This is a genomic window from Pseudomonas sp. LY-1, assembly GCF_053502595.1.
On the sequence record NZ_CP094353.1, the window covers coordinates 4,455,883 to 4,513,305 of the forward strand.

Genomic DNA, 57,423 nt, shown 5'->3' on the forward strand with positions numbered 1-57,423 from the left:
TCGTGTACGGCGCGGGTCACGATCTTGTGCTTCTGCGCCTCTTCGTCGGTGGTCAGCTTGGCCGCGCCGGAATACACCCCACCTTCATCGTTCGGGCCAATGCCGCCGGTGACCATCAGGCCCACGCCGCCACGGGCGCGCTCGGCGAAGTAGGCCGCCATGCGTTCGAAACCGCCCGGTTTTTCTTCCAGCCCCGTGTGCATCGAGCCCATCAGGGTACGGTTGCGCAAGGTGGTAAAACCCAGGTCCAACGGGGCCAGCAGGTGCGGGTACGCAGCAGCGGTCATGGTCAAGCTCCACAACGGATCATCACGGGACGTGGCACGCTCTTACGGCTTGCCATCGGTTTATGTCCCACAGACTAAGAGGCGTTCGGCTAGCACTCAATGACCGAAACTGACAAGTTATTGATCCAAATGTACAGCGCCCCTTGGCAAGCCGAGCCGCGGGCCCTACCCTAGTCGCGAACCCTGCACTCGGTCTGTTGTCTGTTCCCCCATGCGTAAACTTCTCGCTTTTACCGTCACCCTGGCGCTGGTTGCCGCCGTCGCCGCCTATCTGGTCTGGACCCAGGAACGCCCCGTGGCGCATTACCTGTCCGACCTGCGCATCACCCTGGCCGTCAACGAAGGCCAGCCTGCCGATCGCGGCAACCTGCTGGGCATTCAGCCGGAACTGTTCCCCGGCGACTACCAGAGCCTGGAACGCCTGCACCTGAAACTCGCGGCCTACCTGCAAACGGCGCGAAACCAGGGGCTGATCAATGAAAAAACCATCGTGGTGCTGCCGGAACATATCGGCACCTGGCTGATGCTCAGCGGCGAAAAAAACGAGCTGTATCAGGCGACCCACCTGAAAGATGCGATGAACTGGCTGTCGATCAGCAACCCGCTGCAGTTCATGCGCGCCTGGATCAGCGCCACCGGCGACAACCGCATGGACGACGCGTACTTGCGCATGAAAGCCCCGGCAATGGCGCGGGACTACCAAGTGCTGTTCGGCGGCCTGGCCAAGGAGTTTGGCGTGACCCTGGTGGCCGGTTCCATCGCGTTGCCCAACCCCAGCGTGAGCGAGGGGCAACTGCAGGTCGGGCATGGCGCGCTGTACAACGCCAGCCTGGTATTTGCGGCCGATGGCCTGCCCCTGGGCCAGCCGCAGCGTCAGCTCTACCCGATCTACGACGAGCGCGGCTTCATTGCGCCCGGGGATGAAAACACCGTCAGCGTGGTCGACACCCCGGCCGGACGCCTGGGCATCCTGATCGGCAGCGACAGCTGGTACCCGGACAACTACCGCAAGCTCAATGAGCAAGGTGCAAGGTTGATCGCAGTCCCCGCGTTTGTTATCGGCCGCGACACCTGGGGCCGCCCTTGGCGCGGCTTCAAGAGCGTGTCGACGCCCGCGGAAATCAGCCTCAAACCCGAAGAACTCAGCGAAGGCGAAGCCTGGCGGCGGCTAACTTTGATCGGCCAGCCGCCCATCAGCCAGGCCATCGCGGGCATGAGTGTGTTTCTGCGCGGGCAGTTCTGGGACCTGGGCAGCGCCGGCCAGAGCTTTCTCAGCAGCAACGGCCAGGTGTTCGCCGACGGCGACGCCCGTGGCGCGCGCTTGCTGAATATCTGGCTGTAACGCCGTGAAGCCGGTACGCCTGGGGGATCTGTCGGTGGGCTTCGTGCACACCCTGGCCGACGCCATCAGCAGCCACGGCCTGGACCCGCAACCGCTGTTGCTGCAATACGGCCTGGACCCGCTACGGCTCGCCGAAGCCGGCGCGCGCTTGTCGATCCCGCGTTACATGCGCCTGGGCCATGCTGCCATTCAACTGACCGGCGACCCGGGCCTCGGCCTGCGCATGGGCCAGTCGAGCCGCTTGAGCCAGGCCGGCCTGGCCGGTGTCACGGCCGCCCAGGCGCCCAACGTGCGCGAAGCGGCCCGCACCCTCACGCGCTTTGAAGCGCTGTACGGCTCCAACTATCGCGGGCAGTCGAGCTTTCATGAAGACGCCGAAGGCGCGTGGCTGCGTTTCTACTCCATCAGCCCGTACAACGCCTATAACCGCTTTGTGGTCGACTCGATCATCGCCGGCTGGCTGCACCAACTGTCGAGCCTGGCCCAGCAGCCGGTACAGGCGCAGCGCATCGAGATCGAATTCGAAGCACCGGACTACAGCGAACAATACAGCATGCTGGGTGACAGCCCGGTCCACTTCGGCGCCGAGGCCAATCAACTGCGCCTGAGCCAGACAACCCTGGCGCTGCGCAACCCGGAGCATTGCCCGAGTACCTGGCAACTGCTGTTACAACTGTGTGAAAGGGAGTTGGAGCAGTTGACCCGCACCCGCAGCCTGCGCGAGCGCATTACCCGCTTGCTCGGGCCGATGCTCAATGGCGGCCGGGAACCCGACCTGGAAGAAGTGGCGGCGCGCTTGAAGCTGCCGACCTGGACCCTGCGCCGCAAACTGGCCGATGAAGGCACTCAGTTCCGGGCGATCCTCAACGATACCCGCCGCGACCTGGCCATGACCTATATCCGCGATACGGAACTGGCATTCGGCGAGATCGCCTACTTGCTCGGTTTTGCCTCGGCCCAGGCCTTTCAACGGGCGTTCAGGCGATGGAACAACCAAACCCCAGGGGAATTTCGCCGCAGTCAGCGGCAATCCGCCTGAAGCCGGTCTTACAGCTCAGTAGCGTCGTCGGCAGGCTCCAAAGGGTCCCATTCAAAGGCCTGGTACTCCAGCAGTTCTTCTTGGTAATCGTCCATGGTGAACTCCTTCTTGAGTTGAAAGCAGCCGCAGGTAAATGACCTGCACAGCCAGCCTAATGTGCCGTGATGACGGAAAAATGTCGGTGTCATGACGTTCCTGCACGTTCAGATTAAACGTAGCAGCGTTGTACGGATTTAGCACTGGGCCATCGAAAAACAATTGCAACCATTGCAATTGCAATTATAAGTCGATTTCCCTTAGGGTAAGCCTCCCTTGCCGAGGAGTCAGACCGATGATTGCCACCACCGCGCACGCCGCACAGCTTTGCTGTGATGCGTTGAACCAGGCCGGACATACACGAAGTTCGCCATTGCATACCGTCATGAGCATGGCCAACACCCTGGAAGCCAGCCGGCAGGCCTGGGTGATTCGCGGCCAGTCCCGTTCCCGGCGCGTGGGCAGTTGGCCCGTCTGGTTTGCGCGCAAAACTGCGGAAAAACCGTTGCTGTACCTGCACAGCGCGGTGTCGTCGGCACAACTGTGTGCCTTGTCGACCGAGACGGCGCAGCGCGGCATCCTGTGCAACGACATCGAAACCCAACCCTCGGCCTGGCCCAAGGGCGCACAGCCTTCTCTCCCGCTGTGGCTGGCGAGCAATCCGCATTGCACACCCTACGATCCTGCCACGGGTGAGGAAGTCCGGGCGATCGTGCTGGCGGGACTGCGCACCTTGTATATCGACGGCAAGCCCGGGTTTTACTACCTGGCGCTGCATGACGACGACAACGCAGTACCGTTGACCGAGCAGGACCGTGAAGATGCGCTCAAGGGTATGTATCCGCTCCAGCGCGATGCCCCAGGGGACGTGCGCTTGCTCGGCGCAGGTCGGGCGCTTGAAGAGGTCGTGCAGGCCAAACGCTTGTTGGCAGAGGACTGGAATATTACCGCGCAGCTGTGGAGTTGCCCCAGCTACACGCGGCTGGCCCGAGAGGCCGCGGCCGCCGAACGCTGGAATCGCCTGCACCCCACCGCCCCCAGACGCAGCAGCCACTTGCGCGAGTGCCTGGCCGGGAATGCCGCGCCGGTGATTGCAGTGACCGGCTATGCACAGCCGATTGTCGACCCGTTGGCGGCTTACGTGGATGCGCGGTTCGTGGGGCTGGGCGCGGGCTCGGTGCAGGCATCGGCGCCCAGTCGCTATTGGATTGCGGTGTCTGCATTGAGCGCCCTGGCGAAGGACGGGCTCATCGCTGCACAGCAGGTCGAACGGGCGATGAAGCGCTACTCACTGCAATGAGCCGGAATGCGAACAACGGCGCAAGGGGCTTGCTCCCGATAGCGGCGGGTCAGTCGACAGCTGCCTGTTATCGGGACCACGCCATCTTCCACGTTGAATCGTCGTGTCTCAGGATTTGCGCCGGCTACGGACCTGCACACCGGCCTCCATCGCCAACCCGGCAGTACGTTCCAGGGCTTCGGCAAACCCCTGGCGCTGCTCCGGTGCGATCTGCGACAGGAACAGCTCATCCACCGTGCTTTCGTAGATGCCCCACATCTTTTTGCGCAACACCCGGCCGGCCTCGGTGATCGTGGCAAACGCGGCACGGCCGTCGCCGTCGGAGCGGGAGCGCACCACCAGGCCGTCTTTTTCCAGGCGGTCCACCAGGCGCGTCAGGTTGTAGCGCTCGATGGCCAGCACATCGGCCAATTCATGCATGCGCCGAGTACCTTCGGGGCCGCTTTCCAGGCCCCACAATGCGTCGTACCAGGCGTAGGGCGGCAGGTCGGCCGCAGCCAGGCGCCGCTCGATTTCACGGATGACCGTCCTGTGGGCCCTGACAAAACGGAACCAGACATCAGGCTCTTTCGACGACATGCAACACCATCCGGGGAATTTCAAGAAGGTTGCAATAGTAGCTCATCCCGCGCTAGATTCAGACATGTAGTTGCAATTGCAACTATATGTGCGCCGCTCCCACAAGGAGCTCGCTGCTTGATATTCGCCGACCCTGGAGCCTCACATGACCCCGAATACCGCAGTAAGACTGGACGACGACCCACAGGAAACCCGCGAATGGCTGGAAGCCATCGAATCGGTGCTGTCCACCGAAGGCCGCCCGCGTGCCCACTACCTGATCGACCAGTTGCTGGATTTCGACGTGGCGCAACATGGTGACGTCTACGGGCGGGTAACCACGCCCTACATCAACACAATCCCGCTGGACCGCCAGTTGCCCTACCCTGGCAACCTGGCCCTCGAACGCCGCACCAGTGCGTTTATCCGCTGGAACGCCATGGCCATGGTGCTGCGCGCCGGTAAACACTCCGGCGTCGGTGGGCATATCGCCACCTACGCGTCGGCCGCCGTGCTGTATGACGTCGGCTTCGACCACTTTTTCCGTGGGCGCACCGACACCTTCGATGGCGATCTGGTCTACATCCAGGGCCACTCCTCCCCCGGCATCTACGGCCGCGCATATCTCGAAGGCCGCATCAGCGAGGCCCAGCTCGACAACTTCCGCCGCGAAACGGGCGGTGCAGGCTTGTCGTCCTACCCGCACCCACGGCTGATGCCGGATTTTTGGCAATTCCCCACCGTGTCCATGGGGCTCGGACCGATCACCGCCGCCTACCAGGCGCGCTTTATGCGCTACCTGGAGTTGCGTGCGCTCAAGCAGCACCAGGGCCGCAAGGTCTGGGCGTTCCTCGGTGATGGCGAAATGGACCAGCCGGAATCCCTGGCCGCCATTTCCCTGGCCGGGCGTGAAAAACTCGACAACCTGATCTTCGTGGTCAACTGCAACCTACAGCGCCTGGACGGCCCAGTACGCGGCAATGCCAAGGTGATCCAGGAGTTCGAAAGCCTCTACCGCGCGGCCGGCTGGAATGTGATCAAGGTAATCTGGGGCGGCGGCTGGGATGCACTGCTGGAAAAAGACCAGAGCGGGCTGCTGCGCCAACGCATGATGGAGTGCGTGGACGGTGATTATCAGAACTACAAATCCCAGGACGGCGCCTACGTGCGCGAACATTTCTTCGGCAAATACCCGGCGTTGCTGGCATTGGTTGCGGACCTGTCAGACGAGGACATCTGGAAACTCTCACGCGGCGGTCATGACCCGGACAAGGTCTATAACGCCTATGCTGCCGCCATGAGTCATTCAGGCCAACCCACGGTGATCCTGGCGAAAACCGTCAAGGGCTTCGGCATGGGCGAAGCCGGCGAAGGCCAGAACATCAACCATCAGCTGAAAAAAATGGGCGCCGACGCCGTCAGAGCGTTCCGTGATCGCTTCGGCCTGGAAGTCCCCGACGAGCAGTTGGCTGAAATTCCTTACCTCAAGCCGGCTGCCGACAGCGAAGAGGCGCGCTACTTCGCCGCCCGGCGCCAGGCGTTGGGTGGCTACGTGCCGGCGCGCCACAGCGCCGTCGAGTCGCTGCAGATTCCTGAACTGAGCGCTTTCGCGACCCAGCTCAAAGACACCGGCGAGCGCGCCATCTCTACCACCATGGCCTTTGTGCGGATCCTCGGCACACTGCTCAAGGACCCGCACCTGGGCAAGCTGATCGTGCCCATCGTGCCGGACGAATCACGCACCTTCGGCATGGAAAGCCTGTTCCGTCAGATCGGCATTCACTCCGCCGTCGGCCAGCTCTACACCCCACAAGACGCCGGGCAACTGAGCTACTACAAAGAGAGCAAGGACGGACAGATCATGCAGGAAGGTCTGAATGAGTCCGGTGCGATTGCCTCCTGGATCGCGGCGAGTACGTCCTACAGCAACCATGCTCTGATGACCGTGCCCTTCTACATCTTCTACTCGATGTTCGGCTTCCAGCGCGTCGGCGACCTGGCCTGGGCGGCAGGCGATGCCCGGGCACGCGGCTTCCTGCTGGGTGCCACGGCCGGGCGCACCACCCTGATGGGCGAAGGCTTGCAGCACGATGATGGGCATAGCCATATCCTGGCGTCGGTGATTCCGTGCTGTGTGTCGTATGACCCAACTTTTGCCTACGAACTGGCGGTGATCATTCGCGAAGGCATGCGGCGCATGTATGTCGAGCAGGAGGACATTTACTACTACATCACCCTGCTCAACGAGAACTACCCGCACCCGGCAATGCCCGAAGGCGTGGAAGAAGGCATTCTCAAGGGTTTGTATCCGCTGAGCACACACCAGCAGGCACAGGTGCAATTGATGGGCAGCGGTTCGATCCTGCGGGAAGTGATCGCCGCGGCAGCGTTGCTCGACAAGGATTTTGCCGTACACAGCAGCGTATGGAGTGCGCCCAGCCTGACCGAGCTGCGCCGTGACGGGCATGAAGCCGAACGCTGGAACCTGTTGCACCCGGAACACGAGCCGCGCTTGAGTTACGTCGAGCAATGCTTGGCCGGGCATACGGGTCCGGTGCTGGTGGCCACTGACTACATGAAGCTGTTCGCCGACCAGATCCGCCCCTTTGTGCCGAACCGACGCTTTGTAGCGCTGGGCACGGACGGCTTCGGGCAGTCGGATACCCGGGAGGCCTTGCGCGAATTCTTCGAGGTGGACCGGCATTTCATTGTGCTGGCGGCACTGAAGGCGCTGGCCGATGACGGGCTGATAGGTCGCGAGAAAATCAGTGAGGCGATCAGTCGCTACGGGATCAATGTCGACAAGACCAATCCCGTAGCGGTCTGACTTACTGCGCGGGCGTCGGCAGGGGCGGAATCGCCTCTGTCGGCGGCGGCAGGTCCGGCGTGGTTGGCGCAGGTGCCGTTGCCGTTGCCGGTGCCGTTGCCGGTGCCGGTGCCGGCGCAGGGCTCGGTTCTGCCTGCGGGACGATCGGCGCAGGCTCCGGTGCCGGTGTAACCGGCGTCGAGACGGCCGGCGCTACAGGTTCTTCCTTCGGCGCTGGGCCCTTCTCCGCTGCCGGGGCAACTTTGGGTTCCGGCACCCCCAGTTCAGCCTTGGGCTGTTCGGGAATATGTTCGGTCTTCTTCACCTCTTGGGGCAGGAACACATCCACCAGCGCGAAGTAGCGCTCGTAGAACTTCGGCGCCGAGACAGTCTCACTCGCCACCTTCACCATCGAGTCGTCGGTGGAGCCGATCGGCATCGACACCGAGCCCAGCACACCCACACCCAGGCTGGCGGAGTTGTTGACCTTCTTCAGCGCATAACGATCCTGCAGGGCGTTGGCAAACATCGTCGAGTGGCTTTTACCTTTGCCATCATTGGCACACACCACATTGAAGCTGATCTGCATGTGAGTTTCGCCGGTCTGCTGGAAACTCTTGTTACCCACCACCAGCTTCGGATCGCTGCTGGTGATGATGTAGCCCTGGCTCAGCAAGGCACGGCGTGCGGCCTCGCACGCGGCGATGTCACTGACCGGGTAATTACGGGAGAACGTACCGGAGTCGTCGAAATTCTCGTGCTCGTAAATAGCGGTCTTGGGTGACGAGCAGCCCGTGGCGCCCGCCAACACCAGCGCCAACCCGAGGCTACGCAAGTGAAATGATGTCGACATTGAAAATCCTGAGGAAAACGGTCTGGGCGGTATTGTGCAACAGAACGAGGCCTTGGCGCGCGCATTCCTGTCGATAAAACGTCACAAGCCTACACAGCGGTGCCTGCAGGGAAAAGCCCGGCGCACATATGGTCAATAAACACGCGCAACTTGGCAGATGCATGACGACTTGACGGCCACAGTATCCAGAAACTGCCACGGTGTTCGAGATAATCATCCAACACCCGTAGCAAGCGCCCCTGCCCCACGGCCTCGTTGACCATGTAGTCGGGCAGACAGGCGATGCCCAATCCCTCGTGTACCACATGGTTGAGGGACTCAATGGTGGTACTGACCAGCGGTGTACGCAAGGTCGGCTCGGCGGCGCCCGGCAGGTGACGCAACGGCCAGTTTTCCAGCTTGCCGGTGGCGCAGAATTTGTGCCGCAGGCACGCGTGATCATTGAGATCCTGCGGTTGCTGCGGGGTGCCGTGTTGAGCGAAGTAGCCCGGCGTGCCCACAAGCACCAACTGGTAATAGCCCAGATGCCGCGCCATCAAGCGCGAATCTTCGGGCTTGCCTGTGCGAATCACCGCATCGAAACCTTCCTCGATCACGTCCACCATGCGGTCGGAAAAATCCACATCCAACTCGATATCCGGGTAGGCGCGCATAAAGTCGCTGAGCACCGGCATCAACAAGCCGCGTACCTGCGGCAGGCTGACGCGCAACTTGCCGCGGGGCGTGGCGCTGGCGTCCGTCAATTCCTGCTCGGCCGCCTCGACCTCGGCCAGAATGCGCCGGGAACGCTCAAGAAACAGCGAGCCTTCGCTGGTCAGGGTGATACTGCGCGTGCTGCGGTGAAACAGCCTGACGCCCAGGCGCTCTTCCATGCGCGCGATACTTTTGCCCACGGCCGACGACGATACCCCCAGCACGCGACCGGCGACGGTGAAGCTGCGCGTCTCCGCCACCTGCACAAATACCGACAGGCTGCTCAAGCTGTCCATGATCACGCCTCGACTGATTACGGACACCTATGTCCGCTAAGTTCGGAACCTTAGCCTGTTTTTCCGCACAGCACAGCCCCTTACTCTGCCGCCTTGCCCCTTTTATATGGATCAAGCGTCATGAGCGACAACCCTTCACTTACCCATTGCCCGGCGAACGCCGAGCCTGACGTGCTGCCGCTGGGAGGCTTGTTGGCCCTGGCTTGCGCGGGTTTTATCACCATCCTCACCGAAGCCATGCCCGCGGGGCTCCTGCCGCAGATGGGCGCAGGCCTGGGTGTGTCGCCCGCCCTGGTTGGCCAACTGGTCACGCTCTACGCACTCGGATCATTGCTCGCGGCCATCCCCTTGACGCTGCTGACACGGGGTTGGCGCCGACGCCCCCTACTGCTGGTGGCCATTGCTGGCTTCGCCCTGGTCAACAGCGTGACGGCCATATCCAGTCACTACGGGCTGACCCTGGTAGCGCGCTTTTTCGCCGGGGTATTCGCCGGGTTGCTCTGGGCCCTGTTGGCCGGTTACGCCAGTCGTATGGTCGCCCCTCACCTGCAAGGCCGGGCGATTGCCATCGCAATGCTTGGCGCACCGCTGGCCCTGACCCTGGGCGTGCCGGCCGGCACCCTGCTGGGTACCCTCGTTGGCTGGCGCTTGAGTTTTGCGATCATGACCGGGCTGACGCTGGCATTGCTGCTCTGGGCGCGCTGGCAACTCCCGGACTTTGCCGGCCAAGCAGCACAACAGCGCCTGGGCCTGCGCCAGGTGATGAGGTTGCGCGGTATTCGCCCGGTGCTTTGGGTGACCTTTACCTACGTGCTGGCGCACAACATTCTCTATACCTACATCGCCCCCCTGCTGGAGCCCGCCGGCATCCAGGCCGATATCGACCGGGTACTGCTGGTGTTTGGCCTGACGGCGTTGTTGAGCATCTGGCTGGTGGGCCTGCTGATCGATCGATGGCTGCGCTCGCTGGTGCTACTCAGTTGCATGCTGTTTGGCCTGTCGGCGCTGGCGTTGGCGTTCTGGATCGACTCGCCGGCGATCATCTACATCGCCGTCGCGGCCTGGGGGCTGGCATTCGGTGGCCTACCAGCCTTGCTGCAAACCGCCCTGGCCAAGTCGGCGGGCGAGTCGGCGGACGCCGCGCAGTCGATGCTGGTGACGGTATGGAACCTGGGCATTGCCGGTGGCGGTCTGGCGGGCGGGTTGTTGCTGCAGAGCTGGGGCGTGCTCGCGTTTCCCTGGGCGGTAGTGGCGTTGATGTTGCTGGCCGTTTGCAAACGCCCATGAAAAAGCCCCCGGTCTTTTCAGGCCGGGGGCTTTTTATTCAAACCGAGATCAGTACTTCTTGATCTCAGCCTTGGTTTCCAACTGCTTGCGGTACGCCGCGAAATCCTGCTGCCCAACACGGGAAGCGAGGAAACGGCGGTATTGCGCCTTCTCATCGTCCGATGGAGCCGCCGCTTCGGTGACGCCGTTCAAGCGCACGATCACCAGGCTGCCATCAGCGAGGGTCACGGTGGTGAAGGTCGGCTTGTCCTTGGACGCAGGCTTGGGCATGCGGAACAAGGCTTGCAGCACCACCGGGTCGATCGTTTCCTGGCTACGGGTAGCCGCTTCGGTGACTTTCCAGGCCTGGCCATCAACGGGCTGGTTCAGCGGGGTCTTGCCATCACGCAGGCTGGCGATCAACTCGTCAGCGTGAGTCTTGGCGGCCGCGCTGGCGCGTTCCTTGGTCATCTGGGTGCGGATCGCCGCTGCCACGCTTTCCAGCGGCAGTTGCGTAGGCTTCAGATGCTCTTTGGCCCGCAGCACGATGATGGTTTCCGGGTCGAGCTCGATGGCGGTGCTGTTGGCACCCTCATCCAACACTTCCGGGCTGAACGCGGCAGTGACCACGGCACGGTTGGCCGCGACACCCTCACCACCTTCGCGACCAAACGGCGCAGAGGTGTGAACGGTCAGCTTCAGATCGGAGGCCGGCTGAGCCAGGTCGGAGGCTTCGAACGCCGCATCTTCCAATTGCTTGGTCGCTTCGACAAAACGCTGTTCAACCTGTTGATTCTTGAGCTCGTGGGTCAGCTTATCTTTCAGGCTGGCGAACGATGGCACTTCTGGCGCTTCAACGCCCAACAGCTTGATCAGGTGCCAACCGAAGGTGCTGCGCACCGGTGCCGAGACCTGGTCCTTATTCAAGGCGTACAGGGCAGCTTCGAAGTCCGGATCGTAGACGCCAGGACCGGCAAAGCCGAGGTCACCGCCATTGCTGGCCGAACCCGGGTCCTGGGAGAACTCCTTGGCCAGGGCTTCGAACTGCTCACCCTTGGCCAGGCGCGCCTGGATTTCCTCGATCTTGGCCTTGGCTTGGGCGTCGGTGACCTTGTCGTTGACTTCAATCAGGATGTGCGCGGCACGACGCTGCTCAGCGAGGTTGGCGGTTTCTTTCTCATACGCTGCCTGCAGTTCATCGTCCTTGACGGTGACCTGGTCGAAGAAAGACGACTTCTTCAACTCCAGATAGTCGATGACCACCTGGTCCGGGGTCATGAACTCTTTGGCGTGCTGGTCGTAGTAAGCCTTGACCTCGTCGTCGGTGAGTTTCACCGCCGCAGGGTTGGCCTTGATATTGACGGTGGCGAAATCGCGGGTCTGTTTTTCCAGGCGGGCGAATGCCAGCACCTGCGCGTCAGTCACGAAGGCGCTGCCGAGGATGCCCAAGCGAGTCTGCTCGATCAGCATTTGCTGGGTCATCATCTGACGGAACTGCAGACGGCTGTAGCCCAGTTGACGGATCACCTGGTCAAAACGCTCGGCGTTGAACTTGCCGTCCACCTGGAACTCCGGCGTCTGCAGGATCACTTGGTCCAGCGCGGCGTCAGAGAAGGCAAACTTGGAATCAGCGGCACCTTGCAGTACCAGCTTGCGATCGATCAGGCTCTTGAGCGCCGCGTCGCGCAGCAGTTTTTCGTCCAGCAGGGAAGCATCGAAATCCTTGCCCATCTGTTGCATCAGTTGGCGACGTTGCATGTCGACGGCCTGGCTCAGTTCGGTCTGGGTGATTGCTTCACCGTTGACCTTGGCCACGTCCTGCTTGGTGTTGGTCGAAGCCTGAAAAATAGCCTCGATACCGGTGAACGCCATCAATGCGACGATGATCCCGATAATGGTCTTGGCAATCCAGCCTTGTGAATTGTCCCTGATATTTTGCAGCATGCGTCCCCCAGAAACGGTTGAACTTCAAAAATTGGCAACCGTGGAGCGTGGGTAGAGTCCGGATAGAAGAAAGGCGCATCCGAGGATGCGCCTTCTCTCGTAACTGGCGGAGCGGACGGGGGTTAGAACCCACACCCCCGGCGTGGTGACCCGATGGATACGTGGGTCAGCTGCCGCTCCGCTGCCAGGCCAGACCTGCGTCGGACCCGGGTAGGTAAAGGCTTGATCGAGGCTTAGTTAACGGCTTCTTTCAGGGCTTTACCGGCTTTGAAACCTGGTTTCTTGGCAGCAGCGATTTGCAGTGCTTTGCCAGTCTGTGGGTTACGGCCAGTGCGAGCTGGGCGGTCAGTCACAGAAAAAGTACCGAAGCCTACCAGTACCACCGAATCGCCGGCCTTCAGAGCGCCAGTGACGGATTCGATTACTGCGTCCAGCGCACGGCCAGCAGCAGCTTTCGGGATATCAGCGGATGCGGCGATAGCATCAATCAGTTCCGACTTGTTCACTCTAAGTCCCCTTATATATCTATTGAGTATGATTCTAAGTTTTTTGGTGAAAGCAAAAACCAGTGCTGAATGGCCTACAGACACTTAAGAGCCGCTTTATAACAAGGGCTCTAAAAAGCTGTCAAGGAAGCCCCCAGGCTTTAACGCATTAATGCGTGCTAATTCTTTCCTTGGAATCAGACTCGCGCTTTTCGTCCTTCGCGACTATCTCCGGAGCCACATCCGGCAAGGGCTCCGGCACGTATTGCAGCGCAATTTGCAGGACCTCGTCAATCCATTTAACCGGTTTAATCTGAAGATCTTGCTTGATATTGTCAGGAATTTCCTTCAAGTCGCGGACATTCTCTTCAGGAATGATCACGGTCTTGATTCCACCCCGGTGTGCGGCGAGCAATTTTTCTTTCAGACCACCGATGGCCAATACCTGGCCACGCAGGGTGATTTCCCCGGTCATGGCCACATCGGCGCGTACCGGAATGCCGGTCAGGGCCGATACCAGGGCCGTACACATGCCTACGCCAGCGCTAGGGCCGTCTTTCGGGGTCGCCCCTTCCGGCATGTGGATATGGACGTCGTGCTTCTCATGGAAGTCCAGGGGAATCCCCAGGCTCCGGGCGCGGCTGCGCACCACGGTCTGCGCGGCGGTGATGGATTCGACCATCACGTCACCCAGGGAACCGGTCTTGATCAATTGGCCCTTGCCCGGGATCACCGCGGCTTCGATGGTCAGCAATTCGCCACCCACCTGGGTCCACGCCAGGCCAGTCACCTGCCCTACCTGATCCTGCTGTTCCGCCAGCCCGTAGCTGAATTTACGCACGCCCAGATAGTGCTCCAGCACATCGGCGGTAATCTTCACCGAGAAGCGTTTTTCCAGCGCATGCTCCTTGACCGCCTTGCGGCAAATCTTCGCAATCTGGCGCTCAAGCCCCCGTACACCGGCCTCGCGGGTGTAGTAACGCACCATATCGCGGATCGACTCGACCTCGAATTCGATCTCGCCTTTCTTCAGGCCATTGGCCGAAATCTGCTTGGGCGCGAGGTATTTGACGGCGATGTTGATCTTCTCGTCTTCGGTGTAACCCGGCAGACGAATCACCTCCATCCGGTCCAGCAACGCTGGCGGAATGTTCATGGAGTTGGAGGTACACAGGAACATTACGTCGGACAGGTCGTAGTCGACTTCCAGGTAATGGTCGTTGAAATTGTGGTTCTGCTCGGGATCGAGCACTTCGAGCAAGGCCGATGCCGGATCGCCACGCATGTCGCTGCCCATTTTGTCGATTTCATCGAGCAGGAACAGCGGGTTGCGCACGCCGACCTTTGTCATCTTTTGAATCAATCTTCCTGGCATCGAACCGATATATGTGCGGCGATGACCACGGATTTCCGCTTCATCACGCACGCCGCCAAGGGCCATTCGCACGAATTTACGGTTGGTGGCATTGGCAATCGACTCGGCCAGGGAGGTTTTACCCACACCCGGCGGACCGACCAGGCACAACACCGGGCCACGAATTTTCTTCACGCGCTTTTGCACGGCAAGGTATTCGAGAATGCGTTCTTTGACTTCTTCGAGGCCGTAATGGTCGGCATCGAGGATATCTTCGGCGCGAGCCAGGTCCAGGCGCACCTTGGTCTGAGCCTTCCACGGCACCTGCACCAGCCAATCGATGTAGGAGCGAACCACGGTGGCTTCGGCCGACATCGGCGACATTTGCTTGAGCTTGTTCAGCTCGGCGTTGGCCTTGGTCAGGGCGTCTTTCGGCAGGCCGGCGGCATCGATGCGCTTTTTCAGCTCTTCGATTTCGTTGTGGCCTTCCTCGCTGTCGCCGAGTTCTTTCTGAATGGCCTTCATCTGCTCATTCAGGTAGTACTCGCGCTGGCTGCGCTCCATCTGTTTCTTCACGCGACCACGGATGCGCTTTTCAACCTGCAGCAGGTCGATTTCGGCATCGAGCAGCGCCAGGACGTGTTCGACACGGGCCGGCAGGTCGATGATTTCGAGGATGTCTTGCTTCTGCTCGATTTTCAGCGCCATGTGCGCGGCCATGGTGTCGACCAGGCGGCTAGGCTCATCAATACTGTTGAGGGAAGACAGGACTTCAGCCGGGACTTTCTTGCCCAACTGCACATACTGCTCGAATTGCGAGAGCAGGCTGCGTACAAATACTTCGGACTCGCGCTCCGGGGCCTCGACTTCGTCGATCAGTGCCACTTCGGCGCGCAGGTGGCCGTCCACCTCCATGAAGCGCTCGACCGCACCGCGCTGCTCACCTTCCACCAACACCTTGACAGTGCCGTCGGGCAGCTTGAGCAATTGCAGGACAGTCGCAACGGTACCGACGCGATACAGGGCGTCTTCGCCTGGATCATCATCAGCAGGATTTCTCTGGGCCAACAGCAGGATCTGCTTGTCGCCCGTCATCGCGGCCTCGAGGGCTTCGATAGACTTCTCGCGCCCCACGAACAGCGGGATAACCATGTGCGGATAGACGACGACATCACGCAACGGCAGGAGAGGCAATTCGATGGTTGTCTTCATGATTTCGCCTCTATGACAGTTGAAAAGTAAGCATGAAACCAAGATGGGGGCTGCCGGCAAAAAAAACAAGCTCAATGCCAGCAGTTAAATGCAGGAAAAACACACCCTTAAAACAAAAGGGGCCCCTAAAGGCCCCTTGTTGTTATGCAGCAGCCGGACGCTTACGCGTCTGGCGCAGCCTTGGCAGCCGGCTCACTGTTTTCATAGATATACAGTGGCTTGGACTTGCCTTCGATAACACTTTCGTCGATCACCACTTTGCTCACCTCGGACTGCGAGGGGATTTCGTACATGGTGTCGAGCAATACGCCTTCGAGGATCGAACGCAGGCCACGCGCACCGGTTTTGCGCTCCAGTGCCCGCTTGGCCACTGATTTGAGTGCGTCGGTACGGAACTCGAGGTCTACGCCTTCCATTTCGAACAGCTTGGCATATTGTTTGGTCAGGGCGTTTTTCGGCTCGGTGAGGATCTGAATCAGAGCAGCCTCATCCAGCTCGTCCAATGTCGCCAGGACCGGCAGACGACCAACGAATTCAGGGATCAGACCAAACTTGACCAGATCGTCAGGTTCGACTTCACGCAGGGACTCGCCCACCTTCTTGCCTTCTTCCTTGCTGCGCACTTCCGCACTGAAGCCGATGCCGCCACGGGTGGAACGGTTTTGAATAACCTTTTCCAGACCGGAGAACGCACCGCCGCAGATGAACAGGATATTGCGCGTATCAACCTGAAGGAATTCCTGCTGCGGGTGCTTGCGGCCGCCTTGTGGCGGTACGGAAGCAACCGTGCCTTCGATCAGTTTCAACAAGGCTTGCTGCACGCCTTCACCGGAAACATCCCGAGTGATCGACGGGTTGTCGGACTTGCGCGAAATCTTATCGATTTCGTCGATGTAGACGATACCCATCTGGGCCTTCTCTACGTCGTAGTCGCACTTCTGCAGCAACTTCTGAATGATGTTCTCGACGTCCTCACCCACGTAGCCAGCCTCGGTGAGGGTGGTGGCGTCGGCGATGGTGAACGGAACGTTCAGCAGGCGAGCGAGGGTTTCCGCAAGCAGGGTTTTACCCGAGCCTGTAGGACCGATCAGCAAGATGTTGCTCTTGCCGAGCTCGACTTCGTCGTTTTTCTTGTCACGCTGGTTCAAACGCTTGTAGTGGTTGTACACCGCTACGGCCAGAACCTTTTTTGCACGCTCTTGACCAATCACGTACTGATCAAGGATGCCGCTGATTTCTTTAGGCGAAGGCAATTTATGCGCGCTGCTTTCGGCCTGGGCTTCCTGCACCTCCTCACGGATGATGTCATTGCACAGGTCGACGCACTCGTCGCAGATAAAGACCGAGGGGCCGGCAATCAATTTGCGTACTTCATGCTGGCTTTTGCCACAGAAGGAGCAATAGAGCAGCTTGCCGTTGTCCTCGCCGTTGCGGGTGTCAGTCATTCGTTCGATCCAAATCCGATAGGCTTGCAACACAAGATGAAGGCTTATGCGGGCTTTTTCAAGCCCGCAGGTGATCGGACTTGCCGACCTGGCCTATTTTGAGCTGCTTATATTAAGCGGGGCGCTTGTCAATCACTGCGTCGATCAACCCGTAATCACGCGCGGCTTCGGCGCTCATGAAATTGTCACGGTTGGTATCACGCTCGATTTCTTCCAAGGTGTGCCCGCTGTGCTTGGCCATCAGCGTGTTAAGACGCTCACGAATAAAGAGGATTTCCTTGGCATGGATTTCGATGTCCGATGCCTGGCCCTGGAAACCGCCCAGTGGCTGGTGAATCATCACGCGCGAGTTCGGCAGGCAGTAACGCTTGCCTTCGGCACCTGCGGTCAGCAGGAAAGCGCCCATGCTGCAGGCTTGGCCAATGCAGGTGGTCGACACGTTTGGCTTGATGAACTGCATGGTGTCGTAGATCGACATGCCCGCGGTCACCGAACCGCCCGGCGAGTTAATGTAAAGATGGATGTCCTTGTCCGGGTTTTCCGCTTCAAGGAACAGCAGTTGCGCACAAATCAGGTTGGCCATGTAGTCCTCTACCGGCCCCACCAAAAAGATCACTCGCTCCTTGAGCAGGCGCGAGTAGATGTCGTAGGCGCGTTCGCCACGAGCGGACTGCTCGACAACCATCGGGACCAGGCCGCCTGCGGCCTGGATATCAGAGTTCTGCTGAATATAGGAATTACGGAACATGCTCTGCAGTTACTCCCAAATAGTCATGTCTTGAAAACGCATAAGCCAGCGCGAGGCTGGCTTATGGTTGTATTTCAAACGAGTTGGACAATCAGTCGGCTTGTGCTGCTTCCGCCGGCTTGACTGCTTCTTCGTAAGAGACCGCTTTATCGGTCACCTTAGCCTTCTGCAGAACAGTATCCACAACTTGTTCTTCCAGCACAACCGAACGTACTTCGTTCAGTTGCTGGTCGTTCTTGTAGTACCAAGCCACAACCTGCTCAGGCTCCTGGTAGGCCGAAGCCATTTCCTGGATCATTTCACGAACGCGGTCTTCGTCAGGCTTGAGGTCGAACTGCTTGACCACTTCAGCCACGATCAGGCCCAGCACGACGCGGCGCTTGGCTTGCTCTTCGAACAGCTCGGCCGGCAGTTGGTCAGGTTTGATGTTGCCACCAAACTGCTGAACGGCTTGTACGCGCAGGCGATCCACTTCGTTGGACAGCAAAGCCTTAGGCACTTCGATCGGGTTGGCGGTCAGCAGACCGTCCATGACCTGGTTCTTGACCTTGGACTTGATGGCCTGACGCAGCTCGCGCTGCATGTTCTTGCGAACTTCGGTGCGGAAGCCGTCGATGCCGGTTTCCTTGATGCCGAATTGAGCGAAGAACTCTTCGTTCAGCTCTGGCAGCTTAGGCTCGGACACGCTGTTGACCGTCACGGTGAACTCGGCGGCTTTGCCGGCCAGGTCCAGGTTCTGGTAGTCAGCCGGGAAAGTCAGGTTCAGAACGCGCTCTTCGCCGGCTTTTGCGCCAACCAGGCCGTCTTCGAAGCCCGGGATCATGCGGTTGGAACCCAGCACCAGTTGAGTACCTTTGGCGGAGCCGCCAGCGAATGCTTCGCCGTCAACCTTGCCCACGAAATCGATGTTCAGCTGGTCTTCGTTCTGGGCAGCACGTTCGGCCACTTCGAAACGGGTGTTCTGCTTGCGCAGGATTTCCAGCATGTTGTCCAGGTCGGCATCAGCCACTTCGGCGCTCAGGCGCTCGATCGCGATACCGTCGAAGCCGGCAACTTCGAACTCTGGGAACACTTCGAATACAGCAACGTATTCCAGGTCCTTGCCCGCTTCCAGGGACTTAGGCTCGATCGAAGGCGAACCAGCCGGGTTCAGCTTTTGCTCGACAACCGCTTCGTAGAACGACGCCTGGATCACGTCGCCTACCGCTTCCTGACGCGCATCAGCACCAAAACGGCGCTTGATTTCGCTCATTGGCACTTTGCCTGGACGGAAGCCAGCGATCTTGGCCTTTTGGGCAGTCTGCTGCAGACGCTTGTTGACCGCAGTCTCGATGCGCTCTGCCGGCACGGTGATGCTCAGGCGGCGCTCGAGAGCAGTAGTATTTTCAACAGAAACTTGCATGGATATTCCTCGTTGCACAGACGTTAGCCGGCCGTTTCCGACCCCAGAATCAAGGGCATGCATTCTAGTGGGTCAAACTCAAGAAGTCACCCTACTGGAAACGGGTAAAAAAACAGCAGGCAATTTATCGGTACGAAGACACTGTTGCGCCTCGCCCCGGTGACAAATACAGCCAATCGCGCCAGGGCTCTGCGCCGACCCTTCTATATATAGAAGAAGTCGCCAATCATCTCCCTGACGGCCGCCCCTGCGAACAGGACCGGCAGGCAGCGCGGCATCATCGAGACACATAAATACGACGAAACGCCCTGCCTTGCGACCCAGAACCTGCAGCCGCGGAATACTCGAACCACTAAAACAAAAAAGGCGCCAGACTGTTAAATCTGGCGCCTTTCGAATATGGGGTGGACGAAGGGGATCGAACCCTCGACAACGGGAGTCACAATCCCGTGCTCTACCAACTGAGCTACGCCCACCATATTGCGTTAACAAAGAAACCAAACCACTTCTTTGTCGAGCCTGACCCCGCCTTCCGGCCGGGCAAAGCTTTAATTGGTGCGGATGAAGAGACTCGAACTCTTACGCCTCGCGGCGCTGGAACCTAAATCCAGTGTGTCTACCAATTCCACCACATCCGCGCTTGAAGCTCTTAAAGCAAAGGCGCCAGATGATTAATCTGGCGCCTTTTCAAAATATGGGGTGGACGAAGGGGATCGAACCCTCGACAACGGGAGTCACAATCCCGTGCTCTACCAACTGAGCTACGCCCACCATCTAACGCTACTTGTGCCAAAGCTGCCTAATGGCGCACCCGGCAGGACTCGAACCTGCGACCATCCGCTTAGAAGGCGGATGCTCTATCCAGCTGAGCTACGGGCGCCTGATTAATCTGTACTCTTGGAGGATTACAAACTAAGTGCTTCCAGCCTTGCAGAACAACAATCCTGCTAGACCTTCTTAACCAGTGCTAGGCTGTGCCCGACAAGTGCGACGAATAGTATAGACGCGCCGGAAAGCCGTCAAATCTTTTTTGAAAAAAATTCATTTTATTTAAGGGGTTAGGCCAATTTGCAGACCAAGCGCCTTTGCCCCCACGTCTTGGCATGCGAGAATGCGCGCACTTTTCTTCCCCCTCTCGATGGTTAATCACGCGTAATGACTGCACAACTTATCGACGGCAAATCAATCGCCGCCAGCCTGCGCCAGCAGATCGCCAAACGCGTCACCGAGCGTAGCCAGCAAGGCTTGCGCACGCCTGGCCTCGCGGTGATCCTGGTCGGCAGCGATCCTGCGTCTCAGGTTTATGTCTCGCACAAGCGTAAAGACTGTGAAGAGGTCGGCTTTATTTCCAAGGCCTACGACCTGCCTTCCGAGACCACCCAGCAGGCCCTTACCGACCTGATCGACGGCCTCAACGATGACCCGAACATCGACGGCATCCTGGTGCAACTGCCATTGCCCGCGCACCTGGACGCCTCCCAGTTGCTCGAACGCATCCGCCCGGACAAAGACGTCGACGGTTTCCACCCGTATAACGTCGGCCGCCTGGCCCAGCGCATCCCGCTGCTGCGCCCATGCACGCCGAAAGGCATCATGACCCTGCTCGAAAGCACCGGCGTCAACCTTTACGGCCTCGACGCCGTGATCGTCGGCGCCTCCAATATCGTCGGGCGCCCGATGGCCATGGAACTGCTGCTCGCCGGCTGCACCGTGACCGTGACCCACCGCTTCACCAAGAACCTCGCCGGTCACGTCGGCCGCGCCGACCTGGTGGTAGTGGCTGCCGGCAAGCCGGGCCTGGTCAAAGGTGAGTGGATCAAGGAAGGCGCGATCGTCATCGACGTCGGCATCAACCGTCAGGCAGACGGCAAGCTGGTCGGCGACGTGGTGTACGAAACCGCCCTGCCCCGTGCCGGCTGGATCACCCCGGTACCGGGTGGCGTTGGCCCGATGACCCGTGCCTGCCTGCTGGAAAACACACTGTATGCAGCGGAAACCCTGCACGGCTGATCAACTGCCGCGCTGAAAAGAGCCCTGCCTTGTCGCAGGGCTTTTGGTTTCTGATGAACCTCACGCTCTGCTATCGTGCATCCGCGGCTGACATCTTCGGCACCCGCCAGATGCCGCAGGAACCCCAGGAGTGCTTTAGCCATGCGCAACCTACATGCCGCCCCTCTGCTGATCCTCATCGCGGTATTGATCCCCGCTTGCACCACCCAACTGACTGAAGCGGGCAAACAGGTCAACCTCGTCACGGCCTCATCCGCCCACGCTTGCCACGTCGTCAAAGCCTTCACGGTGCAGGGCTCATCCAACGGCGACGCTCTGAACACGGCATTCAATAAAGCCGCCGAGGTTGGCGCTGACAGCCTGAGCATCGTCAATGTGGGGGACGCTGGCAAAATGCAGGTAGCCGCCTTGAACTGCCGACGCTGACGGGCTTGCCCAATAGAACACGCCCCCGAACATCCGGCTCGTTCACCCAGGCGCAGCACCCGGTTTCGCGTTTCTTCGACATCCTTTTCACCCGCCATCGACAGGATCGGGCGCAACTTACCTCTACTCCTTTGAAAATCCCCATTAGACCCGCCCTCATAGCGGGCCTTTTTTTGCCCGCGATGGGCTACAAGCCTAACCAATCATCGTCTTACAGCCTTTATTTAAAGGCTCTCTATCGTTTTCTGATCCATACTCCTAAAATGTAACGTCATTTTTCATAAAGCCCGTTGCAGAACGGTATTTCTTACTTTTTTTAGCGAGTTCATCCGCGTGAAAATTCGTCTCTCTCTCGTCAGCCTTTTATTTGCTTTCACCGGCACCTTTGCGCACGCCGCCGAAACCACCCTGGCCCCGCGTGACACCTCAAAACTGCAAATCGCTTCCGGCAGCGCCATGCTGGTCGATCTGCAAACCAACAAAGTCATCTATTCCAGCAACCCGGACGTGGTGGTGCCGATCGCTTCCGTGAGCAAGCTCATGACCGGCCTGATCGTGCTGGAAGCCAAGCAGAACATGGACGAATACATCGACATCAACATCACCGACACGCCGGAAATGAAAGGCGTGTTCTCCCGGGTGAAAATCGGCAGCCAGATGCCGCGCAAAGAGATGTTGCTGATCGCCCTGATGTCCTCGGAAAACCGCGCCGCCGCGAGCCTGGCTCACCACTACCCGGGCGGCTACGCAGCCTTCATTGCGGCGATGAACGCCAAGGCCAAGGCGCTGGGCATGACCAGCACCCATTACGTCGAGCCTACCGGCCTGTCCATCCATAACGTGTCGACCGCCAGGGACCTGAGCAAGCTGCTGGCCTACGCGCGCAAATTCCCGATGCTGAGCCAATTGAGCACCACCAAGGAAAAGACCGTGGCGTTCCGCAAGCCCAACTACACCTTGGGTTTCTCCAACACCGACCACCTGATCAACCGCGCCAACTGGGACATCAAGCTGACCAAGACCGGCTTCACCAACCAGGCTGGCCACTGCCTGGTGCTGGTGACCAGCATGGGTAACCGCCCGGTGTCGCTGGTGATCCTCGACGCCTTCGGCAAGTTCACCCACTTCGCCGACGCCAGCCGTATCCGCAACTGGGTCGAGACCGGCAAGAGCGGTTCGGTGCCGGACGTTGCGTTGCGCTACAAGGCCGACAAGAACCTGAAAAACCGCCCGAACGCGACAGAGGTTCGTCGCTGAACGGCGCAACCCCAAAACAGCCCGCCTGACCAATGCCCCGACATGCTCGGGGCATTTTTTTCGGCATAAGCCACGCAAAAACAGACCGTTGCATCGCTACCCGGGGTTGCGGATCACGCCCACGAGCTGCGGCAAAATAGCGCACAGACAGGCTTTTACTTTGCGCCTGAACTGCCGCTAAATGTTCACCCCTTTCAGTCGACTTCGTTCATGGCTCGTCTCAAACGCATCAGTCCCTGGCTAGCCTGCCTGGCCATCGTGCTGAACATGCTGGCCATGCCGCTCAGCCGCGCCATGCAGACGCCGGACATGGGACTGTTGATGTGGGGCGGATTCTGCTCGGGGGGCGCCTCGCAAGCGCTGCCTCCCAACTTGAGCACGCTGATCGACCCGCTCCAGTCGGCGCCGTCGAAATCCGCCATGAAACACAGCGATTGCTGCTGCGGTCATGCCGGACTGGCGGCGCTGCCGTCCGACTACTACAGGCATTTCCTACCGCGATACGCCCCCGACACCACCCTCGACAACCCCGAGTTGCCGACGCTGCACCCCAGAATCCGCTGGCCGAGCCTGAGCCCGCGCGCCTCCCCTACCGTTTGATCGACACCCGCGCCGCCCCATAGGCGGCGCGATCTGCTTGTCAGCCGCCCGCCTGGGCGTCCTCGAAGTGTCTTGATCATCAGGAATGGTGCGTTATGCCTGCTCGAATGACTTTGCCTCGCGCAAAGCGTGTCTCTGTGTCCCGCCCGCTATGGCCCTTGCTGTCCATCGGCCTGTTCGCCCTCAACCCGCTGTCCTCGGCACTGGCCGAAACCGGTAAAACCGAAGACTCCACCCTCACCCTCGGCACCGTCACGGTCCAGGGCGCCAGCGCCAGCAGCGGCCCGCTGAGCACCAGCAGCGTGCTCAGCTCGGTGGACATTCTCGGCGCCGACATCCTCGAAAAAATGCCGGTCAACTACAGCTGGGAACTGTTCAGTCGCGCGCCAGGGGTGATCCTCACCGAGTTCAACCAAGGCACCACCTCGGGCAAGATTTCCTTTCGCGGCTTCAACGGCGAAGGCGAAGTCAACGCAGTGAAGTTGCTGATCGACGGCATCCCGAGCAACAGCAACGACGGCAACATGCCGTTCATGGACATGATTTTCCCCATGGAGCTGGACAGCATCGAAGTGGTGCGCGGCACCAGCGATGCGCGCTACGGCCTGAACAACATCGCCGGCAACGTGAATATGCTGACCCGCACTGGCGGCGACTACACCAAGGCGCGGGTGCGCTATGGCAGTTACAACACCCAGGAAACCCAGCTGGCCAAAGGCATCGAAGGCAGCAACTGGACGCAGAACTACTTCTTCGCCTACCAGAAATCCGACGGTTACCGCGATCACGCCGAGGCGGACAGGTTTTCCATGTCCGGCAAATGGTTCTACACCCCGGACGACAACAGCTACCGCATCGGCCTGATCGCCCGTCACTACGAAACCGAGGCGCAGGAACCCGGCTACTTGAGTGAAGAGGACGCCCACCAGCACCCGACCATGACCAACAGCTACAACGCCACCGACAAAGGCACGCGGCGGATGAACCAGGTCAGCCTGCACTTCGACACCGACCTGGCCGAGACGCTGGCCTGGTCGGCAAAAACCTACGTCAACACCTTCGACGACCGGCGCTGGACGCAATACTGGCGCACCAGCGCCCAGCAGGAGCGCGACGCCTACGAAACCCAGTACGGCGCCCTCACCTCCCTGACCTGGCGCCCGCAAGTCAGCTGGCTGTACGACTTCGCCCTGGAAGGCGGCGCGGACATGCAGCAGCAGCAGAACAAGAGCGAGCGCTACCGCACCAAGGACCGCCTGCGCCTGGCCCAAACCCGCGACCAGCGATTCGACTTCGACACCTACGGCGCCTATGTCCAGGCCGAGATCAAGCCGTTCGAGTCGCTGAAAATCGTCCCGGCGTATCGCGTCGATAAGATCCAGGGCGACTTCACCAACGAAATGACCGGCATGGACTACGACATCAACGACTATGGGCTGATCAAACAACCCAAGCTCAGCGTGGTGTATTCACCGTGGGACGTGGCCAGCATCTATGCCAACTGGGGGCGGACCTTCCAGGTCGGCACCGGCGCGGCGGCCTATAAGATTCCACCGCGGGATACCAACCTGGCGCCGTCGATCAACGACGGCTGGGAAACCGGGGTCAAGTTCACCCCGGCGGACTGGATCGACGGCCGCATCGCCTATTGGCAGCAAGAAGCCAGCGGCGAAGTCAGTCGCCGGCTCAACGACCCGAGCGGCGAGTCGGACAACGTCGGCGAAACCCGGCGCTGGGGTTACGACGCGCAAGTCAATCTGCACCCGGACGAACGCACCGAAATCTGGATGGCCTACTCCTGGCAGTACTCGAAAATCCTCCAGCCCAGCGCGACTTTGCCCAACAGCAAAGGCCAGGAAATCGACCACATCCCGCATCACCTGTACAACGCCGGCGTCAGCTACAAGGCCACGCGGGCCCTGCAGTTGACGGCGTGGATGAACGGCCAGACGAATTACTACCTGGAACGCGAGAACACCAAGGGCACTTACGGCGGCTACGTCTTGATGAACCTCGGCGCGACTTACCAGGTGACCGAATCGGTCAGTGTCGACCTGCAGTTGAAAAACCTCACCAACCGCTACTACGAATACGTCTGGTATGACCCGGACGGCGCCCAGGCCTCGCTGCACTCACCCGGCGACGGGCGCGCGCTGTACAGCGGCGTCACCGTCGACTTCTGATCGGCAGCGCCGCCGGGGCGCGATGAACGTTCAGGCCGGCAAGCGCAAAAACTGAACGTTCACTTCAAACCCGTCGTCCCGGCCTGTGGCCGGCGACGCCAGGGTCATGTGCGCCTTGACCCCATGGACGATGGTCTTGGCAATCGCCAGGCCCAACCCGCTGCCGCTGGCTTCGCTGCTGCCGCGCACGAAGCGTTCGGTCAGGCGCTGCAACACCGGCGCCGGCACGGCCGGTCCGCCGTTGACCACCCGCAGCAACGCATCGTCCGTGAGGCTGACGTCGACCGGTTGATCCGCCGCGCCGTACTTCAACGCATTCTCGATCAAGTTGCGCAGCAGGATGCCGAACGCGTCCGGGTCAATCGCGCAATACACGCTACCCTCGCTCGGCAGTTGCAAGCGGATGCGCTGCCCACTGCTGCGGTTCCACTCATCGACCCCATGGGCCAGTAAGGGAATCAGGTCCTGGGGCGCCTCGGACAACAGCCCGCCGCCCTCGGCCTTGGCCAGTTGCATGAGTTTTTCCGAAAGCCGCGCCAGTTCGCGCAAGGCGTGTTCGATCTTCGCCGCACGCACGCGCAACGGGCCTTCCGGCGCTTCCTGGCGCAAACGCTGGATCTGCGCCAGCGTCGCCGCCAATGGTGTGCGCAACTCGTGGGCGCTGTTGGCGGTGAAGCTGCGCTCGGCCTCCAAGGCCTTGCGCAAGCGCTCCAGCAGGTGGTTGACCGCGTCGGCCAACGGGTCGATTTCAGCCGGCAGCCGGGCCACGCTGATCGGCGACAAATCCCCCACACCACGCGCTTCCACGGCACGGCGATAAGCCAATACGCTGCGCAGGCTGAAGCGCACAAACAACCATGTGCCCAACAGGCTGATGGGGATCAGCGCCAATAACGGCATCAACAGGGCCAACAAGGCTTCCCGTGCCGCCTCACGGCGATGCCCCAGCGGCTCGGCGATCTCAATGAACAGCGTATCGCGCAGCGCACTCGCACCATACAGCCGGTATTTTCGGGTGGTGGAAAACCCTTCGCTCGGGTGTTCGCTGAAGATCTTCGGGTTGGCGTCATGGGACTGCATCAGAATCTGGCCCTGGGCATCGCGCACCAGGTACGTCAGGTATTCCTTGTGCATCTTCAGGGTGGCGACGTGCTGGGCAGTGCGCGGCTCTTCGCGGTTGCTGATTTCCAGCACGGCCAGGGGCAGGATGCGTTGCGCGGTCTCTTCCAGGGCGCTGTCGAACGCCTCGTTCAATTCGTGTTGCACCATCAGCCAGGCGCCGACAGTCGCCCCCAGCCAGAGCAAGGTCATGCCCAGGGTCAACCCGAGGCCGAGGCGCTTTTGCAGGCTGATCGGCGACTTCATCCGGCCATCAACCGATAACCCATGCCACGCACGGTTTCCAGCAGGTCGCGCCCGAGTTTTTTGCGCAGGCGGCTGATATAGACCTCGATGGTGTTGCTCTCGATTTCCGCACCGAAGGCGTACAGGCGCTCTTCGAGCTGCGACTTCGACAACAACGCCGTGGGGCGCTGCACGAACGCCTCGAACAGCGCCCATTCGCGCGCCGTCAGGTCGACGGTGATGCCGGCACGCTGCACGGTGCGCGCGTTCATATCGATCTGCAACTCGCCGAGTTTGATCTGCGGGTTGGGGTTGCCGCTGTAACGGCGGGCCACGGCGGCCACCCGGGCCGACAGCTCGAACAGGTCAAACGGTTTGACCAGGTAATCGTCGGCCCCGGCGTTGAGGCCGGCGATACGATCGGATATCTGGTCCTGGGCGGTGAGGATGATCACCGGGGTCACATTGCCGGCCGAACGCTGCTGGCGCAGAAAGTCCAGCCCGCGACCGTCGGGCAGCATCAGGTCGAGCAGGATCAGGTCATACGGCGTGCTGCGCACGCTGTTGTTCGCATGCTCCAGGCGCTGCACCCAATCGACCGCATGGCCGTCGTCGGCAATCTGTTCGCGCACCGCCTCGCCCAGCCCAGGTGCATCCTCGACCAATAAAACCCGCATCTGGCACCTCCTGTGGTGGTTGTCGTGCCGCACCTTACCGCGCTTACCTGACGTGAATCTGAAGATTCAGCTGGTTGTCAGGAATGCCCTTTAGGGTAAGCCGCAAATGCCAATCCGGCCGGAGACAGATCATGAAATCAGCTTTTATTGTCAGCACCGCACTGCTGGGCGTCCTGCTCGGCGCAAACGCCTTGGCCGACGACGACTGCAGCGAGCCGGTCAGCGACTGGCAACCACGCGAAACCCTGCACCAGCAAGTGGAACAGCAATACGGCTGGAGCGTGCAACGCATCAAGGTCGACGACGGCTGCTATGAGCTCAGGGGCACCGACCGCAAAGGCAATGCGATCGAAGCCAGCTACGCACCCGCCTCGCTTCGTCTGCGCAAACTGGAAATCCATTTCGGCGCCAACGGCGACGCCCGGGATTACCTCAACCGCCCTGGATCGGAATGATCAGCGGTTTTTCCACGGCTTTCAGGTTGCTGTCAGCCAGCAGGTCCAGGCTCTCGCCATAACGTTCAACCAGGACATCATCATGAAAAAGATCATTGCTGCAACCTGCCTCGCCGGCGCCATTGCCCTGCCGGGTCTGGCCCAGGCCCGCGAAGTGACCCTGACCACCCAACTCAAGGACTACAGCGGCAACGGCGCGTACCTGGCGATCTATGTCACCGACGCCAACGGCCAGTACCAGAAAACCCTCTGGGTCGCGGGCAAAAAGGCCAAGTACTACCGGCACCTGAGCGACTGGGCGCGTGGCAGCGCCATGAAGCCGAGCGAGTTTGACGGCCTCAGCGGCGCCAGTGTCGGCAGCGGCCGCAGCCTCACCGTCAGCGTGGAACTGGCCGACACCTTGATCGACGCCGGGTATCAGATCCGTATCGACAGCGCCGTGGAAGACAAGCGCGACAGCCGCGCCGACGTCAGTGTCCCGCTGACATCGGCCGGGTCGGGCAAGCCGGTCAGCGGCAGCACTTATGTCGAGTCCTTTACCTACGACCTGTAACACCTGCGACTTCTGGAGGCTGAACATGCTTCGCCAGTTCCATTCACTGCCCGGTCTGATCGCCGCCCTGTTGGTCATGATATTGGCCATCAGCGGCGCAGTGCTGTCCGTCAATCCGGCTTTGGAACGCCTGCACGGCACGTCAACCGCGGCCGGGCAGCTCAATGTCGGCCAGTTGGCGGGACGCATCGCCAACCACTTTCCGGGGGTGGAGCAGATCCAGCGCAGCGCCTCCGGAACAGTGGTCATCTACTACAACCAGGACGGCCAGGCGGGTGCGCAAACCGTCGATCCACTGACCGGCCAGGGCCTCGGGCCCTATGAGCCATCCGCCGTTTCGCGCTGGGTAAAAGACCTGCACCGCTCGCTGTTCATGGGTACCACCGGGCATGGGATCGCAGGCGTCGGCGCACTCTTCATGTTGATGCTTTGCGTGTCCGGCGCGCTGTTGCTGGCGCGCCGCCTGGGTGGCCTGCGCAACCTGTTGCGGCCGCTGCGCGGCTCGTTCAGCCAGCGCTGGCACGCCGAAGTCGGGCGCCTTGCCGTGCTCGGGCTGCTGCTGTCGGCCTTGACTGGGCTGTACATGTGCGCCACGACCTTCGGTTTGATCGCCGACGGCAGTCAGGCTGAGCCGGCCTTCCCCGCGCATATCAGCGTCGGCGCGGCGCAGCCGGTGGCCAACCTGCAAGCCTTGCAGGCCATCGATCTGAACGACCTGCGCGAACTGGTTTACCCGAGCCCCGGGAACCCCGAGGACGTGTTTTCCCTGCGCACCGCCCAGGGTGACGGCTACGTGGACCCGGTCAGCGGCACGCTGTTGTCGTATCAGGCCCACGATTCAATGCACAACCTGTATCAACTGATCTATCAATTGCACACCGGCGAAGGCCTCTGGTGGCTGGGCTTGATCCTCGGGGTTTGCGCCCTCAGCGTGCCGTTGATGAGCGTGACCGGCATCCTGCTGTGGTGGCGCCGCCGCAAGGCCGCGCCGAAGATTCGCCATAACAGCCCGGCCCACACTGCCGACAGCGTGATTCTGGTGGGCAGTGAAACCAACAGCACCTGGGGTTTTGCCAATACCTTGCACGCGGCGTTGCACCGGGCCGGGCACCGGGTTCACAGCGCCGCGATGAACGATTGGAAGGGCGAGTACCGCGCTGCCCAGCGCCTGTTCATCCTCACCGCCACCCACGGCGACGGCGATGCGCCGGCCTCGGCCGCGCAGTTCCTGGCACGGCTGCAGCAAGTGGGCCTCAAACCCGGCCTGCCCTTTGCGGTACTCGGGTTTGGCGACCGGCAGTTTCCGCGATTCTGTCAGTACGCCCATCAGGTGCAGGACGCGATGGTACAGGCCGGCGGCACGCCATTGCTGGGGCTGGAAACCGTGAACCGTCAATCCTCGCAGGAATTTGCGCGCTGGGGCGATGCGTTGGCGGCGCCACTGGGCCACGAGCTGCCGCTGATCCACACGGCGCAGCGCCCGCGCAGCCGTCGTCTGGAATTGACCGAGCGCATCGTCTATGGCGAAGCCGTGAACGCACCGACCCACGTCCTGCGCTTCAAGGCCGCAGGCGCGCTACCGAGCTTCCAGGCCGGCGATCTGGTCGGCATTTTGCCGCCGGACAACCCGGTGCCGCGCTTTTACTCGCTGGCCAGTTCCTCTGAAGACGGCACGCTGGAAATCTGCGTGCGCAAACACGAAGGTGGCCTATGCTCGGGGTTCCTGCATGAGCTGAAGATCGGCGGGTCGGTCGAAGCGTTCATCCAGCCCAATCCGCAATTTCGTCCGGCGTCGGGCGCGCACCCGGTGATTCTGATCGGTGCCGGCACCGGTATCGGGCCCCTGGCCGGTTTTATTCGTCATAACACCGCCAAACACCCGATGCACCTGTATTGGGGAGGACGCAACCCGGCCTCGGATTTTCTCTATGAACCGGAGCTCAAGCGTTACCTGGCCGACCGCCGCCTGACCGCATTGTGCGCGGCGTTCTCCCAGGTTCAGGAGCGCAGCTATGTGCAAGACCGGTTGCTCGGCGATGCCCTGGCGTTGCGCGCCCTGATCGAAAACGGCGCCCAAGTGCTGGTGTGCGGTAGCCGCGAGATGGCCAAAGGCGTGATGCAAGCGCTGGATAACGTGTTAGCCCCGCTCCACCTGAGTGTGCTGGCCCTGAAAGCACAAGGACGCTACCGTGAAGATGTCTACTGAGCCCCAACGCTACAGCCTGAACGGCGAGACCATGGGCACGCGCTATACCGCCGTGTTCTATGCCGAGGCCGGCGTCGACACCGACGCGATCAACCGCGGCCTGGCCCAGGCCGTGGGCCGGGTGGACCAGCAGATGTCCACCTGGAAGGCCGATTCCGACCTCAACCGCCTCAACGCCGGCCCCGAGCAAACATGGTTGCCGGTGCCCCAGGAACTGGCCACGGTGTTGGCCGCCGCGTTGCGGGTCAGCCAGCAATCCGGCGGGGCTTTCGACATCGCCGTCGGTGATCTGGTGGACGCCTGGGGCTTCGGTCCCGGCGCCCCCTCGGTCACCGAACAGACCATCGACGCCCTGCCGTCACGCAGCGGTCTGTCGGCCACTGCGGCATTGACGGTGGACACGCAACGCCACCAAGTGCGCAAACGCGCGCCGCTGCACCTCAACCTCAACGGGATCGCCAAAGGCTTTGGCGTCGACGAACTGGCGCGCTGCCTGGACGGCTTCGGGCTGACCCGCTACCTGGTCGGCATCGATGGCGAAATGCGTGCCCGCGGCGTCAAGCCGGATGCTCAACCGTGGGTCGTGGCCATTGAAAAACCAAGCCGGGGCCAGCGTGAAGTGATGGGGGTCATGGAACTCAGCGACGCCGCCATCGCCACCTCCGGCGACTACCGACACTGGATTGACGTGAAAGACCGACACTATGCTCACACCATGAACCCGGCCACCGGCGCCCCGCTGTGCAATACCGTCGCCGCCGTCACGGTGGTGGCCGCCTCGTGCATGCTCGCCGATGCCTGGGCCACGGCGTTGATGGTGCTGGGCGAAATCGAAGGCCCACGCCTGGCGCAGGCACGCGGGATGGACGCGCTGTTCGTGCTGCGCGAGGGTGAACAGCTCAAAGAAATATCGATTGTCGGCGGTATTCTGCAGGCGCAGATTGAAAGCCGTCCGCCCCAACCCCGTCCACGAACATGAGTCCCGCACACCGATGAAATTCATGCACCGGCACACCGAATCCCACCGCAGTGACCGTATCGGCTGGCTGCGCGCCGCGGTCCTGGGCGCCAATGACGGCATCGTCTCCACCGCCAGCCTGTTGATCGGTGTCGCCGCCGCCAACGCCAGCCACGCCTCGCTGATCGTCACCGGCATGGCCGGGCTGGTGGCGGGGGCGATGTCGATGGCGGCCGGCGAATACGTTTCGGTGCATTCCCAGGCCGATACCGAGCACGCCGATCTGGCACGGGAACGAGCGGAACTGGCGAGTAACCCGAAAGCGGAGCATAGCGAGCTTGCCAACATCTACATGCAGCGTGGCGTATCACCCGAATTGGCTCATCAGGTCGCCGACCAATTGATGGCGCACGACGCCTTGGGGGCTCACGCCCGGGACGAGCTGGGCATCAGCGAAGCCCTCGCCGCCAAACCGCTGCAAGCGGCGCTGGCCTCGGCGGCGAGTTTCGTGGTCGGTGCCGCGTTGCCGCTGGCGGTGACGCTCATCGCGCCAGAGCACAGCGTGGTGCCGTGGATCTGCGGCATGTCCCTGCTGTTTCTTGCCAGCCTTGGCGCCGTGGCGGCCAGGGCCGGCGGGGCGAAAGTCTTCGTCGGCGCCTGGCGCGTAACCCTGTGGGGCGTACTGGCCATGGGCATTACGGCCAGCGTCGGGGCGTTGTTCGGCGCTGTGGTGTAGCGCGAAAACACGCCGCGCCCCAACGTGGCGGGCGCGGTGTGTCTTACTTTCTTTCGGCCAATACCTTGAGTGCCTGCGCCGCAGCCTGCTCTTGCCCGGCCTGCGCGGTGGCATTGGCCGCTTCGCGCCAGCGCTGCGTATCCACATTGGCCGGCAACTGGCTCGGGCGCTGGGTGAGGATTGCCCAGTGACCGGCGCTGCTCCACTTCGACTCAAAGTCACTGAAGCTCATCAACAACCGCCGATCCATGCCTGAGCGCAGCAGCACCGTGCTTTTCTGCTGGTTGAAACCCACCACGACCACGTAGTGCGTGCTGGACAACAGGCCGCCGCCGATCCGCGCCATCACCGGGTAACCCGCGCTCACCTGCGCCAGCACCGAGGTGAGCTTGGCGTCGAGCGGATACACCATCAACCCGTATTCACGGGCCAGCACCTGCATGTTGCGCTCCAGGTTCGCTTCGTCGCCCGGCAAGTGCAGCGGCTTATCCAGCAACCCCGGTGTCATGACAATGCCTTGTTGCGACAGCATGCTGGCTAACGCCGTGGGACCGCTTTGATAAGCGTCGCTGCGAAACGTCGGCACGCCATTGAGCTCGACACGCTCCGGCAGGCCCGGCAGTTTCGACGGCTGCCCGGAACAGGCCGCGAGCCCCAGGGTGCAGGCCAGCAGCAAGGAGGTTGTAACGTTGGACCGTAACCGCAATTTTCTACCCTCTTGATCAACTGCCGGTAAGGGCCCTGATCATAGGACGCTCTTCAGCTCGGGTATAGCCTTGAACCGCAGTAAAACGCCCGGGATAGAGCAAAGAAGTTGGATCGACACGACCATTGGTCAATAGCAGGCAACCGTCATCTGACTAGACTGTCCATTGAGAAGACTGTGTGTGCGCCCTGCTGGGCGAAAGGAGGCCAGAATGAGCCTTGCAACGACGATTGTCCTGTTGATCTGCGGTTGGCTCGCGGTGGCTGCCGCCATGTTGTGGGGGGTGTTGCGCATTACCCGTCGGCACCATCACCCCCACGTCAAACCGGCTGCATCCGCCAAGCCGCACAAGACGGCGGTGCATCACGCCTAGCCAGGCATGCAATTGAAGTCCTGCGTTGCCGCGACTTCCTTACCGTGACCATCCAAGAGCGATGCGCGCACGGTGGTGCCCAGGCTGGATTCGATCAGGGTGTAGTGCTCACCCGCCTTGAAGTCTTTGTACTCCACGCGGCCCTGGCAGTCCTGCTGGTTTTCGTCGCCCGGCTCTTCCTCGAACAACGTCACATCCAAACGATGGGCTCCCGGCGGCACTTCGAAAAAGCGCCCGTCATCCACGCGTTTGCCGTCGACGCGCTCGGCCATCAGGTCATTCGGCGCTTCTTCTTTCAATCCGATCCAGGCTTCGCTGGGGTCGGCTTTGGGCATCGGGCCGGCGCAGGCCGACAGTAATAACACAGCGCTCAAGGCGGGAATCAGCAATAAAGGTTTGAGTGACATGGCAGAACTCCAAAGGATTTCAGTTAAAAGACGCATCGCATCCGATGGGTCACAAGCTTGGAGAGCCGCCCTTTGTAGAACAAATGAATACACATGAAACGATCTTCAGCCCATACCTAAATCTTCCTTCACCTGGCTGAAAGGTGCGTGTTAGGTGGGTCGGGCAAGACTGCCGGGGTTTGCAATCCTGCTCCCTCGGAGGTTCACGCATGCTCGGGCTGGTAAAGACCGCACTGCAAAAGCCGTACACGTTTATCGTGTTGGCCATATTCATCTGCATCATCGGGCCGATGGCGGCCCTGCGAACCCCCACTGATGTATTCCCCGATATCGGCATCCCCGTCGTTGCAGTGGTCTGGCAGTACAACGGCCTGTCGCCGGACGCCATGGCCGGGCGGGTGATCTACACCTACGAACGCTCCCTGAGCACCACCGTCAACGACATCGAACACATCGAATCGCAATCCCTGCCGGGCATGGGCATCGTCAAGATCTTCTTCCAGCCCGGCGTCGACATCCGCACCGCCAACGCCCAGGTGACAGCGGTGTCACAAACCGTGCTCAAGCAAATGCCCCCCGGCATCACGCCGCCGCTGATCCTCAATTACAGCGCATCGACGGTGCCGATCCTGCAAATGGCGTTCTCCAGCCCGACACTGTCGGAAGCCAAGATCCGCGACCTGGTGCAGAACAATATCCGCCTGCCCCTCAGCGCCCTGCCCGGCCTGGCCATGCCCACGCCCATGGGTGGCAAGCAGCGGCAGATCACCCTCGACCTCGACCCGCAGGCGCTGGCCGCCAAAGGCTTGTCGGCGCAGGACGTGGGCAATGCCCTGGCGTTGCAGAACCAGATCATCCCGGTGGGCACCGCCAAGCTCGGCCCCAACGAATACACGATCCTGCTCAACAACAGCCCCAAGGCCATCGATGAACTCAACGACCTGCCGATCAAGACCGTCGACGGCGCGCTGATCACCATCGGCCAGGTGGCCCACGTGCGTGACGGTTCGCCGCCGCAGACCAACATCGTGCGTGTCGACGGTCATCGCGCGGTGCTGATGCCAGCGTTGAAAAACGGCAGCATCTCCACCCTGTCGATCATCGACGGCATCCGCCAGATGCTGCCGCGCATCAACGAAACCCTGCCGCCGTCGCTGAAGACCTCATTGCTCGGCGATGCGTCGGTGTTCGTCAAACAATCGGTGGGCAGCGTGGCCCAGGAGGGCATCATCGCCGCGCTGCTGACCAGCGCGATGATCCTGCTGTTCCTCGGCAGCTGGCGCTCGACGCTGATCATCGCCGCTTCGATCCCCCTGGCGGTGCTGTCGGCCATCGCGCTGCTGGCGGTCAGCGGGCAAACCCTCAACGTGATGACCCTCGGCGGGCTGGCGTTGGCCGTAGGGATTCTGGTGGACGACGCCACGGTGACCATCGAAAACATCAACTGGCACCTGGAACAGGGCAAGGCGGTGAAGGCTGCGATCCTCGACGGCGCCGCGCAGATCGTCGGCCCGGCGTTCGTCTCGCTGCTGTGCATCTGCATCGTGTTCGTGCCGATGTTCTTGCTGCAAGGCATCGCCGGGTACCTGTTCCGGCCGATGGCCCTGGCGGTGATCTTCGCCATGGCCAGCTCGTTCATCCTCTCGCGCACCCTGGTGCCGACATTGGCGATGTACCTGCTCAAGCCGCACGCGCCGGAACCGGGCACCGGCCACCACCCAGAAGATGCGTTCATCAACCACCACGAAGGCGAGCAGCACACCAAACCACGCAATGCCGTGCTGCAGTCGGTGCTGAATTTCCAGCAGGGTTTCGAGCGGCACTTCTCGAACATCCGCGACACCTACCATGGCCTGCTGACGTTGGCCCTGGGCAATCGCAAGCGCTTCATCGTCGGCTTTTTAGCCTGTGTGCTCGCCTCGTTTTTGCTGCTGCCCAGCCTGGGCCAGGATTTCTTCCCGGCCACCGACGCCGGGGCGCTGGCGCTGCATGTGCGTTTGCCGCTGGGTACGCGGATCGAGGAAAGCGCTGCGGCGTTCGACCGGATCGAGGCGCGGATACGCGAAGTGATCCCGGCCGACGAACTCGACACCATCGTCGACAATATCGGCATTCCGCTGAGCGGCATCGACATGGCCTACAGCAGCAGCGGCACCATCGGCCCGCAGGACGGCGATATCCAGGTCAGCCTGAAACAACACCACGCGCCCACCGCCGACTACGTGAAAAAACTGCGTGAGGCGTTGCCGCAAAGTTTCCCTGGCAGCCACTTTGCGTTCCTGCCGGCGGACATCAGCAGCCAGATCCTCAACTTCGGCGCGCCGGCGCCGCTGGACGTGAAAATCTCCGGGCGCAGCGATGCCGAAAACCGCGCCTACGCCGTGGAACTGGAACGCCGTCTGCAACACGTACCGGGCATCGCCGACCTGCGCATCCAGCAGTCCACCGGCTACCCGTCGCTGCAAGTGAATGTCGACCGCCTGCGCGCCAACGGCCTGGGCATCACCGAGCGCGATGTGACCAACAGCATGGTCGCCTCCCTCGCGGGCAGCTCGCAAACCGCGCCGACGTTCTGGCTCAACCCGGCCAACGGCGTGTCCTATTCCATCGTCGCCGCCACCCCGCAATACCGCCTCGACAGCCTGCCGGCGCTGGAAGCGCTGCCGGTGACCGGTGCCGATGGCCAATCGCAAATCCTCGGCGGCGTGGCCAGCATCTCCCGCGTGCAAAGCCCGGCGGTGGTGACCCACTACAACATCGAACCGACCCTGGACCTCTACGCCAACGTGCAAGGCCGCGACCTCGGTGGCGTGGCCCGCGACGTGCAAAAAGTGCTGGACGACACCGCGTCCATGCGCCCCAAAGGCGCGACGATCAGCCTGCACGGGCAGATCGATGCGCTGCATGAAGCCTTCAGCGGTTTGAGCGTCGGCCTGCTCGGCGCGGTGGTGCTGATCTACCTGCTGATCGTGGTCAACTTCCAGTCGTGGGTCGACCCGTTCGTGATCATCACCGCATTGCCGGCGGCATTGGCGGGGATCGTGTGGATGCTGTTCCTCAGCGGCACGTCGTTGTCGGTGCCGGCTCTGACCGGGGCCATCCTGTGCATGGGCGTGGCCACCGCCAACTCGATCCTGGTGGTGAGCTTCTGCCGGGAACGCCTGGCCGAACATGGCGATGCACTCAAGGCCGCACTGGAAGCCGGCTACACGCGCTTTCGTCCGGTGTGCATGACCGCCCTGGCGATGATCATCGGCATGCTGCCGCTGGCCTTGTCCGAGGAGCAGAACGCGCCGCTCGGCCGCGCCGTGATCGGGGGCCTGATCCTCGCCACCACCGCCACCCTGTTATTTGTTCCCGTGGTCTTCAGCCTGGTCCACGGTCGTCAGCCTACTCGCGCAACTGTTGGAGAAACGCCCCATGTCGTCTGATCACAAACCCTCGCGCAAGCGTCTGATGCTCATGGGTGTCGGCGGCCTGACCCTGGCCGCCCTGCTGGTCGCCAACGGCCTGTACGCCCGCACAATGCACGAACGCGCCGTCACCGCCTGGACCGAAACCGCCGCCGTGCCGCAGGTGATGGTGTTCCAGCCGTTGCAGAACGTAGCCGGTGACACCCTGCGCCTGCCCGCTCACCTTGAAGCCTGGAGCAAGGCGCCGATCCATGCGCGGGTCAGCGGCTACTTGAAGGACTGGAAAGTCGACATCGGCAGCCAGGTCAAAGCCGGGCAAATCCTCGCCGAAATCGACAGCCCCGATCTCGATCAACAACTGGCGCAGACCCATGCGCGCCTGGTGCAGCAACAGGCCAATGCGCGGCTGGCCGCCACCACCGCGACACGTTGGCAAAACCTGCTGGCCAGCCATTCGGTGTCGCGCCAGGAGGCCGATGAAAAAACCTCCAACGCCGCAGCGGCCAAAGCCAACGCCGAAGCCGCCGCTGCCGATTACGCACGCTTGTCGGCGCTGGAAAGCTACAAGACTATCCGCGCGCCGTTCGCTGGCACCATCACTGCGCGCAACACCGACATCGGCCAGTTGATCAAGGCCGACACCGACAGCGACCCGGAGCTGTTCAACATCGCCGACACCCACCAGTTGCGCCTCTACGTGCCGGTGCCGCAGAACTACGCGGCCGTCATCCACCCCGGGCTTGAAGCCGAGCTGAGTGTTCCCGAGCACCCCGGCGAACACTTCAAGGCGCACCTGATCGGCGACTCCACCGCCATCGACCGCCGCTCCGGCACCCTGCTCGCGCAGTTTGTCGCCGACAACCCCAACGGCGAGTTGCTGCCGGGCGATTACGCCGAAGCGACCCTGCCGATTCCGGCAGACACCCATGGCGTGAGTATCCCGGCCAGCGCGCTGATCTTCCGTGCCCAAGGCACCCAGGTCGCGGTGCTGGATGCGCAAAACCACATACACCTGCAGGCCATCCATATCGGCCTGGACCTGGGCGAACGCCTGGTGATCGACCAGGGCCTGAAACCCGCCGACCGCGTGGTCGACAACCCGCCCGACGCCCTGCGCGAAGGCGACCCCGTGCAACTGGCCGACGCCTCCGGAGGTGCCCATGCGCCCAAGGCTTAAACCACTTGCCGCGGTGATGCTGCTGGCGTTGCAAGGTTGCTCGCTGGCGCCGACCTACAACGTGCCGGCGATCGACCTGCCGGCCAACTATCGCGAACAGACCAGCGATGGCCCCTGGCACAGCGCGCAGCCGTCCGACCAACTGGCGCCGCAGTGGTGGACGCTCTACCGCGAACCGCGCCTGGATCAGTTGCAACAGCAATTGCTCAAGGCCAACCCGGACCTGGCGGCAGCGCTGGCGCACTTCGATGCATCCCAGGCGTATGCCAGCCAATTGCATGCCGGGCTGTTCCCGCAAATCACCGCCAGCGCACAACCGCTGCGTCAGCGCCAATCCGACTCGCGTCCGCTGCGCAGCACCACGCAGCCGTCGGTTTACAACAGCAACACGGCGGGGTTTTCGTTGAGCTACGACTTGGACCTGTGGGGCAAAATCCGCAACCAGGTGGCGGCGGGTGATGCGCAGGCGCAAGCGTCGGGCGACGATCTGGCAGTGGCGCGCTTGAGCTTGCAGCATCAGTTGGCGACCTTGTACGTGCAGCTCAATGGGCTGGATGCGCAAAGTCGGATTCTCAACAGCTCGCTGGAAGATTTCAGCCAGGCCCTGCAACTGACGCGCAGCCGCTACGAGGGCCAGATTGCTTCGGAACTGGACCTGACCCGCGCGCAAAACCAGCTCGCCCAAGCCAAGGCGCAACTGGATGAAGTACGCGGGCAACGCAACCTCACCGAGCATGCCATCGGTGAACTGGTCGGCGTGGCGGCCAGCGACTTCACACTGCCGGCGAGCCAACAACTGATCGCCCTGCCGGGGATTCCGTCGCAACTGCCGAGCCACCTGCTGCAACGTCGCCCGGATATTGCGGCGGCAGAGCGCCGAGTGTTTGCGGCCAACGCAAATATCGGCGTGGCCAAGGCCGCGTGGTACCCGGACTTCAGTCTGACCGGGTTGATTGGCGGGCAGACCCAAGGCGTGGGGAATTTACTGTCGGCGGGCAATCGGTATTGGGCGCTGGGGCCGCTGATGAACTTGCCGATCTTCGATGGCGGTCGCTTGAGCGCCAACGAACGCCAGGCCAAGGCCGAGTTCGAACAAGCCTCGGCACAGTACCGCAGCCAGGTACTGAAAGCCGTGCGCGAGGTCGAAGACAACCTGGCACAGCTAAGGGATTTGCAGCAGGAGGCGCAGGATGAACAAGCCGCGGCAGATGCGGCGCAGCATACGCAAGCGTTGGCAATGAACAGCTACCAGGCCGGCGCGGTGAGCTATCTGGATGTAGTGACCGCACAGACAGCGGCGTTACAGGCACAGCGGACCTTGCAGGCGGTGCAGACACGGCAGTTGCAGGCGAGTGTGGGGCTGGTCACCGCGCTGGGCGGCGGCTGGCAACCTGGCGCCTGACGCTTTTTTTGTGCAAACCAGCTCAAAGGTGGGAGCTGGTTTGCCTTTGATGAGGCTGGATCAGCCAAACATCATCGACTGATCCAGCGCATATTCAGTCTTCCGGCCGACTGTTGAGAAACACGGTCACTGCTGTGTAATCACTGTCATTGGCGTGTCGGTACGCGGTATTGCTGTGATAGCGGCGGCGTCAGTTCCGGCCTCATCGGGGGCAAGCCCCCTCCCACACTGGTCCGGCGCCAGACACACAATGCATGAACACCGCAGAACCCATGTGGGAGGATTCAAGCCCATCCCACACTGGTCCGGCGCCAGACACACAATGTATGAACACCGCAGAGCCCATGTGGGAGGATTCAAGCCCATCCCACACTGGTCCGGCGCCAGACACACAATGTGTGAACACCGCAGATCCCATGTGGGAGGATTCAAGCCCATCCCACACTGGTCCGGCGCCAGACACACAATGTATGAACACCGCAGAGCCCATGTGGGAGGGGGCTTGCCCCCGATAGCGTTCGCACAGACACATCCTGCCAAAAGCCTGCCCTTCAATCTGCAGTTCACCCATCTAGCCTCTCAAAACACACCCAGAGAGAGGCCAGGGAATGCCCGACTTACCCGCTTCACACCGCCTGCGTATCGGTCGATTCAGCGAACCCAACCGTATCTACCTCATCACCACCAACACCCACGAACGCATCCCGATATTCAAGAATCTCCATCTCGGTCGCTTGGTGGTCTGGCAGTTTCGGTCAGCCCAGTATCAGGGGCTGGCGAACTCCCTGGCATGGGTGATCATGCCGGACCATTTCCATTGGCTGCTCGAACTGAAAAAAGGCTCGCTGGCTGACCTGATGCGCCAGGTGAAGTCCAAAAGCACACGGAGCGTCAACGGTGCGAGCGGACGCAAGGGGCGGCTTTGGCAGGAAAGTTTCCATGACCGGGCACTGCGCAAGGAAGACGACCTGGTGAAAATGGCCCGGTATGTGGTGGCCAATCCATTGCGGGCGGGATTGGTTAGCCGGATTGGCGACTACCCGTTGTGGGATGCCATTTGGGTATAGACACAGTTCAACTGTGGGAGGGGGGGGCTTGCTCGCGATGGCGGTGGGTCAATCACATGTGTATCGGCTGAACCACTGCTATCGGGAGCAAGCTCCCTCCCACACTGATCCCGCGCCAGACACACAATGTATGAACACCGCAAAACCCATGTGGGAGGGAGCTTGCTCCCGATAGCAGTGGTTCAGCCAGCTTATCTGTAACTGACCCACCGCCATCGCGAGCAACCCCCTCCCACAGGTTTTACCGCGTTTCAGGCCGCGCGTTTGCCGCTGGCAATGGCGGCCGAGGCGGCCACCATCGCCCGCAACAACACCGCACACCCCGCCGCCAGGTCATCCGGCGCGGCGTTTTCGATTTCGTTGTGGCTGATGCCGCCTTCGCATGGCACGAAGATCATCCCCGCCGGGCCGAGTTCGGCGACGAAGATCGCGTCGTGCCCTGCCCCGCTGACGATGTCCATGTTCGACAACCCCAACCCATTCGCCGCATCGCGCACTGCATCGACGCAACCCTTGTCGAAATACAGCGGCGGGAAGTCGGCGGTGGGTGTCATTTCAAAACTCAACCCATGCTTGGCGCAGGTCTCGTCGATCACCTGGCGTACCTGGCCGATCATCGAATCCAAGCGCGCCGGTTCCAGGTGGCGGAAGTCCAGGGTCATACGCACTTCACCCGGGATGACGTTGCGTGAGCCCGGATAAGCCTGCAAGCAACCGACAGTGCCACACGCATGCGGCTGATGCCCCAATGCCGCCGCATTCACCGCCGCGACCACGGCGGCCGCGCCGACCAGGGCGTCCTTGCGCAGGTGCATCGGCGTCGGCCCCGCGTGGGCTTCAACGCCGCGCAGGGTCAAGTCGAACCACTTTTGCCCGAGGGCACCGAGCACCACGCCGATGGTTTTCTTTTCATCCTCAAGAATCGGCCCCTGTTCGATATGTGCCTCGAAATAGGCGCCGACTTTGTGCCCACTCTCCGGCCGCGTCCCCGCATAGCCGATCGCATTCAGTGCCGCGCCGACGCTGATACCCTGCGCATCGACCTTGGCGAGGGTGTCGGCCAGGCTGAATTTCTCGGCAAACACCCCCGATCCCATCATGCACGGCGGGAAGCGCGAGCCCTCTTCGTTGGTCCACACCACCACTTCCAGCGGCGCCTCGGTTTGCACCTTGAGGTCGTTGAGGGTGCGCAACACTTCCACACCGGCCAGCACGCCGAAGCAGCCATCGAACTTGCCACCGGTGGGCTGGGTGTCGATATGGCTGCCCGTCATCACTGGCGGCAGGTCGGGGTTACGCCCGGGGCGACGGGCGAAGATGTTGCCGATACCGTCGACGGTCACGCTGCACCCGGCCTCTTCGCACCATTGCACGAACAGGTCGCGGGCCTGGCGGTCGAGGTCAGTGAGGGCCAGGCGGCACACGCCGCCCTTGGCGGTGGCGCCGAGCTTGGCCAGCTCCATCAACGACTGCCACAAACGGTCGCGGTTGATGTGCTGATGGGTCGATTGCAGAACGTCCAGGGCAGCGTTCATGGGGATCTCCTCAGGCTACATGTTATGAATGGAATGCAGTTCAAAGGTGGGAGGGGGCTTGCTCCCGATTGCAGTGGGTCAGTCACCCATGCAGTGGTGGAATGACCACCTGTTTGACTGCATGCCATCGCGTTACAGCAGGGATTTGGCCGGCATCGGCGTCAGTCCACGCCTGGCATTCAGCCCGTAATACAACACGCCGCCCAACGCCGAACCGGTAAACCAGCCATAGCTGTAGAACCAGCTGAACACGTCGCTGCCCAATGACAGCAAGGTCAGCACCACCGGCACGCCAAACGCGACAAACCCGCTCCAGTTCCACGCCGGGTACACGTCGTCACGGTACAACCCGGCGAGGTCCAGGCGCTGTTTGCGCGTGATGAAGTAGTCCACCACCATGATCCCGGCGATCGGCCCCAGCAGGCTGGAATAGCCGAGCAACCAGTTGGAATACACCGTCTCCAGGCTCACATCGGAAACGATCAGCCCGAGCTTCTTCAGCAGCTCGTGGCCCATCAACACCAACCCCACCAGGCCGGTGAGAATCACTGCCGAAGTGCGGTTGATCAGCTTGGGCGCAATGTTCTGGAAGTCGTTGGTGGGCGACACGATGTTCGCCGCCGTGTTGGTGGACAAGGTGGCGACGATGATCAATGCCATGGCCACGGCGACCCACACCGGGCTCTGGATATGCCCGATCAGCGTCACCGGGTCGGACACGCTGACGCCCACCAGTTTCACCGACGCGGCGGTCATGATCACACCGAGGGCGGCGAACAGGAACATGGTCAGCGGCAGGCCGAAAATCTGCCCGAGGATCTGGTCCTTCTGGCTTTTGGCGTAGCGGCTGAAGTCGGGAATGTTCAGCGACAAAGTGGCCCAGAACCCCACCATCGCGGTCAGGCCGGCCATGAAGTAACCGGTCAGGCTTGCACCTTCGGGGCGTTTGGGCGGGATCGCCATCAACTCGCTGAGGGACACGTTCGGCATCGCCCACACCAGCAGGCCAATGCCCACCGCCACCAGCAGCGGTGCCGACAGGGTTTCCAGGCGCTTGATCGACTCGGCGCCGCGCAACACCACCCACAGGTTGAGGGTCCAGAAGATCATGAAGCCGATCACCTCACCGGTGCCGCCCAAGGCCTTCCACCCCTCGAAAATCGAGCCCAGGAACAGGTGAATCGCCAGCCCGCCGAACATGGTCTGGATGCCGAACCAGCCGCACGCCACCAGTGCTCGGATCAGGCACGGCACGTTGGAACCGAGGATGCCGAACGACGAACGCAGCAACACCGGGAACGGAATGCCGTACTTGGTACCGGGGAAGGCGTTGAGGGTCAGCGGGATCAGCACCACGATATTGGCCAGGAGGATCGCCATCAGCGCCTCGCCCACCGACAAACCGAAGTACGCAGTGAGCACCCCGCCCAGCGTGTAGGTGGGCACGCAGATCGACATGCCGACCCACAGCGCGGTGATGTGCCACTTGTTCCACGTGCGTTCATGCACCTTGGTCGGTGCCATGTCGTGGTTGTAGCGAGGGCTGTCGAGGACGTCGGGGCCGGCGTCGAGTTCGTACAGGCCGTTGCGTTCAATAACTTGCGATCTGTTCTGTTGCATGGCCGCTCCACGGTTTTTTCGAATTATTGTTGCTCACCTGCAAGGTCGGTGCAGGTGGCCGGAGTACCTCGTAAACAACATGACATCAAGGGTCCGGCCAGCCGCCACTGCACTCAATAAACGTGCCGACAACCCGCCCTGACCCTGCACCGCATATATAACTCGCTGATGTTTATCAGCTTTATTTCAAACGCCGTTGAGTCCTTCGGTACTTGCCGCGTGACGCTGGCTGGATAACGCGCAAGTTGTCCGAACGTTCAGGACTCAATCTGGTGCAACACAATTATTTTTATTTACCGCCGCCGTCAAGCGGCATGTCTCAAGCGCCTGATTTGCAATAAGAAATGTTGTTCATATTTGTAACCTGTCAAGTGCGTCAAAATGGTGATCAGTCGCCACATTTTGGTGATTTTAATTTTTTATCCTTATATTTCAATTAGTTAAAACACAAATAAGCGTAGGAAAAATCTTCTTGCTCATTCTAAAAACACCGGCTAGTTTCTATTCCTGTCACCGATGACAGGTTTTTACCAAGCCTGTGCTGAAAACAACTACAACACTTAGAACTGGCACCAGCCGGTCAAGCCTGTGAGGAACTCGACATGTCGCTGTTGATCCGTGGCGCCACCATCATTACCCACGACGAAAGTTACCGCGCCGATGTTTTATGCGCAGACGGTCTGATTCGCGCGATTGGCACGGGCCTGGATATTCCCGCTGGCACCGAAGTACTCGATGGCAGCGGCCAATACTTGATGCCCGGCGGCATCGACCCGCACACCCATATGCAACTGCCCTTCATGGGCACCGTGGCCAGTGAGGATTTTTTCAGCGGCACGGCGGCGGGCCTGGCGGGGGGCACCACCTCGATCATCGACTTTGTGATTCCCAACCCACAGCAATCCTTGCTCGAAGCCTTTCACCAATGGCGCGGCTGGGCGCAGAAGTCGGCGGCCGACTATGGCTTTCACGTGGCGATCACCTGGTGGAGCGAGCAGGTCCGCGAGGAAATGGCCGAGCTGGTCAGCCATCACGGCGTCAACAGCTTCAAGCATTTCATGGCCTACAAGAACGCGATCATGGCGGCCGACGACACCCTGGTGGCCAGCTTCGAACGCTGCCTGGAGCTGGGCGCGGTACCCACCGTGCATGCGGAAAACGGCGAGCTGGTGTATCACCTGCAACGCAAGCTGATGGCCCAGGGCATCACCGGGCCGGAAGCGCACCCGCTGTCGCGTCCGTCCCAGGTCGAGGGCGAAGCGGCCAGCCGCGCGATCCGTATCGCCGAGACCATCGGCACGCCGTTGTACCTGGTACACGTCTCGACCAAAGAGGCGCTGGATGAAATCACCTATGCGCGCGGCAAGGGCCAGGCGGTGTACGGCGAAGTGCTCGCCGGGCACTTGCTGCTGGACGACAGCGTCTACCGCCACCCCGACTGGCAGACCGCCGCCGGCTACGTGATGAGCCCGCCGTTCCGCCCGCGCGGGCATCAAGAGGCGCTGTGGCATGGCCTGCAATCCGGCAACCTGCACACCACCGCCACCGACCACTGCTGCTTCTGCGCCGAGCAGAAAGCCGCCGGGCGTGACGATTTCAGCAAGATCCCCAACGGCACCGCCGGTATCGAAGACCGCATGGCGCTGTTGTGGGATGAAGGGGTCAACACCGGGCGCCTGTCGATGCAGGCGTTCGTCGCGCTGACCTCCACCAACACCGCGAAGATCTTCAACCTCTACCCGCGCAAAGGCGCAATCCGCGTCGGTGCCGATGCCGACCTGGTGCTGTGGGACCCCGAGGGCACGCGCACGATTTCCGCCAAGACCCACCACCAGAACGTCGACTTCAACATCTTCGAAGGCAAGACCGTGCGCGGCGTGCCGAGCCACACCATCAGCCAGGGCAAGCTGGTCTGGGCCGACGGCGACCTGCGCGCCGAACGCGGTGCCGGGCGGTATGTGGAACGGCCGGCGTATCCGTCGGTGTTCGAGCAGTTGAGCAAGCGGGCTGAGCGTTCCAAGCCGGTTGCGGTGAACCGCTGAGACCGCTATCGGGGGCAAGCTCCCTCCCACAACTGACCGCATGCTTTCAGACACAATGCGATCACTGTGGGAGGGGGCTTGCCCCCGATGAGGCCAACCCAGGCAACAAAAATGCCCGCCAGAGGCAATCCGAAAAAAAAACCGTGAGGCCCACACCGTGATCCAGACCCTGACCCACCTCCCCCATCCCCATGAAGACGGGGCGACCCTCGCCAGCCATTTCACCGACCTGGCACCGCCCCTCAACGCCCGCCAGGCGCAACTGGAAGCCTCGCGCTGCCTGTATTGCTACGACGCGCCGTGCGTGAATGCGTGCCCCAGCGAAATCGACATCCCATCGTTCATCCGCAACCTCCACACCGACAACGTGCAAGGCGCCGCGCAGAAGATTCTCTCGGCCAACATCCTCGGCGGCAGCTGCGCCCGGGTCTGCCCCACCGAGATCCTGTGCCAGCAAGCCTGCGTGCGTAACCACGGCGAAGAATGCGCGCCGGTGCTGATCGGCCTGTTGCAACGCTACGCCATCGACAATGCGCACTTCAGCGAACACCCGTTCCAGCGCGCCGCCACCACCGGCAAGCGCATCGCCGTGGTCGGCGCCGGGCCGGCCGGCCTGGCCTGCGCCCATCGCGCCGCGTTGCACGGCCACGATGTGGTGATCTTCGAAGCCCGGGGAAAAGCCGGCGGCCTGAATGAATACGGGATCGCCAAGTACAAACTGGTGGATGACTTCGCGCAGAAGGAGCTGGAGTTCCTGCTGCAGATCGGCGGCATCGAGATCCGTCACGGCCAGCGCCTGGGCGACAACCTGTCGTTGAGCGAACTGCATCAGCACTTCGATGCGGTGTTCCTCGGCCTCGGCCTGGCCGCCAGCAAGCAACTCGGCCTGCCCCATGAAGACGCACCCGGCCTGCTCGCCGCCACCGACTACATCCGCGAACTGCGCCAGGCCGACGACCTGAGCCAACTGCCGCTGGCCGACCGCTGCATCGTGCTCGGTGCCGGCAACACCGCCATCGACATGGCCGTGCAAATGGCCCGCCTCGGCGCCCACGACGTCAACCTGGTGTATCGCCGGGGCCTGGCGGACATGGGCGCCACCAGTCACGAGCAGGACATCGCCAAGGCCAATCAGGTTCGCCTGCTGACCTGGGCCCAGCCGGAGGAAGTGCTGCTGGACGAGCAAGGCCATGTGCGCGGCATGCGTTTCGCCCGCACGCACCTGGACAACGGGCGCCTGCAACCCACCGGCGAAACCTTCGAATTGGCCGCCGATGCGATCTTCAAAGCCATCGGCCAAGGTTTCGACAACGCCGCACTGCACGACCCGCTGGCCCAGCAACTGCAGCGAGTCGGCGAACGCATCTTCGTCGACGAACACCTGCGCACCAGCATCCCCGGCGTGTATGCCGGCGGCGACTGCGTCAGCCTCGGCCAGGACCTCACCGTGCAGGCGGTGCAACACGGCAAGCTGGCGGCAGAAGCCATGCATGCCCAACTCATGCTCAACGTGGAGGCTGCGTAATGGCCGATCTCTCGATTGTCTTCGCCGGTATCAAAGCCCCCAACCCGTTCTGGCTGGCCTCCGCGCCGCCCACCGACAAAGCCTACAACGTGGTCCGCGCCTTTGAAGCGGGCTGGGGCGGCGTGGTCTGGAAAACCCTCGGGGAAGACCCGGCGGCGGTCAACGTGTCGTCGCGTTACTCGGCGCATTACGGCGCCAACCGCGAGGTGCTGGGCATCAACAACATCGAGCTGATCACCGACCGCTCTTTGGAGATCAACCTGCGCGAAATCACCCAGGTCAAAAAGGACTGGCCGGACCGCGCGCTGATCGTGTCGCTGATGGTGCCGTGCGTCGAAGAGTCCTGGAAAAACATCCTGCCGCTGGTAGAAGCCACCGGTTGCGACGGCATCGAGCTGAACTTCGGCTGCCCCCATGGCATGCCCGAGCGCGGCATGGGCGCGGCGGTCGGCCAGGTGCCGGAGTATGTGGAGCAAGTGACGCGCTGGTGCAAGACGTACTGTTCGCTGCCGGTGATCGTCAAGCTCACGCCGAATATCACCGACATCCGGGTGGCGGCGCGTGCGGCGTATCGCGGCGGTGCGGATGCGGTGTCGCTGATCAACACCATCAACTCCATCACCAGCGTGGACCTGGAGCGCATGGTCGCCCTGCCGACGGTCGGCACCCAGAGCACCCACGGCGGTTACTGCGGTTCGGCGGTCAAGCCGATCGCGCTGAACATGGTCGCCGAAATCGCCCGCGACCCGCAGACCCACGGCTTGCCGATCTGCGGCATTGGCGGCATCGGCAACTGGCGCGATGCGGCGGAATTCGTCGCCCTCGGCTGCGGCGCCGTGCAGGTGTGTACGGCGGCGATGCTGCATGGCTTTCGCATCGTCGAAGAAATGAAGGACGGCCTGTCGCGCTGGATGGACAGTCAGGGTTACACCAGCCTGCAGGATTTTTCCGGGCGCGCCGTGGGCAACACTACGGACTGGAAGTACCTGGATATCAACTACCAGGTGATCGCCAAGATCGATCAGGCCGCCTGCATCGGCTGCGGGCGTTGCCACATTGCCTGCGAAGATACGTCGCACCAGGCCATCGCCAGTTTGAAACAGGCGGACGGCACGCATAAGTACGAAGTGATCGATGACGAATGCGTGGGCTGCAACCTGTGCCAGATCACCTGCCCGGTGGCCGATTGCATCGAGATGGTACCGGTGGACACCGGCAAGCCGTTCTTGAACTGGACCCAGGACCCGCGTAATCCCTATCGGGAAGCGGTGTAGTCCAGTAGAGCGCTATCGGGGGCAAGCCCCCTCCCACAGTTGACCGCATTCTTTCAGACAAAATGCAGTTCATTGTGGGAGGGGGCTTGCCCCCGATGAGGCCCTCAGCCTCACCACAAGCCTCAGGGCTCAAACAGTTGACCGCATTCTTTCAGACAAAATGCAGTCAATGTGGGAGGGGGCTTGCCCCCGATGAGGCCCTCAGCCTCACCACAAAACTCAAGACTCAAACAGTTGACCGCATTCTTTCAGACAAAATGCAGTCAATGTGGGAGGGGGCTTGCCCCCGATGAGGCCCTCAGCCTCACCACAAGTCTCAAGTCTCAAACAGTTGACCGCATTCTTTCAGACAAATGCAGTTCATTGTGGGAGGGGGCTTGCCCCCGATGAGGCCCTCAGCCTCACCACAAGCCTCAAGCCTCAAGCCTCAAGGCTCCAACCCAATCCCCCGCAAAATCACCCCCGTCACCGTCTGAATCGCCCTCTCGAACTGCATATCCGACAACGGCTGGTGATCGTTCAGAATCTTCACCTGATGATCAAAGTCGGCGTAGTGCTGGGTCGAGGCCCAGATCATATACAGCAGGCTCGCCGGCTCGACCGGCAGGATGCGTTTGTCTTCCACCCATTGGCGAATTTTCGCTTCCTTCATCTTGGCCCAGTCGTACAGGCTTTCATCCAGCGCCTCACCGAGCGTCGGCGCGCCGTGGATGATTTCGTTGGCCCAGACCTTCGACCCATACGGCCGCGTGCGCGAGCGTTGCATCTTGGCGCGGATGTAGCTGCTGAGCACCACTCGCGGGTCATCGAAGGTTTCGAAGCTCAGGGCATCCTGCTTCCACACTTCCAACAGATCGAACAGCACCGCGCTGTACAGCTCGCTCTTGGTGGTGAAGTAGTAATGCAGGTTGGAACGCGGCAGTTGCACTTCGGCGGCAATATCGGCCATGGCGGTGCTGCCATAGCCCTTCTCGGCGAAGATTTTTTCCGCCGCCAGCAGGATTTTTTCGACGTTGACCCGACGAATTCCGATCTTGTGCTTGCCCATAAGGGCTCCCTGACAAAGACATAACGGAAAGACTACCACCCGCTCTAGATCGGGGCGACAGGAGGAGCCGAAACTTCGTACACTGCCCGTCCTATCCTTTGATTGGTATTGCTCAATGTTGATCAAGAAAACCCTGACCACCGTCGCTCTGCTGGCCTCGCTGCTGGGCGCCTCGGCGGCGTTTGCCCATGCTCACCTCAAGAGCGCGACGCCTGCGGCAGACAGCAGCGTCGCCGCACCGAACGATGTGCGCCTGACCTTCAGCGAAGGCGTGGAGGCGACCTTTTCCAAGGTTTCCCTGAGCAAGGACGGCACCGAAATCGCAATCAAGGGCCTGGCAACGCCGGATGCCGACAAGAAAACCCTGGTGGTGACGCCCGCCGCGCCCCTCGCAGCCGGCACCTACAAAGTGGTGTGGAACGCGGTCTCGGTCGACACCCACAAGAGCAACGGCGAATACAGCTTCAAGGTCGGCCAATAACCTATGGCGACGCTGCTGGTGCTGTGCCGTTTCCTGCATTTCATCGTCGTCTTGTTGATGTTCGGGGCCTGTGTATTCAGGCCCTGGCTGATGGGCAATGCACCGCAGCCGGCGCTGGACCGGCAAGTGCTGCGTATCAGCCGAGCACTGGCCTGGCTCGGGCTCGGCTCCGGCGTGGCCTGGTTGCTGCTGATCACGGTCAGCATGGCCGGCAGTTGGGACGCCGCACTGCAACCGGCCACTGTGCAATTGGTGCTGGGCAAGACCTTTTTCGGCCAAGTGTGGCTCTGGCATCTGCTGCTCAACGTGCTGCTGTTGATCGCCTTGATCAAACCCTGGTCGGCGTTGCGCCTGCCCTTGATCGGCCTGCTGCTGGCGACCCTGGCCCCGGTCGGTCACGGAGCCATGCTCAACGGGCTCAGCGGCCAGTTGCTGATCCTCAATCAGGTCGTCCACCTGGCGTGCGTGGGCGCCTGGCTTGGCGGTCTGCTGTTGCTGGTATTGATCCTGCGCCAACTGCAGCGCCATGGGCTGGAGCCGATTCTGCGGCGTTTCAGCGGCGCGGGTTATGGCCTGGTCGCCGGCTTGCTGGTCACCGGCTTGATCAACGTGCGTGTATTGACCGGGCAACTGTGGCCCACCCCGCTGTTCAACGGTTTCGCCCTGATTCTGCTGATCAAGGCGATGCTGGTGCTGGGCATGTTGACCCTGGCGCTGCTGAACCGCTTGCGTATCGAGCGCTGCGAACAGCGACTGGAGACCTTGAAGGCCAGTGTGATGGCTGAATGGTTACTAGGTATTTTAGCGGTTGCCGCCGTCTCCCTCCTCGGCACCTTGCCCCCGATGGCGATGGCCGGCTGAATCCATAGTCGACACGATCCAACTCTCACACTGAACCACGGCCGCTTTTGCTCAGCGAAGCCTGGTCATCGTATAACTTCTGATTGACAAGCCACAAAAACCCCGCAAATATCACCCTTATGTTGTACGACGACGTATGACAAATAATAAAAACAACAAACCCAAGGGAGCGTCACTGTGCGTCCATCCGCCCGCAATTCCTCCTCGCATCTCGGCCTTATCGGCCTCGGCAGCCTGGCTTTCACCCTGCCCCTCATCGCCCAGGCCGAAGGGTTTGTCGACGACGCCAAGGCCACGCTCAACTTACGCAACGCCTACTTCAACCGCAATTTCACCAACCCGTCCAACCCCCAGGCCAAGGCCCAAGAGTGGACGCAGAACTTCATCCTCGACGCCAAATCCGGCTACACCCAGGGCACCGTGGGCTTCGGGATTGATGTGCTGGGCCTGTACTCGCAAAAGCTCGACGGCGGCAAAGGTACCGCTGGCACCCAGTTGCTGCCGGTTCACGACGACGGTCGCCCCGCTGACAACTTCGGGCGCCTGGGCGTGGCGCTGAAAACCAAGCTGTCGAAGACCGAACTGAAAATCGGCGAATGGATGCCCGTGCTACCGATTTTGCGTTCCGACGATGGCCGTTCCCTGCCGCAAACCTTCCAGGGCGGCCAGGTCACCTCCAATGAAATCGCCGGTCTGACCCTCTACGGCGGGCAGTTTCGCGGCAACAGCCCGCGCAACGATGCGAGCATGGAAGACATGTTCATGAACGGCAAAGCCGCCTTCACCTCAGACCGCTTCAACTTCGGCGGCGCCGAATACACCTTCAACGATAAGCGCACCCAGGTCGGGCTGTGGTACGCCGAACTGACCGACATCTACCAACAGCAGTACCTCAACCTGACCCACAGCCAGCCGCTGGGCGACTGGACCCTGGGCGCCAACCTCGGTTTCTTCAACGGCAAGGAAGACGGCAGCGCCCTGGCCGGCGACCTGGACAACAAAACCGCATTCGCCCTGCTCTCGGCCAAATACGGCGCTAACACCTTCTACGTCGGCCTGCAGAAACTCAGCGGCGACAGCGCATGGATGCGGGTCAACGGCACCAGCGGCGGCACCCTGGCCAACGACAGCTACAACGCCAGCTACGACAACGCCAAGGAGAAATCCTGGCAACTGCGCCACGACTTCAACTTCGCGGCGCTCGGCGTTCCGGGCCTGACCCTGATGAACCGCTACATCAGCGGCAGTAACGTCCACACCGGCACGATCACCGATGGCAAGGAATGGGGCCGCGAATCGGAACTGGCCTACACGGTGCAGAGCGGTGTCTTGAAGAACCTCAACGTGCGCTGGCGCAATTCGACCATGCGCCGGGACTTCAGCAATAACGAGTTCGATGAGAACCGGGTCTTCGTCAGCTACCCGATTTCGTTGCTTTAAAGATCTAAAACCCGGGCACATCCATTGTGGGAGGGGGCTTGCTCCCGATGACGGTGTATCAGGCAATGTCTCTGTGACTGACCCATAGCCATCGGGGGCAAGCCCCCTCCCACATTGACAAGCGGGGACTCTCTAACAATACTTCGGCATAGTCATACGACAACCTACAACAAAAACTGGAATCCAGATGACCACCACTACCCCAGCGCCCTTCAACCGCCTCCTCCTCACTGGTGCCGCCGGCGGCCTCGGCAAAGTGCTGCGCGAACGCCTGCAGCCGTATGCCCAGGTGCTGCGCCTGTCGGATATCGCCTACATGGCCCCCGCCGGCGCCAATGAAGAAGTGCAGCCCTGCGACCTGTCCGACAAACACGCGGTACACCATCTGGTCGAAGGCGTCGACGCCATCCTGCATTTCGGTGGCGTATCCGTGGAGCGCTCGTTCGAAGAAGTCCTCGGCGCCAATATCTGCGGGATTTTTCACATCTACGAAGCCGCCCGCCGCCATGGCGTCAAGCGCGTGATTTTCGCCAGCTCCAACCATGTGATCGGCTTCTACCAACAGGGCGAGCACCTCGACGCCCACTCGCCGCGTCGCCCGGACAGTTACTACGGGCTGTCCAAGTCCTACGGCGAAGACATGGCCAGCTTCTACTTCGACCGCTACGGCATCGAGACCGTGAGCATCCGCATCGGCTCGTCGTTCCCCGAACCGCAGAACCGCCGGATGATGCACACCTGGCTGAGCTTCGATGACCTGACCCAACTGCTCGAACGCGCGCTGTACACGCCGAACGTCGGCCACACCGTGGTCTACGGCATGTCGGCCAACCTCGACACCTGGTGGGACAACCGCTACGCCGCACACCTGGGCTTCACCCCCAAAGACAGCTCCGAAGTATTCCGCGCCCAGGTCGAGCGCCAGCCGCCGCTGGCCGCCGACGACCCGGCCAAGGTCTACCAGGGCGGTGCGTTCTGCGCCGCCGGGCCGTTCGGTGACTGACGTCACACTAACCCAAGGGAGTGAGTTGCCATGACCGCTGAATTGATTGTCGACGCCCGCAACGCCGTAGGCGAATGCCCGGTGTGGGTGCCCGAAGAAAACGCCCTGTACTGGGTGGATATTCCCAACGGCGGCCTGCAACGCTGGAGCGCCGCCACCGGCCATATCGACGCGTGGAAAGCCCCGCAGATGCTCGCCTGCATTGCCCGCACCGATGCGGGCAACTGGGTCGCCGGGATGGAAAGCGGCTTTTTCCAGCTCACCGCGCACAACGACGGCAGCCTCGACACCACGCCCCTGGCCGAGGTCGCGCACCCGCGCGCGGACATGCGCCTGAACGATGGGCGCTGCGATCGCCAGGGCCGGTTCTGGGCCGGCAGCATGGTGCGGGACATGGGCGCAAATGCGCCCGCAGGCATCCTCTACCGTTACGCGTCGGGCGCCGCGCCGCATGCGCAGTTGGACGGCTTTATCACCCTCAATGGCCTGGCCTTCAGCCCCGATGGCGGCACGATGTATGTCTCGGACTCGCACCCGCTGGTGCAACAGATCTGGGCCTTCGACTACGACACCGACACCGGCACACCGTCCAACCGCCGCGTGTTTGTCGACATGCAGCCACACCAAGGCCGCCCCGATGGCGCGGCCGTGGATGTCGACGGCGGCTACTGGATCTGCGCCAACGACGCCGGCCTGATCCACCGCTTCACCCCCGACGGTCGCCTGGACCGCTCCCTGCGCGTGCCGGTGAAAAAACCCAGCATGTGCGCCTTTGGCGGCAGTCGCCTGGACACCCTGTTCGTCACCTCGATCCGTGACGAACAGAGCGAGCAGTCGCTGTCCGGCGGCGTATTCGCCCTCAACCCCAGCACGACAGGACTGCCCGAACCCCGCTTCGCCCTCTAGCTGCATCGCTGTGCCTTGAATACAACAATAACAAGACAGGAGTGACCGCTCATGGACTTCAAACGCACCTTGCTCGCCGCCGCAATCTTCACCCTCAGCAGCGCCGCCCACGCGCTGGAAATCAAATTCGCCGACATCCACCCCGCCGGCTACCCCACCGTCGTGGCCGAAGAGAACATGGGCAAGGCCCTCACCCAAGAAAGCAACGGCGAACTGACCTTCAAGTACTTCCCCGGGGGCGTCCTGGGTTCGGAAAAAGAAGTCGTCGAACAGGCCCAGGTCGGCGCGATCCAGATGACCCGGGTCAGCCTCGGCATCGTCGGCCCGGTGGTGCCGGACGTGAACGTGTTCAACCTGCCATTCGTGTTCCGCGACCAGGCGCATATGCGCAAAGTCATCGACGGCGAGATCGGCGATGAAATCCTCGCCAAGATCACCGACTCCGAATTCGGCCTGGTCGCCCTGGCCTGGATGGACGGCGGCACGCGCAACCTCTACAGCAAAAAACCGGTGCGCAAGATCGAAGACCTCAAGGGCATGAAGATTCGCGTGCAGGGCAACCCGCTGTTCATCGATGCCTTCAACGCCATGGGTGCCAACGGTATCGCCATGGACACCGGCGAGATCTTCAGTGCCTTGCAGACCGGGGTGATCGACGGTGCCGAGAACAACCCACCCACCCTGCTGGAACACAACCACTTTCAGAACGCCAAGTACTACACCCTCACCGAGCACCTGATCCTGCCCGAACCGATCGTGATGTCGAAAATCACCTGGAACAAGCTCACCCCCGCGCAACAGCTCATGGTGAAGAACGCCGCCAAGGCCGCCCAGGCCGATGAGCGTGTGCTGTGGGATAAAAAATCCGCCAGCAGCGAGGAAAAACTCAAGGCGGCTGGCGTGGAGTTCATCCGCGTCGACAAACAGCCCTTCTACGACGCCACCGCCGCGGTTCGCGCCAAGTACGGCGCGCCTTACGCCGAGATCATCGCGCGCATCGACGCCGTTCAATAACCCGCCCTGCCTCTCGCATAAGGCCCGGCGCGGTCGGCATCGACGCGCCCGGTCACGGTGAACGCCATGAAGAATCTAGTGCTGCGCATCAACGACCGCCTCTACATGACCTGCATCTGGGTCGCCGGCCTCTCGGTCCTCGGGGTCGCGCTGATCATCCCCTGGGGCATCTTCGCCCGCTACATCCTCGGCACCGGCTCCAGCTGGCCGGAGCCCACCGCCATCCTGCTGATGCTGGTGTTCACTTTTATCGGCGCCGCCGCCAGCTACCGCGCCGGGGCGCATATGTCGGTGGCGATGGTCACTGACCGCCTGCCTGCGCGCCAACGCCAGGTCGTCGGCATCCTCTCGCAACTGCTGATGGGCACCATCTGCCTGTTCATGACCATTTGGGGCAGCAAGCTGTGCCTGTCCACCTGGAACCAGTTCATGAGCGCCATCCCTACCCTGCGCGTGGGCATCACCTACATGCCGATCCCGATCGGCGGGTTGCTGACCCTGGTCTTCGTGGTGGAAAAACTCGTGCTCGGTGACCAGAGCAACCGACGGGTCGTGCGCTTCGATCTGGTTGAAGAAAGCGAAGGGGCTGCCTGATATGGACGCATTGATTCTGTTGGGCAGCTTTGTCGGCTTGATCCTGATCGGCATGCCAGTGGCCTATGCCCTGGGCCTGTCGGCGTTGATCGGCGCGTGGTGGATCGACATTCCGTACCAGGCCCTGATGATTCAGATCGCTGGCGGGGTGAACAAGTTTTCGCTGATGGCGATTCCGTTCTTCGTGCTGGCCGGCGCGATCATGGCCGAGGGCGGCATGTCGCGGCGGCTGGTGGCGTTCGCCGGGGTGCTGGTGGGTTTTGTGCGCGGCGGCTTGTCCCTGGTGAACATCATGGCCTCGACGTTTTTCGGCGCGATCTCCGGCTCCTCGGTGGCCGACACCGCCTCGGTCGGCTCGGTGCTGATCCCGGAAATGGAGCGCCGTGGCTACCCCCGGGAGTTCGCCACGGCGGTGACCATCAGCGGCTCGGTGCAGGCGCTGTTGACCCCGCCCAGCCACAACTCGGTGCTCTACTCCCTGGCGGCGGGCGGCACGGTGTCGATCGCCTCGCTGTTCATGGCCGGCGTGGTCCCGGGCCTGCTGATGAGCGCGTGCCTGATGGTGCTGTGCCTGATCTTCGCGAAGAAGCGCGACTACCCCAAGGGCGAAGTCATCCCGCTCAAGCAAGCGCTGAAAATCTGCGCCGACGCACTGTGGGGCCTGATGGCCATGGTGATCATCCTCGGCGGCATCCTGTCGGGCATCTTCACCGCCACCGAGTCCGCTGCGATCGCGGTGCTGTGGGCATTCTTCGTGACCATGTTCATCTACCGCGACTACAAATGGAACGAGCTGCCCAAGCTGATGCACCGCACGGTACGCACCATTTCCATCGTGATGATCCTGATCGCCTTCGCGGCCAGCTTCGGCTACATCATGACCCTGATGCAGATCCCGGCGAAGATCACCACGCTGTTCCTGACCCTGTCGGACAACCGCTACGTGATCCTGATGTGCATCAACGCCATGCTGCTGTTGCTCGGCACGGTGATGGACATGGCGCCGCTGATTTTGATCCTCACGCCGATCCTGCTGCCGGTGGTGCTCGGCATCGGCGTCGACC

The 57,423-nt window shown here is 61.6% G+C and carries 49 protein-coding genes and 4 tRNA genes (2 of these 53 cut by a window edge); 31 read left to right on the forward strand and 22 right to left on the reverse strand.

Going from position 1 to position 57,423, the window contains the following annotated elements; all coding sequences use genetic code 11:
• A protein-coding gene (locus MOQ67_RS20275) for an NADPH-dependent 2,4-dienoyl-CoA reductase (protein ID WP_017848135.1) crosses the window boundary here: on the reverse strand, positions 1-287 show its beginning. Its footprint begins 1,753 nt before the window's first position; 287 of the gene's 2,040 nt are visible here — the first part of the coding sequence; it begins with the start codon at positions 285-287; the stop codon falls past the left edge of the window.
• A gap of 211 nt (positions 288-498) precedes the next feature.
• On the opposite strand from MOQ67_RS20275, the gene MOQ67_RS20280 reads away from it, so the two are divergent.
• Both MOQ67_RS20280 and MOQ67_RS20285 read left to right on the forward strand, forming a co-directional pair.
• The gene (locus MOQ67_RS20280; protein WP_017848136.1) at positions 499-1,629 is read left to right on the forward strand and encodes a carbon-nitrogen hydrolase family protein; all 1,131 of its coding nucleotides are present in this window, start codon (positions 499-501) and stop codon (positions 1,627-1,629) included.
• A gap of 4 nt (positions 1,630-1,633) precedes the next feature.
• The gene (locus tag MOQ67_RS20285) at positions 1,634-2,668 is read left to right on the forward strand and encodes an AraC family transcriptional regulator (protein ID WP_198718198.1); all 1,035 of its coding nucleotides are present in this window, start codon (positions 1,634-1,636) and stop codon (positions 2,666-2,668) included.
• An 8-nt stretch (positions 2,669-2,676) separates the two neighbouring features.
• On the opposite strand, the gene MOQ67_RS20290 is transcribed toward MOQ67_RS20285, so the two are convergent.
• Positions 2,677-2,856: a hypothetical protein gene (locus MOQ67_RS20290; protein WP_198718211.1), complete on the reverse strand. Its 180-nt coding sequence runs from the start codon at positions 2,854-2,856 to the stop codon at positions 2,677-2,679.
• 143 nt (positions 2,857-2,999) lie between these two features.
• Between MOQ67_RS20290 and MOQ67_RS20295 the strand changes: the two genes are divergently transcribed.
• Positions 3,000-4,004, forward strand: a complete 1,005-nt coding sequence (locus MOQ67_RS20295; RefSeq protein WP_198718197.1) for a transketolase-like TK C-terminal-containing protein — start codon at positions 3,000-3,002, stop codon at positions 4,002-4,004.
• 108 nt (positions 4,005-4,112) lie between these two features.
• Here MOQ67_RS20295 and MOQ67_RS20300 read toward each other — a convergent pair whose 3' ends face one another.
• Positions 4,113-4,583, reverse strand: a complete 471-nt coding sequence (locus MOQ67_RS20300; protein WP_108525050.1) for a MarR family winged helix-turn-helix transcriptional regulator — start codon at positions 4,581-4,583, stop codon at positions 4,113-4,115.
• Between the two features lie 145 nt (positions 4,584-4,728).
• On the opposite strand from MOQ67_RS20300, the gene aceE reads away from it, so the two are divergent.
• Positions 4,729-7,389 carry a pyruvate dehydrogenase (acetyl-transferring), homodimeric type gene (gene aceE / locus MOQ67_RS20305; protein WP_102617263.1) on the forward strand — a complete coding sequence of 887 codons (2,661 nt, stop codon included), beginning with the start codon at positions 4,729-4,731 and terminating at the stop codon, positions 7,387-7,389.
• A 1-nt stretch (position 7,390) separates the two neighbouring features.
• Here aceE and MOQ67_RS20310 read toward each other — a convergent pair whose 3' ends face one another.
• Together MOQ67_RS20310 and MOQ67_RS20315 are read right to left on the reverse strand one after the other, a co-directional pair.
• Positions 7,391-8,221 carry a DUF2242 domain-containing protein gene (locus MOQ67_RS20310; protein WP_198718196.1) on the reverse strand — a complete coding sequence of 277 codons (831 nt, stop codon included), beginning with the start codon at positions 8,219-8,221 and terminating at the stop codon, positions 7,391-7,393.
• 89 nt (positions 8,222-8,310) lie between these two features.
• Complete coding sequence (locus tag MOQ67_RS20315; RefSeq protein ID WP_046382850.1) at positions 8,311-9,210, reverse strand: LysR family transcriptional regulator; 900 nt, start codon at positions 9,208-9,210, stop codon at positions 8,311-8,313.
• A 120-nt stretch (positions 9,211-9,330) separates the two neighbouring features.
• Between MOQ67_RS20315 and MOQ67_RS20320 the strand changes: the two genes are divergently transcribed.
• Positions 9,331-10,497, forward strand: a complete 1,167-nt coding sequence (locus MOQ67_RS20320) for an MFS transporter (RefSeq protein ID WP_198718195.1) — start codon at positions 9,331-9,333, stop codon at positions 10,495-10,497.
• A 48-nt stretch (positions 10,498-10,545) separates the two neighbouring features.
• On the opposite strand, the gene MOQ67_RS20325 is transcribed toward MOQ67_RS20320, so the two are convergent.
• From MOQ67_RS20325 to MOQ67_RS20370, 10 genes are all read right to left on the reverse strand, one after another.
• Positions 10,546-12,420, reverse strand: a complete 1,875-nt coding sequence (locus MOQ67_RS20325; protein WP_057004465.1) for a SurA N-terminal domain-containing protein — start codon at positions 12,418-12,420, stop codon at positions 10,546-10,548.
• Positions 12,421-12,653: 233 nt separating this feature from the next.
• Complete coding sequence (locus tag MOQ67_RS20330; RefSeq protein ID WP_003174819.1) at positions 12,654-12,926, reverse strand: HU family DNA-binding protein; 273 nt, start codon at positions 12,924-12,926, stop codon at positions 12,654-12,656.
• Between the two features lie 148 nt (positions 12,927-13,074).
• A complete protein-coding gene (gene lon / locus MOQ67_RS20335) occupies positions 13,075-15,471 on the reverse strand; it encodes an endopeptidase La (protein WP_198718194.1) in 2,397 nt (798 codons plus the stop codon).
• A gap of 161 nt (positions 15,472-15,632) precedes the next feature.
• The gene (gene clpX, locus MOQ67_RS20340) at positions 15,633-16,916 is read right to left on the reverse strand and encodes an ATP-dependent Clp protease ATP-binding subunit ClpX (RefSeq protein WP_017848146.1); all 1,284 of its coding nucleotides are present in this window, start codon (positions 16,914-16,916) and stop codon (positions 15,633-15,635) included.
• A gap of 112 nt (positions 16,917-17,028) precedes the next feature.
• Positions 17,029-17,664, reverse strand: coding sequence for an ATP-dependent Clp endopeptidase proteolytic subunit ClpP (gene clpP, locus MOQ67_RS20345; RefSeq protein WP_017848147.1), 636 nt, complete (start codon positions 17,662-17,664; stop codon positions 17,029-17,031).
• A 91-nt stretch (positions 17,665-17,755) separates the two neighbouring features.
• A complete protein-coding gene (gene tig, locus MOQ67_RS20350; protein WP_046382846.1) occupies positions 17,756-19,066 on the reverse strand; it encodes a trigger factor in 1,311 nt (436 codons plus the stop codon).
• A 400-nt stretch (positions 19,067-19,466) separates the two neighbouring features.
• Positions 19,467-19,542: transfer RNA gene (locus MOQ67_RS20355), tRNA-His, on the reverse strand.
• Positions 19,543-19,619: 77 nt separating this feature from the next.
• Positions 19,620-19,704, reverse strand: a tRNA-Leu gene (locus tag MOQ67_RS20360).
• A 57-nt stretch (positions 19,705-19,761) separates the two neighbouring features.
• A tRNA-His gene (locus MOQ67_RS20365) sits at positions 19,762-19,837 on the reverse strand.
• A gap of 32 nt (positions 19,838-19,869) precedes the next feature.
• Positions 19,870-19,946, reverse strand: a tRNA-Arg gene (locus MOQ67_RS20370).
• A gap of 275 nt (positions 19,947-20,221) precedes the next feature.
• Here MOQ67_RS20370 and folD point away from each other — a divergent pair.
• The 5 genes from folD to MOQ67_RS20395 all read left to right on the forward strand — a co-directional run bounded on the left by folD (position 20,222) and on the right by MOQ67_RS20395 (position 25,542).
• Entirely contained in the window at positions 20,222-21,076 is an 855-nt protein-coding gene (gene folD, locus MOQ67_RS20375) for a bifunctional methylenetetrahydrofolate dehydrogenase/methenyltetrahydrofolate cyclohydrolase FolD (RefSeq protein WP_198718193.1), read from the forward strand.
• 141 nt (positions 21,077-21,217) lie between these two features.
• Positions 21,218-21,502 carry a hypothetical protein gene (locus tag MOQ67_RS20380; protein WP_017848150.1) on the forward strand — a complete coding sequence of 95 codons (285 nt, stop codon included), beginning with the start codon at positions 21,218-21,220 and terminating at the stop codon, positions 21,500-21,502.
• A gap of 333 nt (positions 21,503-21,835) precedes the next feature.
• Positions 21,836-22,759: a D-alanyl-D-alanine endopeptidase gene (gene pbpG, locus MOQ67_RS20385; RefSeq protein ID WP_017848215.1), complete on the forward strand. Its 924-nt coding sequence runs from the start codon at positions 21,836-21,838 to the stop codon at positions 22,757-22,759.
• A 210-nt stretch (positions 22,760-22,969) separates the two neighbouring features.
• Positions 22,970-23,359, forward strand: a complete 390-nt coding sequence (locus MOQ67_RS20390; protein WP_082107735.1) for a DUF2946 domain-containing protein — start codon at positions 22,970-22,972, stop codon at positions 23,357-23,359.
• A 95-nt stretch (positions 23,360-23,454) separates the two neighbouring features.
• Positions 23,455-25,542: a TonB-dependent receptor gene (locus MOQ67_RS20395; protein WP_090235000.1), complete on the forward strand. Its 2,088-nt coding sequence runs from the start codon at positions 23,455-23,457 to the stop codon at positions 25,540-25,542.
• Between the two features lie 30 nt (positions 25,543-25,572).
• Here the strand turns inward: MOQ67_RS20395 and MOQ67_RS20400 are convergent, their stop codons facing one another.
• Together MOQ67_RS20400 and MOQ67_RS20405 are read right to left on the reverse strand one after the other, a co-directional pair.
• Positions 25,573-26,907 carry a sensor histidine kinase gene (locus MOQ67_RS20400; protein WP_102617272.1) on the reverse strand — a complete coding sequence of 445 codons (1,335 nt, stop codon included), beginning with the start codon at positions 26,905-26,907 and terminating at the stop codon, positions 25,573-25,575.
• The gene (locus MOQ67_RS20405; RefSeq protein WP_017848219.1) at positions 26,904-27,563 is read right to left on the reverse strand and encodes a response regulator transcription factor; all 660 of its coding nucleotides are present in this window, start codon (positions 27,561-27,563) and stop codon (positions 26,904-26,906) included. Before MOQ67_RS20405 ends, MOQ67_RS20400 begins: the two co-directional genes overlap by 4 nt.
• A gap of 131 nt (positions 27,564-27,694) precedes the next feature.
• Between MOQ67_RS20405 and MOQ67_RS20410 the strand changes: the two genes are divergently transcribed.
• From MOQ67_RS20410 to MOQ67_RS20430, 5 genes are all read left to right on the forward strand, one after another.
• Entirely contained in the window at positions 27,695-28,018 is a 324-nt protein-coding gene (locus MOQ67_RS20410) for a PepSY domain-containing protein (protein WP_448675543.1), read from the forward strand.
• 82 nt (positions 28,019-28,100) lie between these two features.
• Positions 28,101-28,571, forward strand: coding sequence for a DUF2271 domain-containing protein (locus MOQ67_RS20415; protein ID WP_017848221.1), 471 nt, complete (start codon positions 28,101-28,103; stop codon positions 28,569-28,571).
• 25 nt (positions 28,572-28,596) lie between these two features.
• Positions 28,597-30,777 (forward strand): PepSY domain-containing protein, encoded by a 2,181-nt coding sequence (locus MOQ67_RS20420; RefSeq protein ID WP_198718192.1) that lies wholly within the window; start codon positions 28,597-28,599, stop codon positions 30,775-30,777.
• Positions 30,767-31,756, forward strand: coding sequence for an FAD:protein FMN transferase (locus tag MOQ67_RS20425; RefSeq protein ID WP_017848223.1), 990 nt, complete (start codon positions 30,767-30,769; stop codon positions 31,754-31,756). The genes MOQ67_RS20420 and MOQ67_RS20425 overlap by 11 nt, the downstream gene beginning before the upstream one ends.
• A 13-nt stretch (positions 31,757-31,769) precedes the next feature.
• Complete coding sequence (locus MOQ67_RS20430) at positions 31,770-32,471, forward strand: VIT1/CCC1 transporter family protein (RefSeq protein ID WP_046485620.1); 702 nt, start codon at positions 31,770-31,772, stop codon at positions 32,469-32,471.
• A gap of 43 nt (positions 32,472-32,514) precedes the next feature.
• On the opposite strand, the gene MOQ67_RS20435 is transcribed toward MOQ67_RS20430, so the two are convergent.
• Positions 32,515-33,177 carry a C39 family peptidase gene (locus tag MOQ67_RS20435; protein WP_046382837.1) on the reverse strand — a complete coding sequence of 221 codons (663 nt, stop codon included), beginning with the start codon at positions 33,175-33,177 and terminating at the stop codon, positions 32,515-32,517.
• 211 nt (positions 33,178-33,388) lie between these two features.
• On the opposite strand from MOQ67_RS20435, the gene MOQ67_RS20440 reads away from it, so the two are divergent.
• Entirely contained in the window at positions 33,389-33,550 is a 162-nt protein-coding gene (locus tag MOQ67_RS20440; RefSeq protein ID WP_167331319.1) for a hypothetical protein, read from the forward strand.
• Here the strand turns inward: MOQ67_RS20440 and MOQ67_RS20445 are convergent.
• The gene (locus MOQ67_RS20445; RefSeq protein WP_017848227.1) at positions 33,547-33,957 is read right to left on the reverse strand and encodes a PA0061/PA0062 family lipoprotein; all 411 of its coding nucleotides are present in this window, start codon (positions 33,955-33,957) and stop codon (positions 33,547-33,549) included. The genes MOQ67_RS20440 and MOQ67_RS20445 overlap by 4 nt on opposite strands.
• Positions 33,958-34,166: 209 nt before the next feature.
• Between MOQ67_RS20445 and MOQ67_RS20450 the strand changes: the two genes are divergently transcribed.
• The 4 genes from MOQ67_RS20450 to MOQ67_RS20465 all read left to right on the forward strand — a co-directional run bounded on the left by MOQ67_RS20450 (position 34,167) and on the right by MOQ67_RS20465 (position 41,016).
• The gene (locus tag MOQ67_RS20450; protein WP_017848228.1) at positions 34,167-37,388 is read left to right on the forward strand and encodes an efflux RND transporter permease subunit; all 3,222 of its coding nucleotides are present in this window, start codon (positions 34,167-34,169) and stop codon (positions 37,386-37,388) included.
• On the forward strand, positions 37,378-38,547 hold the full coding sequence (locus MOQ67_RS20455) for an efflux RND transporter periplasmic adaptor subunit (RefSeq protein WP_017848229.1): 1,170 nt from the start codon (positions 37,378-37,380) through the stop codon (positions 38,545-38,547). Before MOQ67_RS20450 ends, MOQ67_RS20455 begins: the two co-directional genes overlap by 11 nt.
• Positions 38,531-39,949 (forward strand): efflux transporter outer membrane subunit, encoded by a 1,419-nt coding sequence (locus MOQ67_RS20460; RefSeq protein ID WP_057004475.1) that lies wholly within the window; start codon positions 38,531-38,533, stop codon positions 39,947-39,949. Before MOQ67_RS20455 ends, MOQ67_RS20460 begins: the two co-directional genes overlap by 17 nt.
• Before the next feature lie 608 nt (positions 39,950-40,557).
• Entirely contained in the window at positions 40,558-41,016 is a 459-nt protein-coding gene (locus MOQ67_RS20465; protein WP_198718513.1) for an REP-associated tyrosine transposase, read from the forward strand.
• Between the two features lie 251 nt (positions 41,017-41,267).
• Here the strand turns inward: MOQ67_RS20465 and MOQ67_RS20470 are convergent, their stop codons facing one another.
• Both MOQ67_RS20470 and MOQ67_RS20475 read right to left on the reverse strand, forming a co-directional pair.
• Positions 41,268-42,551, reverse strand: a complete 1,284-nt coding sequence (locus MOQ67_RS20470) for a Zn-dependent hydrolase (RefSeq protein ID WP_198718512.1) — start codon at positions 42,549-42,551, stop codon at positions 41,268-41,270.
• Between the two features lie 132 nt (positions 42,552-42,683).
• Positions 42,684-44,171, reverse strand: coding sequence for an NCS1 family nucleobase:cation symporter-1 (locus tag MOQ67_RS20475; RefSeq protein WP_046485631.1), 1,488 nt, complete (start codon positions 44,169-44,171; stop codon positions 42,684-42,686).
• 602 nt (positions 44,172-44,773) lie between these two features.
• On the opposite strand from MOQ67_RS20475, the gene hydA reads away from it, so the two are divergent.
• The 3 genes from hydA (at position 44,774) to preA (ending at position 49,012) form a co-directional block, all read left to right on the forward strand.
• Positions 44,774-46,213: a dihydropyrimidinase gene (hydA, locus tag MOQ67_RS20480; RefSeq protein WP_046382829.1), complete on the forward strand. Its 1,440-nt coding sequence runs from the start codon at positions 44,774-44,776 to the stop codon at positions 46,211-46,213.
• Between the two features lie 157 nt (positions 46,214-46,370).
• A complete protein-coding gene (locus MOQ67_RS20485; RefSeq protein WP_198718511.1) occupies positions 46,371-47,738 on the forward strand; it encodes an NAD(P)-dependent oxidoreductase in 1,368 nt (455 codons plus the stop codon).
• Positions 47,738-49,012, forward strand: a complete 1,275-nt coding sequence (preA, locus tag MOQ67_RS20490) for an NAD-dependent dihydropyrimidine dehydrogenase subunit PreA (RefSeq protein WP_017847462.1) — start codon at positions 47,738-47,740, stop codon at positions 49,010-49,012. Before MOQ67_RS20485 ends, preA begins: the two co-directional genes overlap by 1 nt.
• A gap of 427 nt (positions 49,013-49,439) precedes the next feature.
• Here preA and MOQ67_RS20495 read toward each other — a convergent pair whose 3' ends face one another.
• Positions 49,440-50,060 (reverse strand): TetR/AcrR family transcriptional regulator, encoded by a 621-nt coding sequence (locus MOQ67_RS20495; protein WP_046485637.1) that lies wholly within the window; start codon positions 50,058-50,060, stop codon positions 49,440-49,442.
• Between the two features lie 115 nt (positions 50,061-50,175).
• Here MOQ67_RS20495 and copC point away from each other — a divergent pair, with 115 nt between their 5' ends.
• The 8 genes from copC to MOQ67_RS20535 all read left to right on the forward strand — a co-directional run.
• Entirely contained in the window at positions 50,176-50,541 is a 366-nt protein-coding gene (copC, locus tag MOQ67_RS20500; RefSeq protein ID WP_017847464.1) for a copper homeostasis periplasmic binding protein CopC, read from the forward strand.
• Between the two features lie 3 nt (positions 50,542-50,544).
• A complete protein-coding gene (copD, locus tag MOQ67_RS20505; RefSeq protein WP_198718510.1) occupies positions 50,545-51,402 on the forward strand; it encodes a copper homeostasis membrane protein CopD in 858 nt (285 codons plus the stop codon).
• A 177-nt stretch (positions 51,403-51,579) separates the two neighbouring features.
• Positions 51,580-52,842, forward strand: coding sequence for an OprD family porin (locus MOQ67_RS20510; RefSeq protein ID WP_198718509.1), 1,263 nt, complete (start codon positions 51,580-51,582; stop codon positions 52,840-52,842).
• Between the two features lie 187 nt (positions 52,843-53,029).
• A complete protein-coding gene (locus MOQ67_RS20515; protein WP_198718508.1) occupies positions 53,030-53,845 on the forward strand; it encodes an NAD-dependent epimerase/dehydratase family protein in 816 nt (271 codons plus the stop codon).
• Positions 53,846-53,875: 30 nt separating this feature from the next.
• Positions 53,876-54,751: an SMP-30/gluconolactonase/LRE family protein gene (locus MOQ67_RS20520; protein ID WP_198718507.1), complete on the forward strand. Its 876-nt coding sequence runs from the start codon at positions 53,876-53,878 to the stop codon at positions 54,749-54,751.
• 51 nt (positions 54,752-54,802) lie between these two features.
• The gene (locus MOQ67_RS20525) at positions 54,803-55,765 is read left to right on the forward strand and encodes a TRAP transporter substrate-binding protein (protein WP_198718506.1); all 963 of its coding nucleotides are present in this window, start codon (positions 54,803-54,805) and stop codon (positions 55,763-55,765) included.
• Positions 55,766-55,831: 66 nt separating this feature from the next.
• Positions 55,832-56,359, forward strand: a complete 528-nt coding sequence (locus MOQ67_RS20530; RefSeq protein ID WP_046382821.1) for a TRAP transporter small permease — start codon at positions 55,832-55,834, stop codon at positions 56,357-56,359.
• 1 nt (position 56,360) lies between these two features.
• Positions 56,361-57,423, forward strand: the 5' portion of a protein-coding gene (locus tag MOQ67_RS20535; protein WP_017847471.1) for a TRAP transporter large permease. 218 nt of this gene lie beyond the right edge of the window; the window shows 1,063 of its 1,281 coding nt (coding positions 1-1,063); the start codon lies at positions 56,361-56,363; the stop codon falls past the right edge of the window.

Excerpts from the sequence above, each read along its gene's own strand:
- MOQ67_RS20280 (WP_017848136.1), top strand. The coding sequence starts at position 499 with ATGCGTAAACTTCTCGCTTTTACCGTCACCCTGGCGCTGGTTGCCGCC.
- MOQ67_RS20290 (WP_198718211.1), bottom strand. The coding sequence starts at position 2,856 with ATGACACCGACATTTTTCCGTCATCACGGCACATTAGGCTGGCTGTGC.
- MOQ67_RS20295 (WP_198718197.1), top strand. The coding sequence starts at position 3,000 with ATGATTGCCACCACCGCGCACGCCGCACAGCTTTGCTGTGATGCGTTG.
- MOQ67_RS20300 (WP_108525050.1), bottom strand. The coding sequence starts at position 4,583 with ATGTCGTCGAAAGAGCCTGATGTCTGGTTCCGTTTTGTCAGGGCCCAC.
- aceE (WP_102617263.1), top strand. The coding sequence starts at position 4,729 with ATGACCCCGAATACCGCAGTAAGACTGGACGACGACCCACAGGAAACC.
- MOQ67_RS20310 (WP_198718196.1), bottom strand. The coding sequence starts at position 8,221 with ATGTCGACATCATTTCACTTGCGTAGCCTCGGGTTGGCGCTGGTGTTG.
- MOQ67_RS20315 (WP_046382850.1), bottom strand. The coding sequence starts at position 9,210 with ATGGACAGCTTGAGCAGCCTGTCGGTATTTGTGCAGGTGGCGGAGACG.
- MOQ67_RS20320 (WP_198718195.1), top strand. The coding sequence starts at position 9,331 with ATGAGCGACAACCCTTCACTTACCCATTGCCCGGCGAACGCCGAGCCT.
- MOQ67_RS20325 (WP_057004465.1), bottom strand. The coding sequence starts at position 12,420 with ATGCTGCAAAATATCAGGGACAATTCACAAGGCTGGATTGCCAAGACC.
- lon (WP_198718194.1), bottom strand. The coding sequence starts at position 15,471 with ATGAAGACAACCATCGAATTGCCTCTCCTGCCGTTGCGTGATGTCGTC.
- clpX (WP_017848146.1), bottom strand. The coding sequence starts at position 16,916 with ATGACTGACACCCGCAACGGCGAGGACAACGGCAAGCTGCTCTATTGC.
- clpP (WP_017848147.1), bottom strand. The coding sequence starts at position 17,664 with ATGTTCCGTAATTCCTATATTCAGCAGAACTCTGATATCCAGGCCGCA.
- tig (WP_046382846.1), bottom strand. The coding sequence starts at position 19,066 with ATGCAAGTTTCTGTTGAAAATACTACTGCTCTCGAGCGCCGCCTGAGC.
- folD (WP_198718193.1), top strand. The coding sequence starts at position 20,222 with ATGACTGCACAACTTATCGACGGCAAATCAATCGCCGCCAGCCTGCGC.
- MOQ67_RS20380 (WP_017848150.1), top strand. The coding sequence starts at position 21,218 with ATGCGCAACCTACATGCCGCCCCTCTGCTGATCCTCATCGCGGTATTG.
- MOQ67_RS20390 (WP_082107735.1), top strand. The coding sequence starts at position 22,970 with ATGGCTCGTCTCAAACGCATCAGTCCCTGGCTAGCCTGCCTGGCCATC.
- MOQ67_RS20395 (WP_090235000.1), top strand. The coding sequence starts at position 23,455 with ATGCCTGCTCGAATGACTTTGCCTCGCGCAAAGCGTGTCTCTGTGTCC.
- MOQ67_RS20400 (WP_102617272.1), bottom strand. The coding sequence starts at position 26,907 with ATGAAGTCGCCGATCAGCCTGCAAAAGCGCCTCGGCCTCGGGTTGACC.
- MOQ67_RS20405 (WP_017848219.1), bottom strand. The coding sequence starts at position 27,563 with ATGCGGGTTTTATTGGTCGAGGATGCACCTGGGCTGGGCGAGGCGGTG.
- MOQ67_RS20410 (WP_448675543.1), top strand. The coding sequence starts at position 27,695 with ATGAAATCAGCTTTTATTGTCAGCACCGCACTGCTGGGCGTCCTGCTC.
- MOQ67_RS20415 (WP_017848221.1), top strand. The coding sequence starts at position 28,101 with ATGAAAAAGATCATTGCTGCAACCTGCCTCGCCGGCGCCATTGCCCTG.
- MOQ67_RS20420 (WP_198718192.1), top strand. The coding sequence starts at position 28,597 with ATGCTTCGCCAGTTCCATTCACTGCCCGGTCTGATCGCCGCCCTGTTG.
- MOQ67_RS20425 (WP_017848223.1), top strand. The coding sequence starts at position 30,767 with ATGTCTACTGAGCCCCAACGCTACAGCCTGAACGGCGAGACCATGGGC.
- MOQ67_RS20430 (WP_046485620.1), top strand. The coding sequence starts at position 31,770 with ATGAAATTCATGCACCGGCACACCGAATCCCACCGCAGTGACCGTATC.
- MOQ67_RS20440 (WP_167331319.1), top strand. The coding sequence starts at position 33,389 with ATGAGCCTTGCAACGACGATTGTCCTGTTGATCTGCGGTTGGCTCGCG.
- MOQ67_RS20445 (WP_017848227.1), bottom strand. The coding sequence starts at position 33,957 with ATGTCACTCAAACCTTTATTGCTGATTCCCGCCTTGAGCGCTGTGTTA.
- MOQ67_RS20450 (WP_017848228.1), top strand. The coding sequence starts at position 34,167 with ATGCTCGGGCTGGTAAAGACCGCACTGCAAAAGCCGTACACGTTTATC.
- MOQ67_RS20455 (WP_017848229.1), top strand. The coding sequence starts at position 37,378 with ATGTCGTCTGATCACAAACCCTCGCGCAAGCGTCTGATGCTCATGGGT.
- MOQ67_RS20460 (WP_057004475.1), top strand. The coding sequence starts at position 38,531 with ATGCGCCCAAGGCTTAAACCACTTGCCGCGGTGATGCTGCTGGCGTTG.
- MOQ67_RS20465 (WP_198718513.1), top strand. The coding sequence starts at position 40,558 with ATGCCCGACTTACCCGCTTCACACCGCCTGCGTATCGGTCGATTCAGC.
- MOQ67_RS20470 (WP_198718512.1), bottom strand. The coding sequence starts at position 42,551 with ATGAACGCTGCCCTGGACGTTCTGCAATCGACCCATCAGCACATCAAC.
- MOQ67_RS20475 (WP_046485631.1), bottom strand. The coding sequence starts at position 44,171 with ATGCAACAGAACAGATCGCAAGTTATTGAACGCAACGGCCTGTACGAA.
- hydA (WP_046382829.1), top strand. The coding sequence starts at position 44,774 with ATGTCGCTGTTGATCCGTGGCGCCACCATCATTACCCACGACGAAAGT.
- preA (WP_017847462.1), top strand. The coding sequence starts at position 47,738 with ATGGCCGATCTCTCGATTGTCTTCGCCGGTATCAAAGCCCCCAACCCG.
- MOQ67_RS20495 (WP_046485637.1), bottom strand. The coding sequence starts at position 50,060 with ATGGGCAAGCACAAGATCGGAATTCGTCGGGTCAACGTCGAAAAAATC.
- copC (WP_017847464.1), top strand. The coding sequence starts at position 50,176 with ATGTTGATCAAGAAAACCCTGACCACCGTCGCTCTGCTGGCCTCGCTG.
- copD (WP_198718510.1), top strand. The coding sequence starts at position 50,545 with ATGGCGACGCTGCTGGTGCTGTGCCGTTTCCTGCATTTCATCGTCGTC.
- MOQ67_RS20515 (WP_198718508.1), top strand. The coding sequence starts at position 53,030 with ATGACCACCACTACCCCAGCGCCCTTCAACCGCCTCCTCCTCACTGGT.
- MOQ67_RS20520 (WP_198718507.1), top strand. The coding sequence starts at position 53,876 with ATGACCGCTGAATTGATTGTCGACGCCCGCAACGCCGTAGGCGAATGC.
- MOQ67_RS20525 (WP_198718506.1), top strand. The coding sequence starts at position 54,803 with ATGGACTTCAAACGCACCTTGCTCGCCGCCGCAATCTTCACCCTCAGC.
- MOQ67_RS20530 (WP_046382821.1), top strand. The coding sequence starts at position 55,832 with ATGAAGAATCTAGTGCTGCGCATCAACGACCGCCTCTACATGACCTGC.